This window comes from Kribbella sp. NPDC058245 (genome assembly GCF_042882005.1).
GTDB lineage: Bacteria > Actinomycetota > Actinomycetes > Propionibacteriales > Kribbellaceae > Kribbella.
Genome location: NZ_JBHVWY010000001.1, coordinates 530553 through 588223, shown reverse-complemented (window position 1 = coordinate 588223; position 57671 = coordinate 530553). Strand labels below are relative to the sequence as shown.

The 57671-nt window shown below is 66.7% G+C and carries 55 protein-coding genes (2 of these 55 cut by a window edge); 14 read left to right on the top strand and 41 right to left on the bottom strand.

What is annotated here, in order from left to right:
- From rplW to ACFVWG_RS02825, 11 genes are all read right to left on the bottom strand, one after another.
- Positions 1–238 carry the 5' portion of a 50S ribosomal protein L23 gene (gene rplW / locus ACFVWG_RS02875; protein WP_329003464.1) on the bottom strand. 68 nt of this gene lie to the left of the window's left edge, so the window shows 238 of its 306 coding nt (coding positions 1–238); its start codon is at positions 236–238; its stop codon lies off the left edge, out of view.
- Complete coding sequence (gene rplD / locus ACFVWG_RS02870; protein ID WP_391541411.1) at positions 235–930, bottom strand: 50S ribosomal protein L4; 696 nt, start codon at positions 928–930, stop codon at positions 235–237. Before rplD ends, rplW begins: the two co-directional genes overlap by 4 nt.
- Positions 927–1586 carry a 50S ribosomal protein L3 gene (gene rplC, locus ACFVWG_RS02865; protein WP_391541410.1) on the bottom strand — a complete coding sequence of 220 codons (660 nt, stop codon included), beginning with the start codon at positions 1584–1586 and terminating at the stop codon, positions 927–929. The genes rplD and rplC overlap by 4 nt, the downstream gene beginning before the upstream one ends.
- A 16-nt stretch (positions 1587–1602) precedes the next feature.
- Entirely contained in the window at positions 1603–1911 is a 309-nt protein-coding gene (gene rpsJ / locus ACFVWG_RS02860) for a 30S ribosomal protein S10 (protein WP_012923688.1), read from the bottom strand.
- A gap of 245 nt (positions 1912–2156) precedes the next feature.
- The gene (locus ACFVWG_RS02855; RefSeq protein WP_391541409.1) at positions 2157–2948 is read right to left on the bottom strand and encodes an alpha-1,2-fucosyltransferase; all 792 of its coding nucleotides are present in this window, start codon (positions 2946–2948) and stop codon (positions 2157–2159) included.
- Complete coding sequence (locus ACFVWG_RS02850; protein WP_391541408.1) at positions 2945–3526, bottom strand: class I SAM-dependent methyltransferase; 582 nt, start codon at positions 3524–3526, stop codon at positions 2945–2947. Before ACFVWG_RS02850 ends, ACFVWG_RS02855 begins: the two co-directional genes overlap by 4 nt.
- Complete coding sequence (locus tag ACFVWG_RS02845; RefSeq protein ID WP_391541407.1) at positions 3526–4200, bottom strand: hypothetical protein; 675 nt, start codon at positions 4198–4200, stop codon at positions 3526–3528. Before ACFVWG_RS02845 ends, ACFVWG_RS02850 begins: the two co-directional genes overlap by 1 nt.
- On the bottom strand, positions 4197–4889 hold the full coding sequence (locus ACFVWG_RS02840) for a methyltransferase (protein ID WP_391541406.1): 693 nt from the start codon (positions 4887–4889) through the stop codon (positions 4197–4199). Before ACFVWG_RS02840 ends, ACFVWG_RS02845 begins: the two co-directional genes overlap by 4 nt.
- A gap of 24 nt (positions 4890–4913) precedes the next feature.
- On the bottom strand, positions 4914–5888 hold the full coding sequence (locus ACFVWG_RS02835) for a hypothetical protein (protein ID WP_391541405.1): 975 nt from the start codon (positions 5886–5888) through the stop codon (positions 4914–4916).
- Between the two features lie 6 nt (positions 5889–5894).
- On the bottom strand, positions 5895–7712 hold the full coding sequence (locus ACFVWG_RS02830) for a carbamoyltransferase (protein WP_391541404.1): 1818 nt from the start codon (positions 7710–7712) through the stop codon (positions 5895–5897).
- 16 nt (positions 7713–7728) lie between these two features.
- Positions 7729–7947 carry a hypothetical protein gene (locus ACFVWG_RS02825; RefSeq protein WP_391541403.1) on the bottom strand — a complete coding sequence of 73 codons (219 nt, stop codon included), beginning with the start codon at positions 7945–7947 and terminating at the stop codon, positions 7729–7731.
- 275 nt (positions 7948–8222) lie between these two features.
- Between ACFVWG_RS02825 and ACFVWG_RS02820 the strand changes: the two genes are divergently transcribed.
- On the top strand, positions 8223–9272 hold the full coding sequence (locus ACFVWG_RS02820; protein ID WP_391541402.1) for a glycosyltransferase family 2 protein: 1050 nt from the start codon (positions 8223–8225) through the stop codon (positions 9270–9272).
- 6 nt (positions 9273–9278) lie between these two features.
- On the opposite strand, the gene ACFVWG_RS02815 is transcribed toward ACFVWG_RS02820, so the two are convergent.
- Positions 9279–10340: a phosphotransferase family protein gene (locus ACFVWG_RS02815; protein ID WP_391541401.1), complete on the bottom strand. Its 1062-nt coding sequence runs from the start codon at positions 10338–10340 to the stop codon at positions 9279–9281.
- 367 nt (positions 10341–10707) lie between these two features.
- Here ACFVWG_RS02815 and ACFVWG_RS02810 point away from each other — a divergent pair, with 367 nt between their 5' ends.
- Genes ACFVWG_RS02810 through ACFVWG_RS02750 form a run of 13 tightly spaced genes read left to right on the top strand, consistent with a single transcriptional unit; the run spans position 10708 to position 24675 of the window.
- On the top strand, positions 10708–11862 hold the full coding sequence (locus ACFVWG_RS02810) for a hypothetical protein (protein WP_391541400.1): 1155 nt from the start codon (positions 10708–10710) through the stop codon (positions 11860–11862).
- On the top strand, positions 11859–12296 hold the full coding sequence (locus ACFVWG_RS02805; RefSeq protein ID WP_391541399.1) for a hypothetical protein: 438 nt from the start codon (positions 11859–11861) through the stop codon (positions 12294–12296). The genes ACFVWG_RS02810 and ACFVWG_RS02805 overlap by 4 nt, the downstream gene beginning before the upstream one ends.
- Positions 12293–13369 carry a hypothetical protein gene (locus tag ACFVWG_RS02800; RefSeq protein WP_391541398.1) on the top strand — a complete coding sequence of 359 codons (1077 nt, stop codon included), beginning with the start codon at positions 12293–12295 and terminating at the stop codon, positions 13367–13369. Before ACFVWG_RS02805 ends, ACFVWG_RS02800 begins: the two co-directional genes overlap by 4 nt.
- Positions 13366–14160, top strand: coding sequence for a phytanoyl-CoA dioxygenase family protein (locus ACFVWG_RS02795; protein WP_391541397.1), 795 nt, complete (start codon positions 13366–13368; stop codon positions 14158–14160). The genes ACFVWG_RS02800 and ACFVWG_RS02795 overlap by 4 nt, the downstream gene beginning before the upstream one ends.
- On the top strand, positions 14160–15680 hold the full coding sequence (locus ACFVWG_RS02790; RefSeq protein ID WP_391541396.1) for a nucleotidyltransferase family protein: 1521 nt from the start codon (positions 14160–14162) through the stop codon (positions 15678–15680). The genes ACFVWG_RS02795 and ACFVWG_RS02790 overlap by 1 nt, the downstream gene beginning before the upstream one ends.
- A 16-nt stretch (positions 15681–15696) precedes the next feature.
- Entirely contained in the window at positions 15697–16563 is an 867-nt protein-coding gene (locus ACFVWG_RS02785; protein WP_391541395.1) for a phytanoyl-CoA dioxygenase family protein, read from the top strand.
- Positions 16564–16569: 6 nt separating this feature from the next.
- Positions 16570–16911 carry a hypothetical protein gene (locus ACFVWG_RS02780; protein WP_391541394.1) on the top strand — a complete coding sequence of 114 codons (342 nt, stop codon included), beginning with the start codon at positions 16570–16572 and terminating at the stop codon, positions 16909–16911.
- Positions 16908–18719, top strand: a complete 1812-nt coding sequence (locus tag ACFVWG_RS02775) for an NHL repeat-containing protein (protein WP_391541393.1) — start codon at positions 16908–16910, stop codon at positions 18717–18719. Before ACFVWG_RS02780 ends, ACFVWG_RS02775 begins: the two co-directional genes overlap by 4 nt.
- A complete protein-coding gene (locus tag ACFVWG_RS02770) occupies positions 18716–19360 on the top strand; it encodes a dTMP kinase (RefSeq protein ID WP_391541392.1) in 645 nt (214 codons plus the stop codon). The genes ACFVWG_RS02775 and ACFVWG_RS02770 overlap by 4 nt, the downstream gene beginning before the upstream one ends.
- Positions 19357–21210 (top strand): ABC transporter ATP-binding protein, encoded by a 1854-nt coding sequence (locus ACFVWG_RS02765; protein ID WP_391541391.1) that lies wholly within the window; start codon positions 19357–19359, stop codon positions 21208–21210. The genes ACFVWG_RS02770 and ACFVWG_RS02765 overlap by 4 nt, the downstream gene beginning before the upstream one ends.
- Positions 21207–23045 carry an ATP-binding cassette domain-containing protein gene (locus ACFVWG_RS02760; protein WP_391541390.1) on the top strand — a complete coding sequence of 613 codons (1839 nt, stop codon included), beginning with the start codon at positions 21207–21209 and terminating at the stop codon, positions 23043–23045. The genes ACFVWG_RS02765 and ACFVWG_RS02760 overlap by 4 nt, the downstream gene beginning before the upstream one ends.
- Positions 23042–24079: a phosphotransferase family protein gene (locus ACFVWG_RS02755; RefSeq protein ID WP_391541389.1), complete on the top strand. Its 1038-nt coding sequence runs from the start codon at positions 23042–23044 to the stop codon at positions 24077–24079. The genes ACFVWG_RS02760 and ACFVWG_RS02755 overlap by 4 nt, the downstream gene beginning before the upstream one ends.
- A complete protein-coding gene (locus tag ACFVWG_RS02750; protein WP_391541388.1) occupies positions 24079–24675 on the top strand; it encodes a hypothetical protein in 597 nt (198 codons plus the stop codon). The genes ACFVWG_RS02755 and ACFVWG_RS02750 overlap by 1 nt, the downstream gene beginning before the upstream one ends.
- Positions 24676–24745: 70 nt before the next feature.
- On the opposite strand, the gene tuf is transcribed toward ACFVWG_RS02750, so the two are convergent.
- The 29 genes from tuf to ACFVWG_RS02605 form a co-directional block, all read right to left on the bottom strand.
- A complete protein-coding gene (tuf, locus tag ACFVWG_RS02745) occupies positions 24746–25939 on the bottom strand; it encodes an elongation factor Tu (RefSeq protein ID WP_391541387.1) in 1194 nt (397 codons plus the stop codon).
- Between the two features lie 72 nt (positions 25940–26011).
- Positions 26012–28072 carry an elongation factor G gene (gene fusA, locus ACFVWG_RS02740; RefSeq protein ID WP_391541539.1) on the bottom strand — a complete coding sequence of 687 codons (2061 nt, stop codon included), beginning with the start codon at positions 28070–28072 and terminating at the stop codon, positions 26012–26014.
- Between the two features lie 122 nt (positions 28073–28194).
- Positions 28195–28665, bottom strand: coding sequence for a 30S ribosomal protein S7 (rpsG, locus tag ACFVWG_RS02735; RefSeq protein WP_132402672.1), 471 nt, complete (start codon positions 28663–28665; stop codon positions 28195–28197).
- Positions 28665–29039 (bottom strand): 30S ribosomal protein S12, encoded by a 375-nt coding sequence (gene rpsL / locus ACFVWG_RS02730; RefSeq protein WP_012923692.1) that lies wholly within the window; start codon positions 29037–29039, stop codon positions 28665–28667. The genes rpsG and rpsL overlap by 1 nt, the downstream gene beginning before the upstream one ends.
- 404 nt (positions 29040–29443) lie before the next feature.
- Positions 29444–30787 (bottom strand): nuclear transport factor 2 family protein, encoded by a 1344-nt coding sequence (locus ACFVWG_RS02725; RefSeq protein WP_391541386.1) that lies wholly within the window; start codon positions 30785–30787, stop codon positions 29444–29446.
- 689 nt (positions 30788–31476) lie between these two features.
- The gene (locus ACFVWG_RS02720) at positions 31477–35337 is read right to left on the bottom strand and encodes a DNA-directed RNA polymerase subunit beta' (RefSeq protein WP_391541385.1); all 3861 of its coding nucleotides are present in this window, start codon (positions 35335–35337) and stop codon (positions 31477–31479) included.
- 104 nt (positions 35338–35441) lie between these two features.
- Positions 35442–38927 (bottom strand): DNA-directed RNA polymerase subunit beta, encoded by a 3486-nt coding sequence (gene rpoB / locus ACFVWG_RS02715; protein ID WP_391541538.1) that lies wholly within the window; start codon positions 38925–38927, stop codon positions 35442–35444.
- A gap of 287 nt (positions 38928–39214) precedes the next feature.
- Positions 39215–39940, bottom strand: coding sequence for a hypothetical protein (locus ACFVWG_RS02710; protein ID WP_391541384.1), 726 nt, complete (start codon positions 39938–39940; stop codon positions 39215–39217).
- Entirely contained in the window at positions 39940–40404 is a 465-nt protein-coding gene (locus tag ACFVWG_RS02705) for a hypothetical protein (protein WP_391541383.1), read from the bottom strand. Before ACFVWG_RS02705 ends, ACFVWG_RS02710 begins: the two co-directional genes overlap by 1 nt.
- Before the next feature lie 32 nt (positions 40405–40436).
- The gene (locus ACFVWG_RS02700) at positions 40437–41723 is read right to left on the bottom strand and encodes an MCE family protein (protein ID WP_391541382.1); all 1287 of its coding nucleotides are present in this window, start codon (positions 41721–41723) and stop codon (positions 40437–40439) included.
- A complete protein-coding gene (locus ACFVWG_RS02695) occupies positions 41720–42931 on the bottom strand; it encodes an MCE family protein (protein WP_391541381.1) in 1212 nt (403 codons plus the stop codon). Before ACFVWG_RS02695 ends, ACFVWG_RS02700 begins: the two co-directional genes overlap by 4 nt.
- Positions 42928–44124 carry an MCE family protein gene (locus ACFVWG_RS02690; RefSeq protein WP_391541380.1) on the bottom strand — a complete coding sequence of 399 codons (1197 nt, stop codon included), beginning with the start codon at positions 44122–44124 and terminating at the stop codon, positions 42928–42930. Before ACFVWG_RS02690 ends, ACFVWG_RS02695 begins: the two co-directional genes overlap by 4 nt.
- Entirely contained in the window at positions 44121–45131 is a 1011-nt protein-coding gene (locus ACFVWG_RS02685) for an MCE family protein (RefSeq protein ID WP_391541379.1), read from the bottom strand. The genes ACFVWG_RS02690 and ACFVWG_RS02685 overlap by 4 nt, the downstream gene beginning before the upstream one ends.
- Positions 45128–46165: an MCE family protein gene (locus tag ACFVWG_RS02680; RefSeq protein WP_391541378.1), complete on the bottom strand. Its 1038-nt coding sequence runs from the start codon at positions 46163–46165 to the stop codon at positions 45128–45130. Before ACFVWG_RS02680 ends, ACFVWG_RS02685 begins: the two co-directional genes overlap by 4 nt.
- Entirely contained in the window at positions 46162–47490 is a 1329-nt protein-coding gene (locus ACFVWG_RS02675; RefSeq protein WP_391541377.1) for an MCE family protein, read from the bottom strand. The genes ACFVWG_RS02680 and ACFVWG_RS02675 overlap by 4 nt, the downstream gene beginning before the upstream one ends.
- 4 nt (positions 47491–47494) lie before the next feature.
- On the bottom strand, positions 47495–48325 hold the full coding sequence (locus ACFVWG_RS02670) for an MlaE family ABC transporter permease (protein WP_391541376.1): 831 nt from the start codon (positions 48323–48325) through the stop codon (positions 47495–47497).
- 1 nt (position 48326) lies between these two features.
- Positions 48327–49100, bottom strand: a complete 774-nt coding sequence (locus ACFVWG_RS02665) for an MlaE family ABC transporter permease (RefSeq protein WP_391541375.1) — start codon at positions 49098–49100, stop codon at positions 48327–48329.
- The gene (locus ACFVWG_RS02660) at positions 49097–50044 is read right to left on the bottom strand and encodes an ABC transporter ATP-binding protein (protein ID WP_391541374.1); all 948 of its coding nucleotides are present in this window, start codon (positions 50042–50044) and stop codon (positions 49097–49099) included. Before ACFVWG_RS02660 ends, ACFVWG_RS02665 begins: the two co-directional genes overlap by 4 nt.
- Before the next feature lie 387 nt (positions 50045–50431).
- The gene (rplL, locus tag ACFVWG_RS02655) at positions 50432–50815 is read right to left on the bottom strand and encodes a 50S ribosomal protein L7/L12 (RefSeq protein WP_391541373.1); all 384 of its coding nucleotides are present in this window, start codon (positions 50813–50815) and stop codon (positions 50432–50434) included.
- Positions 50816–50875: 60 nt separating this feature from the next.
- A complete protein-coding gene (rplJ, locus tag ACFVWG_RS02650) occupies positions 50876–51493 on the bottom strand; it encodes a 50S ribosomal protein L10 (protein WP_391541372.1) in 618 nt (205 codons plus the stop codon).
- Between the two features lie 214 nt (positions 51494–51707).
- Entirely contained in the window at positions 51708–52124 is a 417-nt protein-coding gene (locus ACFVWG_RS02645; protein WP_391541371.1) for a sulfatase/phosphatase domain-containing protein, read from the bottom strand.
- A 9-nt stretch (positions 52125–52133) separates the two neighbouring features.
- Positions 52134–53018, bottom strand: a complete 885-nt coding sequence (locus ACFVWG_RS02640; protein ID WP_391541370.1) for a formylglycine-generating enzyme family protein — start codon at positions 53016–53018, stop codon at positions 52134–52136.
- Positions 53019–53045: 27 nt separating this feature from the next.
- Positions 53046–54224: an MFS transporter gene (locus ACFVWG_RS02635; RefSeq protein ID WP_391541369.1), complete on the bottom strand. Its 1179-nt coding sequence runs from the start codon at positions 54222–54224 to the stop codon at positions 53046–53048.
- Positions 54224–55039, bottom strand: a complete 816-nt coding sequence (locus ACFVWG_RS02630; RefSeq protein WP_391541368.1) for an IclR family transcriptional regulator — start codon at positions 55037–55039, stop codon at positions 54224–54226. Before ACFVWG_RS02630 ends, ACFVWG_RS02635 begins: the two co-directional genes overlap by 1 nt.
- An 87-nt stretch (positions 55040–55126) precedes the next feature.
- On the bottom strand, positions 55127–55324 hold the full coding sequence (locus ACFVWG_RS02625; RefSeq protein ID WP_391541367.1) for a hypothetical protein: 198 nt from the start codon (positions 55322–55324) through the stop codon (positions 55127–55129).
- Between the two features lie 27 nt (positions 55325–55351).
- Positions 55352–55621, bottom strand: a complete 270-nt coding sequence (locus ACFVWG_RS02620) for a type II toxin-antitoxin system Phd/YefM family antitoxin (protein ID WP_391541366.1) — start codon at positions 55619–55621, stop codon at positions 55352–55354.
- 64 nt (positions 55622–55685) lie between these two features.
- A complete protein-coding gene (locus ACFVWG_RS02615) occupies positions 55686–56090 on the bottom strand; it encodes a RidA family protein (RefSeq protein WP_391541365.1) in 405 nt (134 codons plus the stop codon).
- A gap of 13 nt (positions 56091–56103) precedes the next feature.
- The gene (locus tag ACFVWG_RS02610; protein ID WP_391541364.1) at positions 56104–56838 is read right to left on the bottom strand and encodes an IclR family transcriptional regulator; all 735 of its coding nucleotides are present in this window, start codon (positions 56836–56838) and stop codon (positions 56104–56106) included.
- Between the two features lie 7 nt (positions 56839–56845).
- A protein-coding gene (locus ACFVWG_RS02605) for a sugar kinase (RefSeq protein ID WP_391541363.1) crosses the window boundary here: on the bottom strand, positions 56846–57671 show its 3' portion. Its footprint extends 146 nt past the window's final position; the window shows 826 of its 972 coding nt (coding positions 147–972); the start codon falls outside the window, past its right edge; it ends in the stop codon at positions 56846–56848.

Here is a 57671-nt window from a genome sequence, read left to right as displayed (position 1 = left end):
CGGGACGCTTGCCCCAACCCGCGCGGGTCCGGCGACGCTTGCCCTTGCGGTTCAGCGTGTTGACGTCGTTGACCTTGACCTTGAACACCTTCTCGACCGCGAGCTTGATCTCGGTCTTGTTGGCGTCCGGGGCGACCTCGAACGTGTACTTCTGCTCGTCCAGCAGGCCGTAGCTCTTCTCGCTCACGACCGGCCGCAGCAGCACGTCCCGCGGGTCCTTGTTCACTCCGTGGCTCATGCTTCAACCTCCTGCTCGGCCTCGGTCGACGTTGCGACGGCCTTCACGGACTTACCTTTGGGTGCGCCGGCGACGAAGCTGTCCAGCGCGGCCTTGGTGAAAACGACCGCGTCGCTGCAGAGCACGTCGTACGCGTTCAGCTGGTCGGCGGCGATCAGGTGCACGTGCTGCACGTTGCGCAGGCTCAGCCAGGTGCTCTCGTCCGCACGGTCCACGACGACCAGGGCCTTGCCCGGGTCGGTCACCTGGGCCAGCACGTTCAGCGCGCCCTTGGTGGACGGGGTGTCGCCGTCGAGGAAGCTCTCGACCACGAAGATGCGGCCGTCACGGGCCCGGTCCGACAGCGAACCGCGGAGCGCGGCGGCGATCATCTTCTTCGGGGTCCGCTGGCTGTAGTCACGCGGCGTGGGGCCGTGGACGACGCCACCACCGGTGAACTGCGGCGCACGGGTCGAGCCCTGACGGGCGCGGCCGGTGCCCTTCTGGCGGTACGGCTTGGCGCCACCGCCGGACACCTCGGCCCGGGTCTTGACCTTGTGCGTGCCCTGACGGGCCGCAGCCAGCTGTGCCACCACGACCTGGTGGATCAGCGGGATGTTGACCTGGACGTCGAACAGCTCGGCCGGAAGCTCGGCGGAACCCTTCTTGCTGACCTTGTCGCCCTTCACGGCGACGACGTCGACGGTGCTCACTTGGCAGCCCCCTTCGCGGCGTTGCGGATCAGCACCAGACCGCCCTTGGGACCGGGAACGGCACCCTTGAGCAGGATGAGGCCGCGGTCCGTGTCGATGGCGTGCACGGTGATGTTCTGCGTGGTGACCTTCTCGTGGCCCATCCGGCCGGCCATCTTCAGGCCCTTGAAAACCCGGCCCGGGGTGGCGCAGCCGCCGATGGAACCCGGCGAGCGGTGCTTCTTGTGCACACCGTGGGTCGAGCTCAGACCGTGGAAGCCGTGCCGCTTCATCACACCGGCGAAGCCCTTGCCCTTGCTGGTGGCGGAGACGTCGACCAGCTCGCCGGCCTCGAAGGCCTCGGCCTTGATCTCCTGGCCCAGCGTGTACTCGCTGGCGTCGGCGGTGCGCAGCTCCAGCAGGTGGCGCCGCGGCGTCACGCCGGCCTTGTCGAAGTGGCCGCGCATGGGCTTGGTCACCTTGCGCGGGTCGATGTCGCCGAACGCGATCTGGACGCCGTCGTACCCGGCGTCGGCAGCGGTGCGGACACCGGTGACGACACAAGGGCCGGCCTGGATCACGGTGACGGGGACGACTCGGTTGTTCTCGTCCCAGGTCTGGGTCATGCCGAGCTTGGTGCCCAGCAGCCCTCGCGTGTTCTTGGTTGAAGTGCTCATTGGCTGTTCGCGTCCCTCAGAGCTTGATCTCGATGTCGACGCCGGCCGGCAGGTCGAGCCGCATCAGCGAGTCGACGGTCTTCGGCGTGGGGTCGATGATGTCGATGAGCCGCTTGTGGGTGCGCATCTCGAAGTGCTCGCGGCTGTCCTTGTACTTGTGCGGCGAGCGGATGACGCAGAACACGTTCTTTTCCGTCGGCAACGGCACCGGGCCAGCAACCTTCGCACCAGTACGCGTCACCGTGTCGACAATCTTGCGCGCCGAGCTGTCGATGACCTCGTGGTCGTAGGCCTTCAGCCGGATGCGGATCTTCTGTCCCGCCATCGCTTCGCTTCGTCCTTCTCTATCGTCTTCGTTGCGTTGCTCCGACCCCCGCGGTCGGGTGTGTCGCGGGCTGAAAGCACACGACACCACCCCCATGATCCTGCCTTGTGGGTTGGGTCAGGATCGGTCTCGGACCGATCCGCGGCGCAGTCTCCGGTTCGGCGCGCATAGCAGCACGCCCCGGCAACCGCGCCCGAGCAACTCAGCTATTGTGCCAGAGATCCGCCGGGGAATGCCAATCGAGGTCAGAGACCCCGATCAGCGGGCCAGTTCGGAGCCAGCAGCCCCTCCGCCTGCAGGTGCGCGAAGTCTGCGGTGTACCAGGTCGCAGGGTAGGTCACGGCGGTGGATCCGGACAGGAAGGCTCCCCACCACGAGAACGACGAGTTGGCGATGACATGCCGCGCACACAGACTCATACAGGTCAGGTCGACGAAATCGGGCGGCCCGTCGGACACCGCGTCCGGCTCGAGGAAGGCCAATTCCGCGCGCACCCAGGCGGGATCGTCGGAGAACACGATGAGCGGTCCACGCCGGTCGCGCAGCGCTTCGGCGTAATAGTCCGGAGCCAGCTGCCGGTATACGCGGTTATGCAGCAGGTAGTCGGTACGGCGAACATGCACCGCGGTCACCTCACCGGCGCTCAGCACGTCGCCGTACAGGTGCTGGGCGAGCTCAACCGCCGGACCGGAGGGCGCCAGAAGCTTCCGGACCAGATCTCGGTGCTCCCACCACAGCGTGGTGTCCTGCAGAAACAGCCGCCCGGACGTGCTCGCCCAAGGAGTGACCTTTCCCGCCGCGCTACTGAGCTCCTCGGCGAGGTCGGGTGCGTCGATGTCTGCTTCCGACACGGTGCCGAACCAGTTGCCGGGAATGCTGAAAGCCTGCTCGTAGCGCCACGGCGGCAACCGCACCGGCATGTTCCGGGTCGCCGCGAGACCTGCGACCGCGGCGAGCTGCCACAACTGGTTCCCCAGGCGCCCGTAGGCGCCGAGGTTGCGGAAGGTCACCGCCGGACGGCTGTCTGCGGACGTCATTTGGTCGCCTCCAGGTTCAGGCTCATCAGCCGGCCCGATTCCTTGTCCAGGTGCGGAAGGTACGCCTGCGAGTAGTCGTCGACGTCGCTGTGCTCGACCGTTCGCCAATCCCACGGAACGACATCGCCGAAGCCGACCGCCAGCAGCGCCGCCGTCAGGAGCTCGGCGTCGAAGACCATTTTGTGGTAGTCGAGCAGGTCACGCTGACCACCGACGCAGAGACCGACCAGATCAGACAGGCCGTTGTGCAGCCGCCCCGACACGTATTCCTCGGCCATGGCGGTGAAGTCGGGCACCGCCAGCCTGAGCAGACCTCCCGGCCGTAGGACGCGGTACCACTCCCGCAGGACGTCTTGATACTCGTGGCGCCCGAAATGCTCCAGCACATGGCTCGCGTAGATGAGGTCGACCGAACCCGACGCGATCTGGGGCAACGACTCGACAGGTCCGACCTGATCGATATGACCGAGGTCGAGGGCATCGATGTGGACGAACCCTGGCAGGAACTTCGCCCCGCACCCCAGGTGCAGTTTGAGCAGATCGTTACGGGCCCGCGGGCCTGAGGTGGAGGCGGTCATCACAGAACGCCCTCCCGATCGATGCAGCGACTGAGTCGCTCGTAATGAACCGCGTGGGCGCCCGCGACCAGAAACGAGGTGTCCGCTCCCGGCGCATGCCCACCCCGGCCGCCGACCTGGCCGAGTGCCTCGGTCAGCAACAGCGCCATCGCCATCGCCATCGCGGGGTCCACCGGTCCCCCGACAAAGCCGGCCGCCCTGCCGTGCAGCACCTCGAACAGGCCGGTGACCGGGGTCGCACACGGACGAAGGTCGTAGCCGGAGCCGGACAACGCTGTCGCGCCGCCACCTGGCGCGTCGAACACGAGGTCGTAGCCGATCGAAACGCCGTAGTCGAAACGCAACCACTCGTCGTCGGCATAGGTCCCGTGCCCCAACGCGGCCGAGTAGATCGTCTCCGAGCCGACCCGCCGCACTGCTGTAATCGTGGCCACGCCGGCGGAAACACGAGTGATACAGACCTCGCATCCAGCGAGTCCGGCCACAGCCACCGCTCGGACGAACCAGAAGTCCACCTCGTCGGCAGGTGTGGTCAGCACAGGCACCGCGAGGTCCGCAACGGCGAGCAGGTCCGCAACGGCCTTCTCCAGCTCCTCCTTCGAAGGGCCGTCGAGTCTCGCCGCGGTTCGAGCGAGCTCGAGTTGACTCAGCAGCGCGGATGCCGGTCCCGTCATCGCCGCGCCACCCGAGCACCGACGGGAAGCTGCAACTTGAAGACCGTGTACGTCTCGTACGGCAGGACCCGGTCCGCGACCGAACGGACCTCGAGCCCGCAGTTCCGCGCCTCCGCACCGAGGTCGAACAGCCCCTGGTCCTTCGGCGCGCTACTCGCCAGGAAGTAGGCCCGGCCCCCGGGTGCCAGGTAGTCGCGCACTTCTTCGAGGAACCGATTGGAGTGCGCGAGCGCCGAGTCGTAGACCGCGGTCTCGAACATCGAGGACGGCGTGATCGGCAGCAGCGGCGGATTGGCGATGATCACGTCGAACTGCCCGGACACCGGCGCGAACAGATCTCCTTGCCGGACCACGACCCGGTCGGCCAGCCCGTTGCGCTCCGCGTTGGTCGTGGCGCAACTGACCGCTTCCGCCGACCAATCGACACACAGCACCGAAGCGCCGCGCCGCGCCGCCATCAAGCCCTGATAGCCCGAGCCGCAGAACATGTCCAGAACCCGTTCGCCGGGCTCGACCTGAGTGTGCTCGGCCAGGAAGGTGCTCGTCTTCGTATAGGTCGGACAGAACACCCCGGGCAGCATCAGGAGCTGCAGCGAGTCGATCTCGACCTGGTACGGCTCGGTGTGAGCCAGGTGCCGGTCGATCAAGCGTTGCGCGGGCCGCAGGTCGATCCCGTCGTTGCCATGCACGTTGGTCCTCCAGAGGTCGTGTTGTCACGCGGCGTGGATGTACCGCTGTTCGAGCTCGGCCAACGCCCCGGCGACCTGCTCGTGCCAGATCGCTCGCGGGTGGCCGTCGAAGCGGTAGAACAAGTCGTCGTCGGGTAGCCCCGACAGCTCTCGAAGATCGATGACGGGAACCTGGTCGGCCGCCAGCAACTCCTGCAGAGTCGCGATCTTCGCCCGGTTGCGATCTCCACCGGGGACCGGCGGCGTCACGACAGCAAAACGCCGACCCACCGACTCGGCGAGCTCCTGGAGTCCACGCAGCAGGGCCGTGGTGAGTCGCCACTCCATCCGATCGACCAGACCTGGCAGCAGCGGATCCTCCGCGACCGACTCGGCGGGACCGATCAGCCCGGCCGGACGAAGCCGGCCCTGCTCGAGGTCGACCACCGGATGACTCGCTCGGCCGGGATTGATCCAAGCATTCAGCTCGACCCATTCGCGTCGTCGCCACGCTCGCATCAGCTGATCGGGAACCCAGACATAGACGACGAGCCCGTCGGGCCGGCAGGGCAGGCCGCCCACCTCGACCGCCTGGCGAAGCTGAAGATAGGCCTGGGTCGGCCCATAACCCATGCAGGCCCAGTTCTCGGCCCCGACGCCTCGTCCGGCCAGCTGCTGCGCCAGCGTCTCGTCGTCGTTCACGCCGTGCCCGAAAGCCCAGGAGCAGCCGAGCACCAGCACATCGGGGACGTCACGTCCCGGCGGTGGCACCGTCCGGCGCCGCCCCGCTTCGTCGATGCTGTAGCGCGCCCGGAACTCGTACGACGGATGCACCACCTCAACCGCGCGACGATGCGACCAGCCGAGCAGGTCATCCGGCTGGAACAGCCCGATGCGGGGCTTGCGCAGCCGCGTGTACGGCAACTGGTGAAGTACCCGGTTGAGGGTCCTCGACCGCACCATCCGCGTCGGCGGGACGAGGATCGAGAGCGTGTTGTAGTAGCTGTCGAGGAGGTTCATCGGCAATCAGTCCAGATCCATCGGCAGGTGCGGCGACAGCTCGACGGCCGCGAGGTCGGACCGGTCGAGGAGATGACTGCCGATGCACAGATGGTCGAGCTCTGTGCGCTGGAAGGTTCGAAGCGCGTCCTCCGGCGAGCAGACGATCGGCTCCCCGCGCAGATTGAAGGAGGTGTTCACCAGGACCGGGACACCGGTCAGGTCACCGAAGTCGCGCAGCAGTCGCCAGAAGAGCGGATTTGTGCCCTGGGCAACAGTCTGTACCCGGGCCGACAGGTCGACATGGGTCACCGCCGGAATCGTGCTCCGGACGTGCCGCGCCCGCTCCACCGGCGTCGCCGACTCGTCCTGCGCCGGAACCTGCACCACCTGATCCGGCCGTACCTGGGCCGTGAACAACATGTACGGCGACTCCCTGCCGAGCACGAAGTACCGATCGGCGTCCTCAGCCGGCACGGCCGGTGCGAAGGGCCGGAAGGACTCCCGGTTCTTGACCGCCACGTTGAGGTGCTGCTGCATCGAGGCCGACCGCGGATCACCGAGGATCGACCGGTTGCCGAGAGCCCGCGGCCCGAACTCCTGCCGGCCTTGGAACCAGGCGACGGTCCGGCCGTTCGCCAGCAGCTCCGCCGTCGTCTTGACGAGCGCATCCTCCGGCAGGGTGCGATAGGTGGCCCCAACGCTGTCGAGGAAGCGGGCGACGACCTGGTCGTCGAAAGCCGGGCCCAGCTGGGCGCCCCGCATGCTGTCCGTCCCGGCCGCCACTCGCGGCTTCGACAGCTGGTGGTGCCACACGTAGAGGGCGGCACCCAACGCTCCACCCGCGTCGCTGGCGGCCGGCTGCACCCAAACATCGTCGAACCCGGCGTCGGCGAGCACCTTACTGTTGGCGACACAGTTCAGTGCGCTGCCGCCGGCCAGACAGAGGTTGCGCTCGCCAGTGACAGTCCGGGCATACCGCGCGATCTTGATCATGGCCTCTTCGAACACCGCCTGCACGGACGCCGCGACGTCGCAGTAGAACTCGTCGAGCTCGGACTCCGCCGCGCGCCGCGGGCGCCCCAGCAACTCGTCGAGAGCGGGTGATGCCAGGCTGTCCGACAGCGGATCCAGGTGGTCGAAGTACCGAAGGTTGAGCCGGAACGCCCCGTCGTCGCCCAGTTTGATGACGTGTTCCTTGAGGAGCTCCGCCATCCGTGGCCGCCCATACGGCGCCAGCCCCATCAGCTTGTACTCGCCGCTGTTCACCCGGAAGCCGCAGTAGTAGGTCAGTGCCGAGTAGAAGAGTCCCAGCGAATGCGGATACGACTGCCGCCGGAGCGGCCGCAGGTCATTCCCCCCGCCGACGCTGATCGACGTGGTGGTGAACTCCCCCACCCCGTCGACCGTGACGACCGCCGCCCGATCGAACGGACTCGGGAAGTAGGCCGAGGCGGCGTGCGCCATGTGATGCTCGACAGCCAGCACCCGAGCGCCCGGCGCACCTTGCGGGAACAACGCCCCGACATCGCGCCGGCCACGAGCCGTCACCCGGCGCCAGCTCTCGGAGCCGGACAGCTCCGCGGTCGTCCCCGCCGCGGCAGCTGACGCGCGGACGCGGCGGAGCTTGAGCAGCGGCAACTCGTAGTACGCGAACCAGTCGACGTCGGCATGGTCGAGGTCGTTCGACCGCAGACACCATTCGGCGGCCGCCGCCGGGAACGAGGAGTCGTGTTTGCGTCGGGTGAAGACCTCTTCCTGGGCCGCCGCGATCACCCGGCCGTCCCGGATCAGCGCGGCCGCGCTGTCGTGGTAATGAGCGGAGACCCCCAGGATGTTCACCACTGGCTACGCGCTCCTTTCAGGTCAACGGATAGGTGGTTCCCGAAACCTCACGGGCCGGCGCCGTCGACGAGCGCCGACCGAAACGGCGGGTTACCAGTTGTTCGGCGTCCGTCCAGGCGTCCCAGGCCGGCGGCTGGTCCCAGTCGGTCGAGAGCCGGTCGGCGGGCGCCCGGGACACCCGGCGGAAATGCAACTGGGCAGAAAACAGCGCCGATGCTGCTGAAATCCGGCCCATGAAACTAATGCTGGGTGAAGTCACAGCATTTGACCTTACCTGAATATTCTTTGCCACGAAAGAGTGTTTCTTATCTTCGTAAATGAAGTCTACTGCATCTAACTGCAGGCCGCATCAGCGCGCCGTCTCCGGCGCGCCGACGGACGCTTGTTCGGTCCTGGACATTACTCCGTAGAACGTGGTTCCGCTGCCCGGGTCGCGGCGACCTGCGTGTCGTCAGGAAATTGCAGCTTCGTGCAATGTGAAAACCTGGACTTAGGCCGTGCGGAGCATCGATGATGGCCCACTGGGCCCTGATAACCGAGGCCGCCGGACCAGCCCGCGGCCGGACCGGAGGAACAGTGGCACCCGTCCTCAGCGTGATCGTCCCGTTCTTCGACGTCGAGATCTACTTCCGCGAGTGCCTGCAGTCCATCGCCGCCCAGAGCCTGCGCGATCTGGAGGTGGTGCTGATCGACGACGGCTCGACCGACGACAGCCTCACGCTCGCCCGCGAGCACTGCCGTGCGGATCCGCGGTTCCGCATCGTCCGGCAGGATAACCAGGGCCTAGGCCCAGCCCGGAACACCGGCCTTCGCCACGCCCAGGGCGAGTACGTCGCCTTCGCCGACAGCGACGACGTGCTCCCGGTCAAGGCGTACGAAACCCTGGTCGCGACCCTCGAGGCCACCGGCTCGGACCTGGCGTCGGGCAATGTCCGCCGGCTCAGCACCGCGGGCATCGCGCCCTACCACGGGTACGGCTCGACGTTCGACGTCGACCAGACGCGGACCCACATCACCCGCTACCGCGCTCTGCTCACCGACCGAATGGTCTGGAACAAGGTGTACCGCCGACGCTTCTGGCAGCAGCACGACCTGGCCTTTCCAGCCATGCGCTACGAGGATGCCCCGGTCACCGTCCTGGCCCATCTGCTCGCCGAGTCCGTCGACATCGTCAGCACCGACGTCTACTACTGGCGGCGCCGGGAGCAGGGCCCGCCGTCGATCACCCAGCGGATGTTCGAGCCCGGTAATCTCACCGACCGGGTCCGGATGGTGCAGATGACCGGCGAGATCATCACCACCCGGGCTCCGCAGCTCAAGGCCGACTATGACCGTGACATGTGCGCGGGGAACGATCTGCGAGCCGCCGTACTCGGGGCCCGGCTCCTCGAGCCGGACGACTTCGCGCCGACCCTCAGCACGGCTCAGCACTACCTCGCGGAGGTCGACGAGACAGTGCTCGCGGATCTCCCCGCACCGCATCGCCGCAATCTCCAGCACCTGCTTGCCGGCCGCCCCAGCCAGATCAGCGACCCGCTCCCCCTCGACGGGGAGTGGTAACGCCGGTCAGATCAGGCCCTTCGCCCGTCCCAGGATCCACGGCAACGTCCAGGTCCACCACGGGAGATACTCGTCGAGAGCATCATGACGGACCGCCCAACGCAGTCTCGACAAGTACCCGAGGACCAAGGTCGCCTCGTAGCCGAACCGGACGTCGGCGGCCGCGACGACACCAGAGAGCTCCTGCTCGTACGACGTCGCCAGCGCACGCTCGATCGGGTCGAACTCCTCGGCCGTGGCGGCCGTGAGCGAGAGACTGAGCACGAACTGCGCCAGGTCCTCACCCGGATGCGCGACGCCCAGATGACCCCAGTCCAGCGCGACAGTCACTGCCTCGCCGACAACCAGATTCCCGCGATGCAAGTCTCCGTGGCACAGCAGGGACGGCGCCGAATTCAACCGGCCCAGGAGCTCCAACCGCAGGTCCCACAGACGCTCCAGCTCCCCCCAGACGGGGCGCGCGGCAGGCACGGTCACGTCGTATTCCGGCCAGCCATCGACCGCATCGCGTCGCCCCAGCCTGGTCGCCAGCTGCGCCCGTGCGAACCAGATCCGGTCCGGCGGACGATCGCCGCCACGTCGCTGCCAGTGGGCCAGGTGGCGGACAGCGACGACACAGCGCGCCGGACTCCAGTCCGGAACGCGGTCACCCGCTACGTCTTCCATCCAGACCCGCACCTCGCTGTCCTGGAAGACGCCCAGGCAGACCGGCGCGACAAGCCCGATGGACCCCTGCGGAAGGACTCCGAAGGCGTACGCCAGTGCCTCGCGCTCCCAGAAGGCCCAATGCCGCAGCTCAGGGTCCGCTTCTTGGCTCCGCCGGAGCTTCTTCAGCACCACCCGGTACGTCGCCCGCGCGCCGGTCCGGTGCTCGCGGACATCGAGCCAGACATAGCGGGTCTCCACCGTCGCGGGACCGTCACCGGCGCCGATCAGCGCACTGCGCGCCCGCTCGACCCGATGCCGGCTCCCGGGCCGCAGCCGGGCCAGGATCTGCTCGAGCTCGGTCCGGGTCACGGCGGTCAGCGGGCCGGCCGGCACCGCGACGAGATTCGTGTCAGCAGGCACAACAAAACCCCCGCGCTCTTTAAATGCACAGGATCATGGGCAAAGATCAATAGAAGACTTTAGCCTGGATATCAATCGCGCGCGGCTCGAACGAAACAAATTGCAGCTTTTGACATCACCGAATCCCGGCCGGTATCACAGCAATTCGCCAACTTCAAGACTTCTCGGCACCGAAGACCGCGGGTAGAGTCGGCCGCTGTCACCGTGAATTCCCAGGGATTCGCTGGCTGCCAGGCGCCGCGGTGCTATCGATACCGCGTGATCGACAGGGCTGCTCGATGTGCCGGCCCGCCTCCGCTGATCGACTCTGAGGTGAAACCATGGATGTTCGGACACCCGCGTTCGACCGACTCCCGCCGGAGCGCTGATGGCGCGGTTGATCGCGACCGCCGAGGACTTCGCGTTCGGCCCGGCCGGGAAGCTAGTCACCGTCGCCGAGGAACTGGCCGCGCGTGGCCACGCCCTGACCTTCGCCGGCAGCGGTACCGCACTGCAGCTGGCCGAACGAGCCGACTGCTGGGACGAGGTGGTCGCCTGCCCGACGGACGCGCCCGAGTTCGAGGAACTCGTCGGCTCCCGGATGGCGGCCGCCGATCTGCTGGTCTCCTGCGTCGATCGCCCGAGCGTCGAGCTGGCCCGCAAGCACGGGCTCCCGGTCGCCTGGCTCGATCCGCTGACCTGGTGGTGGGGCGACGAGGCTCCGGTCTGGCTTCCCGACCTCGAGCTCTGCGTGGTGCAACGATCGATCGGCGCCGGCGACGCGGCCGGGCCGTACCAGGAGCTGCCCGCGAACCATGTCGTCGTCGGTCCGATCGTCCGGACTGGGCCGGAGCGTCGCGGCGACGCCGGCAGCGGGCCCCTGCTCGTCAACTTCGGCGGCGGCGAGGCCGCCGACTGGTACCAGCCGGGCAGGGACACGAACTACCCGTACGTGATCATCGACCTGCTCCTGACCCAGATCGACCTGACCGGGTTCTCGCAGGTCGTGGTGGCCAGCGGCGAACGGATCGCCGCCGAGGCCCGGCGCCGGTGGCCAGATGCGCCGGTGAGCTTCGAATGCCTCGGACACCGCGACTTCGTGGAGCGGCTGTCCTCGGCCCAGGCGTTCTTGACGGTTCCCGGTCTGGAGGCGCCGCTGGAGGGCTGGGCGGCCGGTGTCCCCACGCTGTTCCTCCCACCGTCGAACAGCAGCCAGTACGTGCAGCTCGACGAGTTCCGTCGTCGCGGGGTCGGCGACCTGAGCGTCCATCTCAGGGACTTCCTGCCCCCGCTCGATCTGCTGTCCGCCCCGCTGCGGGACCGCTCCGAGCGGTTCATCGAGCAACTGCGGGACTTCGAGCGCACGCCCACGATCCGCACCGAGGTCGCCGCGCGCCTCAGTGACCTACTGACCCACCCGGAGGGCTGGATGCCGGCGGTACGCCGCGGTCACGCCTATCTGGACGAGCTCGGGCGCGATGGTCTCGAGCGTTGTGTCGCCGCTATCTGTGCTCTGGTCGAACGAGAAGGCGAGTCCGCATGAGAGTGTTCCTGGCCGGAGTCATCCAAGGCGGCCGCACCGACGACGGCATCCACTCTCAGGACTACCGCCGGCAGCTCACTGCCCTGATCACCGCGGCTGTCCCTGGAGCCACGATCATCGACCCGCACACGGAGAACCTGGGCCGGCTGGACTGGCAGCGTGAGCAGCAGAGCGAGATGTTCCTGCGCTACGCGCGCGCTGCCGCCCATTGCGATGTGCTGATCGCCTGGTTGCCGGAGCCCAGCATGGGAACGGCCATCGAGATGTACGAGGCGTACCAGGCCGGTGTCCCGGTCATCGCCATCACTGCGTTGACCGGGACGTGGGCGATCTTCTCCCTGGCCACGGTCTGCGTGCCGGACCTCGCCGGGTTCGCCGACCTCGTCGCCAGTGGTGAGTTCACCCGGCTGGCGGGCACCCGGGTGGACTCGTGACCGCTGCTCCGCGGGTCGACGTCCTGGTCCCCTTCGGCGAGGCACCCGCGCATCCCGAGCGCACCCAGAACCTGATCCGGGTGTTGACCGACCTGTGCGCGACACTCGACTACCCGAATTACCGGGTCTCGCTCGTCGAGATCAGCGCTCGCCCCTCCCAGCAGCGGCTCGCGGACGAGCTCGGAGCGGGCTACGTCTTCGCCCGCCGGGACGGCGAGTTCTCACCGGGGCGCGCGATGAACCTCGGCGTCGTCGAACGAAGCCGGCCGGCGGAGCTGATCTACTTCCACCAGACCGACTTCCTGGTCGGCCCGGACGTCTTGTCGCGTGCGGTCGATCAGCTGCAGCGACTCGACTGTCCGTTCGTCTTCCCCTACTGGGGCGAGATCCATCTGTCGGCACCGGTGAGCACCGCGATCCGGCGGGCGGAGCTCGACCCGGTGGACCTGCTCGCCCGGTTCCGGCGGCTAGTCGGGAGCTGGCGAACCGAGACGCCTCCGGCCCAGGGCCCACAGGCGACCGGCCACGACGAGGTCGTCCTGACTTCCGGCGAGTACGAGTACGTGACCCGTTCCTTCCCCAGCACGCTGAAGAAGACCTTGCACGAGGCTGCCCAGGTTGACCTGTGGGGTGTCGACGACCGGCCTTACGCGCCGTACCGCTGGACGCCGTCGACCGACCGTGGCGCCGAGGTCTGCAGGATCAGCCGCGGACCACGCGCCAGTGCGGCCTACCTGTGCACGGATCAGGCGTTCCGGCGCGCCGGCGGCGTACCCGAACTCCCGGGCTGGGGGTTCGAGGACCTGATGTTCTGGCAGCTGATCCAGGCCTTCCATCCCTACGCCGCGGATCGCGCGGCGATCAGCTACGACGGAACCGCTGTGACGCTGGGCGATCCGCTGCTCCATCTCTGGCACCCGGTCAGCGGCAGCTCGGGCTACTACGCCGCGACCGCGGAGAACCAGAAGGCCTTCAACCATTTGGCTGCGCTCGACGCGACCCAGATCCGGCAGCAGGCGACTCCGCTGCCCGACGCGCCCCCGCAACCCCGACACGAAGGAAGTGCTCCATGACGAACTCCTCCATCCCTGCGTCGGCCACTCGCTTCGTCACGACCGAACAGCGCGCGCAGTACGCGACCGACGGATACTGCGTGCTCCCCGCAGTGCTTCCCGACGAAGATCTGCAGCTGCTGCTGACCGAGAGCGACCGGGCGATCGAAGCGATCCACGCGGAGATGGAACGGCGCGGCACGAACGTCCTCGGCGGGAGCCGCCGCGGCCTCCAGTACATCCCCGGCAACGTCCGTCACCAGCAGCCCGAACTGCGCGAGTTCCTCTTCGGCGCGCTGATGCGTGAAGTCTGCTCCGAGCTGGTCGGGCCGCAGGCACACCTGATCTGGGACCAGTTCTCGATCAAGCTCGGCGCCGCGACGGCAGGCGCCGACACCGGTTACGGCACGGACGGCAACCCCCAGTCCCTCGGCACGTTCTCCTGGCACCAGGACTCCGGCTACGTTCCGGTCGACCATGCGCCGTACCTGACCTGCTGGATCGCGATCGACCCGACCAACGAGGCGAACGGCGCCATCCGGGTCATCCCGTTCCCGGAGATCGGGGTGCGGACGCGGGTGACACACGTCGCGGATCCGGACAATGGCGACCTGACCGGGTACTTCGGTACCTCGACGGGCCGGTTGGTCGAGGTACCGGCCGGAAGCCTGGTGTGCTTTAGCAGTACGTTGTTCCACTCCAGCGGCCGCAATGTCACCGACCAGCCGCGCCGCGCCTACATCGCGCAGTACTCACCATCCGCGGCCGGCGCCGCCGGTGACACCATCTGGGCCGACGCCGAGCCGGTCTGATGAGCTCCTCGACGAGTAACGCGCTCAGCGCACTCCGCTGGGCTGCCGGCTTCGGCGCCGAACCGTCGACCGCTGAGCCGATCGACGCGGACGAGCTGCATCGCCAAGGTTTGCGGCACCGAATGGTCGGCCGTTTGCTGGAACGGCTGGAGGCATCCACACCGAGCTGGGCCAATGCCGAGGCGATCTCGTTGCTGACAGCAACCGAACGGCAGCATCACGACCTTTACCAGGATCATCACCAGGAGATGCGGCGCCTCATCGCGAGTCAGGAATCGGCCGACGCCCCGGTGATCTCGCTGAAGGGTCCAAACGTTTACGCCCTGACCGGAAACCCCCACCATATCCGAGAGTTCGGCGACCTCGACCTGCTGCCGCACGATCTCGTGGCCTTCGCCGCAGCCGCAGAGCGGATCGGATATCGGTATGGCAAGGCGCCTGCATCCTACGAATATGCGTGCCTTCTGCGTGACGGTGCCAAGCTGGAGATCCATCGATGGGTGAACTTCGAAGATCCTCTCGTCGTTCCGTCCGAGGAGCACTACCAGCCTGGCAAACATCCGGGAATCTGGCGGCAGCAGAACTCCGCAGCCTTGGGGACACTCACCTATGACCAGTGCATCGACTACTGCACCCCGGGCCTTCTAGAGCTACCTGGCATCGTGGTCCCGGCTCCGGCACTGGCAGCACTTTCCTACATCGGTCACGCATACCAGGACTACGTCAACTTCTATCAGTACGGCGGTCGTGGCCGGCCTTTGATCCGCATCGGCGAGATGCGCGAGATTCTCGATCTGCTGCAGGCACCTGACTTTGATCCGGATCAGTTCACCCGGCTAGCTTCAGTCGGTCGGGCCGAACGCACGGTCGCCTGGTATGTGTGGCTCCTCGCTGCACACCTTGATGCCGAAGTCCCGGGTGAGGTGCGCGAACTGGCAGCTCGGCATGGCTGGCCGACGACCGGAGTACCGACCAAGGTGACTGGCGGGGTGTTCTGCGATCTGGAGTTCACTGACGACGACATGTTCGACCGGCGGATCCCGATCAGCACGTTGGTCCAGAGACTGGGCAGCAACGAGATCAAGCTCTCGGATATGACCCACGTTGCCCTCCAGCTAACCACGTCAGATACAGCCTCCGCCCCGACCCGCGTAATCGCCGCCGATCTGGAATCCGCCGACGGGCGTGTAGCGACCGTGACCGTCGGGTGGTTCGAGGACTGCCTGTTCTTCAAGTTCCATTTCGTTGCCGACGAGAGTTGCGACAAGGTGCGAGTCTGTATCGATTTTGGCGATTTGTACACCGAGACGATCTTGATGCCGGCCGCCGAAAGTGGCAGCGGTTCAAGCACCGGAAGCGACCTGACCACAGAGATCTGTGTGCCTATGTACGCGCTGCCCGACCAGCTCGGCTTACCCCGACCGGCCGAAACATCTCTCCTGATCCAAGTGCATGGCGAGCACCCACTCAGTGTTCCGGCATTCTCGCTGCTGGTGCCCGTCGTCATCCGTCTGAGCTGACCCGGGAGGCCGGTCCATGAACGAGCAGGTCAGTCCACTTCCGGCGGCCGTTGATGTCGCCACCTACCAGCAGGAAGGGCACTGGCTGTCGCCCCGAGCCCTCGACGACGTGGAGATCGCGCATGCCGTCGAGGGCATGCGCCGGCAGCAGGAGGGCGACGTCGATCCGGAGCTGCCGTTCGCGTCGTACACGCAAGGCTGGGGATGGCGGCCGAGCAAGGGCAACACGTTGCGTCGCAACAACTTCGCCTCACTCCGGGTGCGCGAGCTTGCCGCGATCGTCCGGCATCGACTGCTCGGTGAGATGGCCGCGATGTTGTCTGGTGCGAGCAGCATCCGGCTGTGGCACGACGTCTCCATCTACAAGCCGTCGGTGGACAGGGACGAATCGGCCGACGGAACGATCGATGTCACCTGGCACACCGACAGGTGGTTCTGGCGCAGCTGCTCGAGCGATCGGATGCTGACCGCTTGGATCGCCCTCGACGACGTGACCGAGGATCATGGGCCGTTGCTGTTCGTGCCGGGCAGCCATCACTGGCCTCCGGAGAAGTGGGAGTCCTACCAGAACATGGACTTCCTGTCCGCTCGCCGACAGCTGGAGAAAGACGGACATCAGATCCACACCCAGACAATGAAGGCCGGTCAGATCAGCTTTCACCACTGCCGACTGCTGCACGGCAGCGGCCGCAACACCAGTGGCCGGCCGCGCCGCTCACTGGCTGTGCATCTCCAGCCCGGTGACAATCGCTGGGTCGAGGACCACGACGCCGAGGGCAAGGTGTTCTCGCACGTCGCCGACGAGTACGCCGCACGCCGTGACGGAGTCCCGTGCTACGACGATGCCCGGGTCTTTCCACAGCTGTGGCCAGACGAGAGGTGAGTGTCGATGCAGTGTTCCGACGACGAAGGTAAGGACTGGGCGCTCGACGTCTACGGTGAGCTGGCACCGGATCTCGTGATCGCGGGTGATGTCGTCGAGCACCTTAAGCGGGACGAGGGCCTCGACCTCGTGCATCGGCTGGTCCGTGGGAGCAAGAGCGTCCTGGTCTCGGTCCCGATCGTCCACATGCCGCAAGGCCCGGACGGCCTGAACCACTACGGGTGCCACCTCTACCACTGGTCTCTTGAGGAGATGCGCGACTGCCTCGACATCCGTCCGGCGCGAGCCTGGCGTGGAGACCTGCTCGTCTCTTACTTCTCGACCTCCGACACCGAGACATCCAGGTGACAGCCACCACCCGAGCGAGCTGGACGATACTGCGCGAGATCGGTATCCGCCGCCTCGGACCGCAGCTCGACGATCTCGGGGAGCCGCGTCAGCTGGTGACCGGACCAAACGACGAGCTGGTCCTGGTTTGCCGCCGTCCCGCCGCGGACGTGCTGCTGTCGGTCGAACCGAACGACAGCCCCCGCCTGCTGGCGCCTGGTATCGCCGGATCGCGGATTGCGTCACTCAAGAGCGACGAGCAGGGGTACGTCGCCGTACTCGGCGACCGCCGTATCGTCATGTTGTCCCCGGCCGCCGAGCTCGTCGAGGAGCTGCCCGTCCCCGCCACCCGGATCGCCACGCCGATGGCAGCGGCCCGGGTCGGCCAACTGGTCGTGGTCGCCGACTGGCCGGCTGGCGACGTCCGCTCAGCCGGCGCAACGGCGATCGACCACGCCGGACAGGTCGTCTGGCAGTGGCGTCCAGGGGTGGAGACGCTCGCTGAGGCAGTCGACATCAGCATCGTCGGCGACCTCGCGATCGTCACCGACTCCGTGCACTGCCGCCTGACCGCGCTGGATCTTACCTTCGGAGAGGTCGTTTGGCAGTACGGCAAACGTGGGACAGGTTCTGGCCAGACCGATCTCCTCGCGCCTCGCGCCACCAATGCGACCCCCTGGCAAACCCTGCTGGTAGCAGACACCCGGAACGACCGCGTCATCGAGATCGACCGAAGCGGCCTCCTGGTCCGCCACTGGGCCTCCACGACCACGTCCGACGGCACTCGCCGCGGTCCACTGTCGCAGCCGCTTGGCGTCACGGCGACCGGGCCCGGCTCGGTGGCGGTCGCCGATACCGGGAATCGGCGGGTCGTCGTGCTGGGATCCGCCGGAGAGGAGTACTGGTCCGTCCCCCAAAGATCTCCTGCCCGCCGATCGCTGTCGTTTCCCCGGTCGGCGTCCCGGTTGGGCGCCGACCGCTTCCTGGTCGCGGACACCAACAACAACCGAGTCGTCGAGATCGACAGCGAGAACCGAATCAGCTGGTCCTTCAGCACGTCCGCCGAGACCGGCGTCCTCCTCGACTGGCCCCGGTGCGCAATACGCACGACCCGGCACACCACGTGGATCGCCAACGGTGTGGGCGGCCAGATCCTGCAACTGGATCGGGCCGGACGACCGGTGACGATTCTGGACAAGGTCCGGCGCTCCGGTGGGCCACCGGTCGCGTTCAGCGATCCCCACGACCTCGTGTGTCTGGACGATGGCAGCATCCTGGTCGTGGACACAGGGCTCGAGTCAATCATCAGATGCAGCCCCGACGGAGAACTGCTCGCGCAGTTTCGAGCTGGCGAAGTCGGTTGGGGCGACCCGCATCAGGTTCTACGGACGACGCACGGCTGGCTCGTCGCGCATGAGAACGGGCTCGGTCTGTTGTCTCCGCGCCTGGAGGCGCGAGACACCATTGGTGCGCTCGGCACCGCGACCGGACCGATCGCATTGCGTCACCTCAAAGCGCTCGCGAGAAGTCCCGGCGGCGGCTTCTTCGCATCCGGTACCTTCGACGGGACGGACGGCCTGCTGGCGATCCCCTGGGCGGGCCGACCAGGTCGAGCGCACCTAGTTACCCATGTTCGCCGGCCAGGTGACGGCGCGCTCGATGCGCTCAGCGTCCCGCGCTTCATCGACGCATCGGATCCGCGCCGAATACTGCTGTCGGACTACGGAGGTCACCGCCTGCTGGAAATCGCAGTACCGGATCTGTGGCCATCCGCAGGCGGACCGGACCAAGGACCTGACGAAACAGTAAGACCAGATTGGTTGTGGTGAAGGTGAACAAAGGTGTCGTCGTGGAGATCTCCGGCGTCGACGGAGCTGGAAAGACGTCGCTCATCGACGGCTTGACCGACCGTCTGGCCGCGCAGGGACAGCCGGTTACCCGTCTGAAGCTGAGCCTGTTCGGCAATCCCGCCTATAACCACTATCTTGGCCTGGTCGGCAAGCCGTACAAGGAGGCGCCGGAGTTGATCAACAACTTCCGGGGCGGACTGATCTGCCTGGAGACTCTCCGCTTCGGGCAGGCCGAGGTGGCGCCCGCGTTGGCCGAGGGTCACATCGTGCTGTGCGACCGATACATCGAATCGGTGCAGTGCTTGATGGAGAGCTATGGCTTGTCCACACAACGCTTCTTCGAGGTGGCACAGCTCGTTCCGGCTGCCGACGTCTGGTTCCACCTCAGCTTGGACGACCAGCAGGCGTTGGAGCGTCGACGGGCACTGGGCGAACGACCGGGCGCCAGCGAGAGCCGCCGCCTCGAACTGATGTCAGATCGGCTCGTAGAGCGCACCACAGAGCGTCCCTGCACAGTGCTGGACGCGACCAGGCGCCAGGACGAGGTGGCTAATCAGGCGATGGAGTCACTCCTCAAGCACCTCGGAACACTGCAGCCAGGGGGGAGTAACGAGCTGTGAAGGCTGGGCGGACGGCCACCGCGTCGCTCCGGGAGACGCTGGACGAACGAATGCGGATCCTCGGCCTGGTCAGCAGCTGCCGATCGGGCTGGATCGTCGCGCTGCTCGTCGTCGAGACGGCCGTCGCGCTCACTCCGACCATCGACGCGCTGGTCACCGGGTTCCTCGTCGGGTCCGTGGCGGGAACAGCCGACCAGCCGGAGTCCTCCAGGCTAATCTGGCCGCTCACACTCTTCGCTGTGGTCCTCGTACTCGGTCAGGTCGGGCAGTCATTACGGCAACTGATCGCCACCGACGTCTCGCGTCAAGTCGACGGCCATATCCGGAAGCGAGCGCGCGACCTGCTCCTAGATTCGCGGCGGTTCGACCTCCTCGAGGACCGGGAGATTCAGGACGACATCGCCCGGGCCTCCGATCTCGGCCGACGGGACAGCCTGACGCGGTCGCCCGGCGCAGCGGTGATCGGTCAGGTCCACCTGTTGTTCCGGGTCCTCGGAGGGTTTGCTGCCGCCGCCGTGCTGGCGCGGTTCTCGATCACACTCGCTGTCGGCCTGTTTGTGGCCGCTCTGGCGATGCGAGCAATGGTGCGCCGACACTACCTTCGGTTGTCGAACTCAGTCGACGCGCTGGCGCCGCAGCAGCGCCGGGCGCAAAGCTGGCTGGAGCTCGGCACCAGCGCCCATGCAGCGAAGGAGATCAGGATCTTCGGTCTCGCGGACTGGCTGGCCGAGGTCCAGGGGACATACCTGCGATTCTGGTGGTTGCAACGCTGGCAGGAGGCCCGACGGCTACGCATCTGGCAGTGGCCGGTGACGATCATCGGCCTGCTCGTCGTCTTCGCCGTACTGGCCGTAGTCGGCTCGCGGGCCTCGGACGGCAGCCTCAGCCTCGCCGAGCTCGCCACCAGCTTGATCGCCGTCTGGGGAGTGCTCGATCTGTCCGGTATCGGCGCCGAGCCCTTCCAGATCGAGTACGGCGCGACCGCGGTGCGCGCGCTGGAGCGACTCCGCACTCGGGTCGCGGCGGTTGGGGCAGCTCCATCGCGGGTGCGGTCCGCACGGCAGCCGGACCGGACGATTCCCCAGATCACCTTCGAGAACGTGAGCTTCCGATATCCCGGTACCGGTCACGATGTCTTGAGCGGGTTCAATCTGAGCATCGAACGAGGTGAGGTCCTCGGCATCGTCGGCGACAACGGCGCAGGCAAGACCACGTTGATCAAGCTGCTGGCAGGGCTCTACCGACCGACCGAAGGACAGGTGACCGCCGACGGCATCGACCTGGCCGAACTCGATCCGGACGTGTGGCGCCGTCGACTGACGGTCCTGTTTCAGGATTTCGTGCGCTACCCGGAGAGCCTCGGCGACAACATCCGGCTATCCGCCCCGGAGGTGGCTTTCGACGCGGACGAGCTCCACGAGGTCCTCGCCACGACAAACGCTGCAGAGCTGCTGCGCAACGGAGAGATGGACCTATCAACCTCTTTGTGGCGGGGCGGCGACGGGCGCGATCTATCCGGCGGGCAGTGGCAGCGCCTCGCTATCGCCCGCACCGTGTTCGCGTCCCGTCACGCCAGGTCGGTGGTAGTGATGGACGAACCCACAGCACACCTCGATGTGCTCGCCGAGGCTGACTTCTACCAGCAGGTGATCACAGCCGTCCCCGATGCCACCATCGTGCTGATCTCGCATCGCTTCTCTACCCTCCGGCGTGCCGATCGCATCGTCCTGCTGCAGGACGGACGCGTCGCCGAGGACGGAAGCCATGAGGAACTACTGGCCGCAGGCGCCCAATACGCGCGGCTGTTCCGCCTGCAGGCGGATCGCTTCACGGTCGGTGATCCTCGATGACCCGGCGCTCGGGGCCGGTGGCGGGCCAGCGGCTGGGCGTGGTCGTCGAGATGCTCCGGGAATCGGCGCGGGCCGACCTGCGCGGCACTGTGCTGATCGCGCTGCTGGTCTTCGCGAGCGCGGTCGGAACGGCGGTGGTCGCGATCGCCCAACGACGGATCACCGACTCGGCGGCGGGCCACGACCTGACCGGCGTGCTGCTGGCCGCGACGTTGGCGGCAGTGGGCTTCACGGCGATGAACTCCGGCCAGCGGGTCGGCAACAACCTGCGGGAGGACCTGACCGGACGGCTCGATATCCGGCTCACCGAGACGGTGCTGCGGATGACCTGCAGCATTCCGACCATCTCGCATCTCGAACAGCCCAGATACCTGGACAGGATAGTGATCCTCCGGCAAGGCATCCGCTCGCTGGCCGGCTCGTGCTGGACCGTCAGCAACACCGCCGCATCGGTGGTCAGCCTGCTGCTGAGCCTGTGGCTACTGGCTGATGTCGATCCCCGATTGATTGCCTTGGGCATCCTTGCGGTCCCGCCGATCCTCTTCGCCCGACGCGGCAACCGCGCCGTCCAGGCAGCGGTTGACGACGGCGCCCAGCTGCAGCGGCTTGAACGCGAACTGCACGATCTCTGCCTCGCTCCGGAACCGGCCAAGGAGGTCTGGATCGCCGGCGGCGGTGCGGAGTTGTCGAGCCGCGCGGACCACCGCTGGCAGCAGGGCCGAACCCGGGAAACCCGCGCCAACGCGATCGCGGTCCTGTGGCAGCTGAGCGGCTGGATCTGCTACGCCGGCGGCGTCATCGCCGCACTGATCCTGGTGACCTCGCTGGTTCTCCGCGGGCGGGCCACCGTCGGCGACGTCATCCTCGTGATCACCCTGGCCTCCGGCCTGCGATGGCAGCTGGCCGCCACGATTCAAGGCACCGTGGAGACCGGCCGGGCCAGTCATGTCATCGGCCACTACCTCTGGCTGAAGGCCCGCGCGGCAGGCTTCGAATCCCCGGCTCCGGCCGCCTCGGCCCAACCGCGGTTGAGCGACGGCTTGCAGATCCGCGGTCTCGGCTTTCACTATCCCGACAGCGACCGGCCGGTATTGCGTGATCTCGACTTCGACCTGCCCGCGGGCGGCGTGCTCGGCCTGGTCGGCATCAACGGAACCGGAAAGACGACCTTGGTCAAGCTCCTGACCGGTCTGCACGAGCCGACGAGCGGCACGATCACGGTCGACGGCGTCCCCTTGAGTCAGCGCGATCGCGCCACCTGGATCCGGAGCCACTCGGGAACCTTTCAGGACTTCGTGAAGTTCCCGACCATCCTGCGCCACACTGTCGGCCTCGGCGACCTGCCGCGGCTCGACGACGAGACGGCCGTGGCGGACGCCGTCGCACGCGCGGGCGCGGCCGCGGTGGTCGCACGGCAACCCGACGGGTACGGGACCCAGCTCTCCAAGCTCTTCGGTGGCGTCGAGCTCTCTCACGGCCAGTGGCAGAAGCTCGCAGTTGCTCGGGGCCTGATGGCTCCGGCGCCGAGGCTACTGGTGCTCGACGAGCCCTCGGCCGCGCTCGATCCGCAGGCTGAGCACGACCTGTTCGTGAGTTTCGCCGCCGAGGCCGCCGAACTCGGCCGCCGGCACGGCACGATCACGCTGCTAGTCTCCCACCGGTTCTCGACCGTGGCCATCGCCGATCACATTCTGGTGCTCGACCAGGGATCGATCATCGAGCGCGGTACACATCAGGAGCTGATGGCGATCAACGGCCTGTACTCACGGCTGTACAGCACCCAAGCGAGCGGCTATCGCTCGGCTTCCGACCACGAGCCGGAGGCTCCCGCATGACACCGACACCCGACGTGCCGAGGTTCCACAGCGCCGAACTCCGAAGAATCGGTCGCTACAGCTATCTGACCACGCAATGGCACGGCGCCGAGACCTGCAAGCTGATCCTCGGAAACGGCGCGCAGGAGCCGACGCACCGTAGTCAGCAGCGCGCGGACGCACTGCGCGGCGCCGTCCCGAACTCCTTCCTGCCTGAGCTCCCCGAGGTTCTGTACTTCGGAGACTGCCTCGTCGACGGCGCCCGGAGGCACTGCTTGATCAGGCCCTTCGTGCCTGGCCTGAGTCTCACCGACTACGTGTCGAAGCTGGAGTGCGGCCAGGTATCTGGCGACCTGGCCGCCCTCGGGCGGCAGATCGGTACCGCGTTGCAGGTCTTCCACAGCCTGTCCGCGGCGGACGCCTCATGGTGCGGGCAAGCACGGCCACCGATCGCCGACTGGATCAGGCAGACAGCCGACAATGTCCGGCACACGCTAGGGCTCATCGAGCAGGCGCCTTCAGGTCGCAGTCACACCCGGCTGTCGCGCGGCGAACTGGAGCGGATCCGTGCCCTGCTGCCTGACGCCGCTGTCGCCACCGAGTGCACGTCCGGCTCACGGCTGGTGCACGGCGACCTGCATGGCGGCAACCTCATCGTCGATCAGCAGGGAGCCGAGTGGTCGCTGGCGGCGATCATCGACGAGGGGCTATCCGCCGGAGACCCCCAATACGACCTGGTGACCTTGATCAGCTGGTCCACCGAGGTGCTGACGCCCCGGGACCGGGATCTGTTCTGCTCCGCGCTGGTCGAGGCCTATCCGAGCCACCATGACTTCACCGCGAACCACCCGGGCGTCGCACAGCTCTACCATCTCGACCGCTCGCTGGGACGGCTGGCGTATTTTCTGCCGACGGCCGGCCTCGACGGCTGGATGGACGGATTCGGCTCGCACCGGCTGGATCGGCACCTCGACCTGATCAGGTCGCTGCTCGAGCCCGGACGTCCCACGGCTGGCTCCCATTTCTCGCCCATTCGCACCACCACGGAGGACTAATGTGTACCGACTCGCAGCTTCATCTGGACTGGCAGTGGAACGTCAACCCGTGGAGCAAGCAGGACAACCCCTCCAGCGCGCTGGGGCTGTTTCTCTGTGGCGCCTTGTCCGGCGACTACCCCCACAGCTCCGACCATGCGTTCCGCTGGTTGCTCTACGGCCAGCGGCAGAACGCCGCCGCGACGGCGTCGTACGAACGGTGTCTCGCACAGGGTGAGCTGCACTTGTACTCCGCGGTCGCCGGTGCGGCCGGGGATCGGGTGCCGGACTTCGAGGACGTTCTGATTCACCTGGAGTGGCAGGCCTACGCCGACCCGCTCTCCCTCGACAGAGCGCTGTCAGCCCGCACCGCCGGCGGGTCCGAAGCCTCCGCCGTCGTCCGCGACATCGCCGCGCTCTACAACCTCTTGCAGGGCGCCAGCATCAGCCCCAACGTGTGCCAGCTCTACCGCGCTTGCTGGCAGGTTGATCCGGATCGGCTGTTCGCGGCTGCGCAGCGGATGCTCGACGGCATCAAATCGGGTCGCATGCTGCACCCCTACCTCCTCGGCGCCGAGCCGGCGCCGACCTCGCTGGCCAACGTCGTCCCGCGCTGAAACGAACAAAGGTCCGGTTCAGCCTCCTGAAGAGGCAGAACCGGACCTTTGCTGCGGCGAAAGCCTCAGATCACTTGATGACCTTGGTCACCCGGCCGGCGCCGACAGTGCGGCCACCTTCGCGGATAGCGAACTTGAGGTTCTCCTCCATGGCGATCGGCTGGATCAGCTCGACGTTCATGTCGGTGTTGTCGCCCGGCATGACCATCTCGGTGCCCTCGGGGAGGGTCACGACGCCGGTCACGTCCGTGGTGCGGAAGTAGAACTGCGGGCGATAGTTCTGGAAGAACGGCGTGTGCCGGCCGCCCTCTTCCTTCGAGAGGATGTAGACCGAAGCCTCGAAGTTGGTGTGCGGGGTCGTGGTGCCCGGCTTGATGACCACCATGCCGCGCTCGACGTCCTCGCGCTTCGTGCCACGAAGCAGCAGGCCGACGTTCTCACCGGCGCGCCCCTCGTCGAGCAGCTTGCGGAACATCTCGATACCGGTGACCGTGGTGGTCTGCTTGGTCTCACGGATGCCGACGATGTCGACGGTCTCGTTGACCTTGACGATGCCCCGCTCGATCCGGCCGGTGATAACGGTTCCACGACCGGTGATCGTGAAGACGTCCTCGACCGGCATCAGGAACGGCTTGTCAACCTCGCGCTCCGGCTGCGGGATGTAGGAGTCGACGGCGTTCATCAGCTCGATGATCGACTCGCCCCACTTGGCGTCGCCCTGCAGCGCCGGGTGAGCGGCGACGCGGACGATCGGCGCGTTGTCGCCGTCGAACTCCTGCTCGGAGAGCAGCTCGCGAACCTCGAGCTCGACGAGCTCCAGGATCTCCTCGTCGTCGACCATGTCGCACTTGTTCAGCGCGACGACCATCGCCGGCACGCCGACCTGACGGGCGAGCAGCACGTGCTCACGCGTCTGCGGCATCGGGCCGTCGGTGGCGGCGACGACCAGGATCGCACCGTCCATCTGGGCCGCACCGGTGATCATGTTCTTGATGTAGTCGGCGTGACCAGGGCAGTCGACGTGGGCGTAGTGCCGGGCCTCGGTCTGGTACTCGACGTGCGCGATCGAGATCGTGATACCGCGCTGACGCTCTTCCGGCGCCTTGTCGATCTGGTCGAAGGCATAGTCATCGTTCAGATCTGGGTACTTGTCGTGCAGCACCTTGGTGATCGCCGCGGTAAGAGTGGTCTTACCGTGGTCGATGTGACCGATGGTGCCGATGTTGACGTGCGGCTTAGTCCGCTCGAACTTCGCCTTAGCCACTGGGGCCCTCCTGAAAAGTGTTGACTTACGCCGTACGCCGACGCGCTGTGGGTTGGTTGGACCGGAGCGAGACTACTCGCCGCGGGCCTTCTTGATGATCTCTTCCGCCACGTTCTTCGGAACCTCGGCGTAGGAATCGAACTGCATCGAGTACGACGCACGGCCCTGGGTCTTCGACCGCAGGTCACCGACATACCCGAACATCTCGGACAGCGGCACAGAGGCCTTGATCGCCCGGCTGCCACCGGGGCCCTCGTCCATCGACTGGATCTGGCCACGACGGGAGTTGAGGTCGCCGATCACTTCACCCATGTAGTCCTCGGGGGTGATCACCTCGACCGCGAACATCGGCTCGAGGATGACCGGATTCGCCCGGCGGGCGGCATCCTTGAAGGCCATCGAACCGGCGATCTTGAACGCGAGCTCGGAGGAGTCGACGTCGTGGTAGGCGCCGTCGGTCAGCGTGACCTTGACGTCGACCATCGGGTAGCCGGCGAGGACGCCGAACTCCATCGCTTCCTGCGCGCCCTCGTCCACCGACGGGATGTACTCCCGGGGGATGCGGCCACCGGTGACGGCGTTGACGAACTCGTAGCCGCCCTCGCCACCGGCCTCGACCGAAGTCGGCTCGATGTTGATGATCACACGCGCGAACTGACCCGAACCACCGGTCTGCTTCTTGTGCGTGTAGTCGACCTTCTCGACCTTCTTCTTGATGGTCTCGCGGTAGGCCACCTGCGGCTTGCCGACGTTGGCCTCGACGCGGAACTCGCGCTTCATCCGGTCGACCAGCACCTCGAGGTGCAGCTCGCCCATGCCGGCGATGATCGTCTGGCCGGTGTCGTCGTCGGTCCGGACCTGGAAGGTCGGGTCCTCCTCCGCCAGCCGCTGGATCGCGACGCCCAGCTTCTCCTGGTCGCCCTTCGACTTGGGCTCGATGGCGACCGAGATGACCGGTGCCGGGAACTGCATCGACTCCAGCACGACGGGCTTGGCCGGGTCGGCCAGCGTCTCACCGGTGGTGGTGTCCTTCAGACCCATCACGGCGACGATGTGACCGGCGCCGATCGACGCGATCTCTTCACGCTTGTTCGCGTGCATCCGGTAGATCTTGCCGATCCGCTCCTTGCGCCCCTTGGTGGGGTTCAGGACCTGCGTGCCGGTCTCGAGCTTGCCGGAGTACACCCGGATGAAGGTCAGCTTGCCCAGGTGCGGGTCGGCCGCGATCTTGAACGCCAGCGCCGAGAACGGCTCGCTGTCGTCCGGCTTGCGCAGCACGACGAGCTCGCTGTCCTTGACGTCGTGGCCCTCGATGGCCGGCACGTCGAGCGGGCTGGGCAGGTACGCGTTGATCGCGTCGAGCAGGGGCTGGACGCCCTTGTTCTTGAACGCCGTACCGGTCAGCACCGGGGTCAGCTTGGAGGCGATCGTCGCGCGGCGGATGCCGGCCACGATCTGCTCCTGGGTGGGCTCGGTGCCCTCCAGGTACAGCTCCATGATCTCGTCGTCGGCCTCGGCCAGCGTCTCGATCAGCTTGTCGCGCCACTCGGCCGCGATCTCGGTGTGACTGGCCGGGATCTCCTCGACCGCGTAGTCCTCACCCATCGTCGTCTCGCCACGCCAGGTGAGCGCGCGCATGCCGACCAGGTCGACGACGCCGATGAATTCGGACTCCGCACCGATCGGCAGCTGCAGCACCAGCGGTGTCGCGGCCAGCCGGTCGATGATCATGTCGACGCAGCGCATGAACTCCGCGCCGGTGCGGTCCAGCTTGTTGACGAAGCAGATCCGCGGTACGCCGTACCGGTCCGCCTGGCGCCACACGGTCTCGGACTGCGGCTCGACACCGGCGACACCGTCGAACACGGCGACGGCGCCGTCGAGGACGCGCAGCGAGCGCTCCACCTCGACGGTGAAGTCGACGTGACCCGGGGTGTCGATGATGTTGATGGTGTGGTCTTTCCAGGTGCAGGTCGTCGCGGCGGACGTGATCGTGATGCCGCGCTCCTGCTCCTGCTCCATCCAGTCCATCGTGGCAGCGCCGTCGTGGACCTCACCGATCTTGTACGTGATACCGGTGTAGAAGAGGATCCGCTCCGTCGTCGTCGTCTTACCGGCGTCGATGTGAGCCATGATTCCGATGTTGCGGACCTTGGCCAGGTCGGTGGTGATTTGTACGGCCACCTCGGTGGTCTACCTCTCGATTCTGTGCTGCGTAAAAAGTGTGAGTGCGGAGGTCCGGAGCGGACCCCGGATCACCAGCGGTAGTGGGCGAAGGCCTTGTTGGCTTCGGCCATCTTGTGCGTGTCCTCGCGGCGCTTGACCGAAGCACCCAGACCGTTCGACGCGTCCAGGATCTCGTTCATCAGGCGCTCGGCCATCGTCTTCTCGCGACGAGCGCGGGAGTACGAGGTCAGCCAGCGCAGGGCCAGCGTGTTCGAACGGCCCGGCTTGACCTCGATCGGCACCTGGTAGGTGGCGCCACCGACGCGGCGGCTCTTCACCTCGATGCTCGGCTTGACGTTGTCGAGCGCGCGCTTGAGCGTGATGACCGGGTCGGTGCCCGTCTTCGTCTTCGTGCCCTCGAGGGCCGTGTAGACGATGCTCTGCGCGATCTGCTTCTTGCCGTCGACCAGGATCTTCGAGATCAACTGGGTGACGAGCGGTGAACTGTAGACCGGGTCGATGATGACCGGCCGCTTCGGGGCGGGACCCTTGCGCGGCATTAGCTCTTCTCCTTCTTCGCGCCGTAACGGCTACGAGCCTGCTTACGGTTCTTCACACCCTGGGTGTCGAGCGAACCGCGGATGATCTTGTACCGGACACCGGGCAGGTCCTTCACACGACCGCCACGCACGAGCACGATCGAGTGCTCCTGCAGGTTGTGGCCGACGCCGGGGATGTACGCGGTGACCTCGATGCCGCTGGTCAGGCGGACACGCGCGACCTTGCGAAGGGCCGAGTTCGGCTTCTTCGGCGTGGTGGTGTAGACGCGCGTGCACACACCGCGACGCTGAGGGGAACCCTTCAGGGCGGGCGTCTTGTTCTTGGACACCTTGTCCTGGCGGCCCTTGCGGACCAGCTGCTGAATGGTGGGCACCGCGTAGGTCTCTTTCTGTCGTCCGGCTTTCTGCTCATGCTCTTGCACCTGACCCCCGCGGTCGGGTGTGTCGCGTGCACACGGGCGTACCGGAGCCGTAATCTCTCTATCGGCAGGAGTCCCGTGTCACGCGCGCAGACCCGAAATACTGCGAGGGGCACGCATGACGGCCCAGGATGACCCGGGCACGATCGTTAAGACTAGCGGCTGCCTCCAGCACGGTCAAAATGACTAACCACACCACAGCGAGGCTGATCCGCTGTTCCAGTCTACAGGCTCCGCGGAGTACCTCTCACCGCCCCCACAGCAGGTATCGCCGGAAGACCAGTGGGCGCCTGGATCGGCGCCGCTCGCGCGGCGCCGCAGAACGTCCAGCAGGCGGATCGGTGTCTCAGCGGAACCCGTCAGGAGCGGAACTCGACGTCGGTGATCAGTCCTTCGGAGACGCGGTACAACGCGATCCGCGGCACCGGCTCACCGGTGTCGTGGGCCACCTGGTGCTCAACCACCCACTCGCCGAGCATCAGTTTCTGCGCCACCTCGGTCTTGCAGCGGCCGGCGTCGAACAGCGGCCGGTAGAGCTCGCGGAGGAACCGGCGGCCCTTCATCTCGGAGCCGTCGGCGAACGAGATCCGGGCGGTCGGCGAATACATCGCCAGGAACGCCTCCAGATCGTGCGCTGCGTACGCCGAGTGCTCACGCCCGACGACCCGGGCGGCCGCGGTGTCCACGGGCCCGAACGAGCTCGTGATCGAGCTCAGCAGGTCGGTGGTCTCCGGGAGCTGCGCACTGGCGGGCGCGGCAGCTACCGGCGCTGCCGGAGCGGTCTCAGCCGGTACGACGGGTGCCTCGGCGAGGGGCAGTTCTTCCTTCACCGGCTCGGGTTTCGGCTTGGTGGCGGCCGGCGTCCGGCGGGTGGCGGTTGTGGTGGTGGATGTCGTGGTGGTCTTGGCCTTCGGCGGCGGGACAAGCAGGCCGTCCTGGGTCCCCGGCTCTTCGCCCAGGTGGGCGATCGCCCAGTCCAGAGCCTTGGTGACGGCGGCGCGTGATTCTTCGGTGTGGTCGAGCATGTCGAACCCGTGGTGCCCTTTCGGTACGTCGATGATGTCCAGCGCGGTGCCACCCGCGGAGACGAACTCCGCAACGGGGCCGGCGAGCTCTGCGCGCTCCAGCCCGGCCCTGGTGAGCAGCACCGGCAGGTTGGTGTTTTTGCCGATCACTTCGGCGGCGTTGACCAGATCGTCGACACCGGGCGGGGTGGCGAGCAGTGGATAGGTGAGGGCGACGCCGCGCAGCCAGTCGGGGCGGCTGTCCAGCCACTCCCCCGCCAGCAGACCGGCACCGGAGAAGAACCACAACACGACCCGGTCCGGGTCGACGCGCGGATCAGAACGCAGTACGCCGATCGCTGCCTCCACCTCGTCCGCGGCGGTGGACAGCTTGTCCAGGCCACTGATGAGGCTGTGATCGACGACGGCGGCCACCGCTCCACGGCGAGCGGCGGCGGTCGCATACCCCTGGTAGACCGGCCAATCTCTGGGCGTCGCCTGGAGAGACCGGGGCGGTGGGGTGGGGAAGGTCTTCAGTTCGGGCGGTGCGGGACCACCGTGCACAAAGAGAATCGCGCCGGTCCGGGCACTGCCGGCCGGCCGGTAGATGTCGAGCTCCCCGAGCCTGTCGACCCTGACATCAGGCCCGTCCAGAACACCCAGGACGAAGGGCCGCAGGTAGGCCGGAAGATCCGTCATGCACCAATCTTGGACCATGCCCCGGACACTTTGAGCCACCACCCCGAGTGTCACCCTGATCACGATCCGAAACGGTCGATTTCCCTTATTCATCAAGGCGTTTGAACCACTCCCCAAACCCCACCCCCGGGTACCGCTGCGGCCCCCGCCAACGTCCGAAGGATCGCAGCACGTGGTCGGCGCGTCTTCGGACGTAAATCTCCACACCACATCAACGTCCGAAGCATCTGAGCACGTGGTCGGCGTGTCTTCGGACGTTAGTGACGGGCCGAACTCACCCTGTCGTCGAGGTGATGGGCGCGCACCTTGAGCACCCATCCACGTGGCACCCGCCGAAACGGTCGAACCGTGCACAAGGTCGTCCGGGCGGCTCACCTTGTGCACCCATCAACCACTTCCTGGGCGGTCAGATGGCTGAGCGGTGCTCAACGTCGTACCGAATCACCACCTCGCCGTACGCCGCGCTGCTTGGACGCAACTGGTCGCCGCGGCGACGTCCGAAGCATGTGAGCACGTGGTCGGCGATTTTTCGGACGTCGGCTGCGCTGGTGACCCGGCCGAGGGCACACTCGCCGGGCAGCGGAACGGTCGCGCTGAGAACGCCGCAACGGCGGCACCCCCGAGGGGGTACCGCCGTTGCTGTATTGAATTCTTTCCCCGCCCCACCACCCCGGACAGGTTGACTCTGATCAGTTCTGGTACGAACCGAGGTCGAAGTCGTCGAGCGGGACCGACTGCCCGGCGGACGGGCCGAAGTCGTAGTCGTACGACTCGTAGCCGACCATCGAGTACATCGCGGCCTTCGCCTCCTCGGTGGGCTCCACCCGGATGTTGCGGTAACGGTCCATGCCGGTACCCGCCGGGATCAGCTTTCCGATGATGACGTTCTCCTTCAGACCGACCAGGGAGTCGGACTTGCCGTGGATCGCGGCCTCGGTGAGGACGCGGGTCGTCTCCTGGAAGGAGGCGGCCGACAGCCACGACTCGGTGGCCAGCGAGGCCTTGGTGATACCCATCAGCACCGGACGTCCGGAGGCCGGCGTACCGCCCTCGGAGACCACCCGGCGGTTCTCACCCTCGAAGAGGATGCGATCCGCCAGCTCACCCGGCAGCAGGTTCGCGTCGCCGGACTCGATCACCGTGACCCGGCGCAGCATCTGCCGGACGATGATCTCGATGTGCTTGTCGTGGATGGCCACACCCTGCGACCGGTACACCTCCTGGACCTCGTCCACCAGGTGCTCCTGCGCCTTGCGGACACCCAGGATCCGCAGAACCTCCTGCGGGTCCGGCGTACCCTGCATCAGCTGCTGACCGACCTCGACGTGCTGACCCTCTTCGATCAGCAGGCGGCCACGCTTCGACACCGGGTAGGCGACCTCCTCGGAACCGTCGTCCGGGGTGAGCACCAGCTTCCGGGTCTTGTCGGTGTCCTCGATCGAGATCCGGCCGGCCGCCTCGGAGATCGGCGCCTTGCCCTTCGGCTGACGCGCCTCGAACAGCTCGACGACACGCGGCAGACCGTGGGTGATGTCATCACCCGCGACACCACCGGTGTGGAAGGTACGCATCGTCAGCTGCGTACCCGGCTCACCGATGGACTGGGCCGCGATGATGCCGACGGCCTCACCGATGTCGACCGGCTTGCCGGTCGCCAGCGAACGGCCGTAGCACTTGGCGCAGGTACCGGTCTTGGCGTCACAGGTCAGCACGGAGCGGACCTTGACCTCCTTGACCCCGGCCTCGATCAGCTTCGCGATCGAGACGTCGCCCAGGTCGCTACCGGCGGTCAGCACGATGCTGCCGTCGGCACCGGCGGTGTCGGTGGCCAGCGTCCGTGCGTAGGCGCTGGTCTCGACGTTCTCCGCGTGGACGACGACGCCGTTCGGGCCGTCCTCACCGATCTGCTTGGGCAGACCGCGCTCGGTGCCGCAGTCCTCCTCGCGGATGATGACGTCCTGCGAGACGTCCACCAGACGACGGGTCAGGTACCCCGAGTCGGCGGTCCGCAGCGCGGTGTCGGCCAGACCCTTACGAGCACCGTGCGTCGCGATGAAGTACTCGACGACGGACAGACCCTCGCGGAAGTTGGCCTTGATCGGCCGCGCGATGATCTCGCCCTTCGGGTTGGCCACCAGGCCACGCATACCGGCGATCTGCCGGATCTGCATCATGTTGCCTCGGGCACCCGAGTGGACCATCATCCAGATCGGGTTGTGCTTCTCGAAGTTCTCCTCCATCGCCTTGCCGACCTCGGCGTTGGCTCCGGTCCAGATCTCGATCAGCTCCTGACGCCGCTCGGACGAGGTGATCAGACCCCGCTCGAACTGCTTCTGGACCTTCTCGGCCTGCGCCTCGTACCGCGCCATGATCTCCGGCTTGGACGGCGGCGTGGAGAAGTCGTCGATGGACACGGTGACACCGGACCGGGTGGCCCAGCGGAAACCGAGGTCCTTCAACGCGTCGAGGGCGTTGGCGACCTCGACCTTCGTGTAGCGCTCGGCCAGATCGTTGACGATCCCGCCCAGCTGCTTCTTGCCGACCTCGAGGTTCACGAACGGGTAGTCGCTCGGCAGCGTCTCGTTGAAGAGCGCACGGCCCAGCGTCGTCTCCAGCGCGAACCCGCCGTTGTCGAGCGGCTCCGAGCCTTCCGGAGCACCCGAGCCGGACAGCCGCAGCATGACCTTGGCCTGCAGCGACAGCTCGTTGCGGTCGAAGGCCATGATGGCCTCGGCCACGGAGCTGAACGCCCGGCCCTGACCCAGCGCGTCGTCCTTCAGCATCGTCAGGAAGTAGATGCCGATGATCATGTCCTGCGTCGGCATCGTGACCGGACGGCCGTCGGCCGGCTTCAGGATGTTGTTCGTCGACAGCATCAGGATCCGCGCCTCGGCCTGGGCCTCGGCCGACAGCGGCAGGTGCACCGCCATCTGGTCACCGTCGAAGTCGGCGTTGAACGCCGAGCAGACGAGCGGGTGGATCTGGATCGCCTTGCCCTCGATGAGCTGCGGCTCGAACGCCTGGATACCCAGCCGGTGCAGGGTAGGCGCGCGGTTCAGCAGCACGGGGTGCTCGGTGATGACCTCTTCCAGCACGTCCCAGACCTGGGCGCGCTGACGCTCGACCATCCGCTTGGCGGACTTGATGTTCTGCGCGTGGTTGAGGTCGACCAGCCGCTTCATCACGAACGGCTTGAACAGCTCCAGCGCCATCGCCTTCGGCAGACCGCACTGGTGCAGCTTCAGCTGCGGGCCGACCACGATGACCGAGCGGCCCGAGTAGTCGACGCGCTTGCCCAGCAGGTTCTGACGGAAACGACCCTGCTTGCCCTTGAGCATGTCGGACAGCGACTTCAGCGGCCGGTTGCCCGGGCCGGTGACCGGACGGCCACGGCGGCCGTTGTCGAACAGTGCGTCGACGGCCTCCTGCAGCATCCGCTTCTCGTTGTTGACGATGATCTCGGGCGCGCCGAGGTCGAGCAGCCGCTTGAGGCGGTTGTTCCGGTTGATCACCCGGCGGTACAGGTCGTTCAGGTCGGAGGTGGCGAACCGGCCACCGTCGAGCTGAACCATCGGCCGCAGGTCCGGCGGGATGACCGGGACGCAGTCCAGGACCATACCCATCGGGCTGTTGTTGGTGGCCAGGAACGCGGTGACGACCTTGAGCCGCTTCAGGGCGCGGGTCTTGCGCTGGCCCTTACCGGTCTTGATCGTCTCGCGCAGGTTGTCGGCCTCGGCCTTCAGGTCGAAGGTCTCCAGCCGGCGCTGGATCGCGGCCGCGCCCATCGCCCCGGCGAAGTACTTGCCGAAGCGCTCCTTCATGGCGCGGTAGAGGATCTCGTCACCCTCGAGGTCCTGGACCTTCAGGTTCTTGAACCGGGTCCAGACCTCGTCGAGGCGGTCGATCTCGCGCTGCGCACGGTCGCGCAGCTGCTTGACCTCACGCTCGGCGCCTTCCTTCACCTTGCGGCGAACGTCGGCCTTCGCGCCCTCGGCCTCGAGCTGGGCGAGGTCCTCCTCGAGCTTCTTCATCCGCGTCTCGATGTCGTTGTCGCGCCGGTTCTCGAGCTGCTTGCGCTCGACGTCGGTCCGGCCCTCCAACGACGCGAGGTCACGGTGCCGTGCCTCGTCGTCGACGTCGGTGATCATGTACGCCGCGAAGTAGATGACCTTCTCGAGGTCCTTCGGGGCGAGGTCGAGCAGGTAGCCCAGTCGCGACGGGACACCCTTGAAGTACCAGATGTGGGTGACCGGCGCGGCCAGCTCGATGTGGCCCATCCGCTCACGGCGCACCTTGGAGCGGGTGACCTCGACGCCACACCGCTCGCAGATGATGCCCTTGAAGCGAACGCGCTTGTACTTACCGCAGTAGCACTCCCAGTCCCGGGTGGGACCGAAGATCTTCTCGCAGAACAGACCGTCACGCTCAGGCTTGAGCGTCCGGTAGTTGATCGTCTCGGGCTTCTTGACCTCGCCGTGCGACCACTGGCGGATTTCATCCGCGGTCGCCAGGCCGATCCGAAGCTCGTCGAAGAAGTTCACGTCGAGCACGATGTGTTATCTCCCGATTGCTGTAGTGATCTGGGGAGCGACCCCCAGGCCCCCGAAGGGGATGGTCTGAGTGAGTTGGCTGTTGATCTCAAGCGGCAACCCGCTCAGACCTCCTCGACGCTGTTCGGCTCCCGCCGGGACAGGTCGATTCCCAGTTCTTCCGCTGCGCGGAAGACGTCCTCTTCGCTGTCGCGCATCTCGACCCGGCTTCCGTCGGACGAGAGGACCTCGACATTCAGACACAGGGACTGCATTTCCTTGACCAGAACCTTGAAGGACTCCGGGATACCCGGCTCCGGGATGTTCTCGCCCTTGACGATCGCTTCGTAGACCTTGACCCGGCCGACCACGTCGTCCGACTTGATCGTCAGCAGCTCCTGCAGCGCGAAGGCGGCACCGTAGGCCTCGAGGGCCCACACCTCCATCTCGCCGAACCGCTGACCACCGAACTGCGCCTTACCACCCAGCGGCTGCTGCGTGATCATCGAGTACGGACCGGTCGAACGGGCGTGGATCTTGTCGTCCACCAGGTGGTGCAGCTTCAGCATGTACATGTAGCCGACGCCGACCGGCTCCGGGAACGGCTCGCCGGAGCGACCGTCGAAGAGCCGGGCCTTACCGGTGCCGTTGACCATCCGGTCGCCGTCGCGGTTCGGGAGGGTCGAGCCGAGCAGGCCGGTGACCTCCTCCTCGAGCGCGCCGTCGAAGACCGGGGTGGCGACGTTCGTCATCGGCGGGGCTTCGCCGGCGCCGATCTTGATCAGTCGCTGCGCCCACTCCTCGGGGCTGTCCGGGTCGACCTTCCAGCCGCGGCTGGCGACCCATCCGAGGTGCGTCTCGAGGACCTGACCGACGTTCATCCGGCCGGGCACGCCCAGCGGGTTCAGGATGATGTCGACCTGGGTGCCGTCCTCCATGAACGGCATGTCCTCGACCGGCAGGATCTTCGAGATGACGCCCTTGTTGCCGTGACGTCCGGCGAGCTTGTCACCGACGGAGATCTTGCGCTTCTGGGCCACGTAGACGCGGACCAGCTGGTTCACACCCGGCGGCAGTTCGTCGCCGTTGTCGCGGTCGAAGACGCGGACGCCGATGACGGTGCCGTTCTCGCCGTGCGGAACCTTCAGCGAGGTGTCGCGGACCTCCCGCGCCTTCTCACCGAAGATGGCCCGGAGCAGCCGCTCCTCCGGGGTCAGCTCGGTCTCACCCTTGGGCGTGACCTTGCCGACCAGGATGTCACCGGTGGTGACCTCCGCGCCGATCCGGATGATGCCGCGCTCGTCGAGGTCGGCCAGCATCTCGTCGGAGACGTTCGGGATGTCCCGGGTGATCTCCTCCGGACCCAGCTTGGTGTCGCGGGCGTCGACCTCGTGCTCCTCGATGTGGATCGAGGTCAGCAGGTCCTGCTGCACGACCCGCTGGGAGAGGATGATCGCGTCCTCGTAGTTGTTGCCTTCCCACGACATGAACGCCACGAGCAGGTTCCGGCCGAGGGCCATCTCGCCCTCGTCGGTGCACGGACCGTCGGCCAGCGGCGAACCGATCTCGACCCGCTGCCCGGCGTCGACCAGCGGACGCTGGTTGATGCAGGTGCCCTGGTTCGAGCGCCGGAACTTCTGCAGCCGGTAGGTCTGGTAGGTGCCGTCGTCGGCGGCGATCTCGATCAGGTCGGCCGAGACCTCCTTGACCACACCCGCCTTCTCCGACACGACCACGTCACCGGCGTCGACCGCACCGCGGAACTCCATCCCGGTGCCGACCAGCGGCGCGTCCGAGGTGATCAGCGGCACCGCCTGGCGCTGCATGTTCGAACCCATCAGCGCGCGGTTGGCGTCGTCGTGCTCGAGGAACGGGATCAGGGCCGTCGCGACCGACACCATCTGGCGCGGGGAGACGTCCATGTAGTCCACGTCCGCGACGAGCGCGAGCTCGACCTCACCGTGGCGACGACGGACCAGCACGCGGTCCTCGGCGAGCCGGCTGTCCTCGGTCAGGGCCGCGTTGGCCTGCGCGATGACGAACCGGTCCTCCTCGTCGGCGGTCAGGTAGTCCACCTGATCGGTGACGAGGCCCTCGACGACCTTGCGGTACGGCGTCTCGACGAACCCGAACGGGTTCACCCGGCCGTACGACGCGAGCGAGCCGATCAGACCGATGTTCGGGCCTTCCGGGGTCTCGATCGGGCACATCCGGCCGTAGTGGGACGGGTGCACGTCGCGGACCTCGAAGCCGGCCCGCTCACGGCTCAGACCACCCGGGCCGAGCGCGTTCAGGCGACGCTTGTGGGTCAGACCGGCGACCGGGTTGGTCTGGTCCATGAACTGCGACAGCTGCGACGTACCGAAGAACTCCTTCAGCGCCGCCACCACCGGACGGATGTTGATCAGGGTCTGCGGCGTGATCGCCTCGACGTCCTGGGTCGTCATCCGCTCCCGGACCACGCGCTCCATCCGGGCCAGGCCGGTGCGCAGCTGGTTCTGGATCAGCTCGCCGACAGTACGCAGCCGCCGGTTGCCGAAGTGGTCGATGTCGTCTTCCTCGACGACGATCTCACCGGTCGGCGCGGGCAGCTCGGTCTTGCCCTCGTGCAGGGCGACCAGGTACTTGATCGTGGCGACGATGTCGTTGATCGTCAGCACGGCCGTGTCGTGGGTCTCGTCGCGACCCAGCTTCTTGTTGATCTTGTAGCGGCCGACCTTGGCCAGGTCGTAGCGCTTGCCGTTGAAGTAGTAGTTCTCCAGCAGCGCCTGCGCGGCCTCGCGCGTCGGCGGCTCGCCCGGACGCAGCTTGCGGTAGATGTCCAGCAGCGCGTCGTCCTGCCCGGAGGTGTGGTCCTTCTCCAGGGTGAGGCGGATCGACTCGTACTCGCCGAACTCCTCGAGGATCTGCGCGTCGGTCCAGCCCAGGGCCTTCAGCAGCACGGTGACGTTCTGCTTGCGCTTGCGGTCCAGCCGGACACCGACCATGTCCCGCTTGTCGACCTCGAACTCCAGCCACGCACCGCGCGACGGGATCACCTTGGCCGTGAAGATGTCCTTGTCGGACGTCTTGTCCGGCGTGCGCTCGAAGTACACACCGGGCGAACGGACCAGCTGCGAGACGACGACACGCTCGGTGCCGTTGATCACGAAGGTGCCCTTGCGCGTCATCAGCGGGAAGTCGCCCATGAAGACGGTCTGGCTCTTGATCTCGCCGGTCTCGTTGTTCATGAACTCGGCGGTGACGAACAGCGGCGCCGAGTAGGTGACGTCGCGCTCCTTGCACTCGTCGACCGTGTTCTTCGGCGGCTCGAATCGGTGGTCGCGGAACGACAGCGACATGGTGCCGCTGAAGTCCTCGATCGGGGAGATCTCCTCGAAGATCTCTTCCAGGCCGGAGGGACCGGACAGTTCGGTCCGCCCCTCGGCCTCGGCGGCGGCCACGCGGGCCTGCCAGAGTTCGTTACCGACCAGCCAGTCGAAACTGTCCACCTGCAGCGCGAGCAGATCGGGAACCTCGAGAGGCTGCGCGATCTTCGCGAAGGAGATACGGCGGGGAGAGCCGGAAACGTCGGAAATGCTGTCGGACTGGGGGTTGCGCGAGGCGACCAAGGGGCGTCCTTCCACGGGCTCGCAAAGTAACTTCTGTGTGGCACTTGCGGTGCTGATGCTGAGCTTTCGAGCGCAGGCCAAACCACCCCAGTCAAGTCGAGACCCGAGCCGAGGTGGGAGAAAGGCAGCGCAAAGCAATAGGCTACCCGATAGAGGCAAGCCTGTCCAATGGGGTCCGATAGTTTGCCTTCGGACCCCCCTTTCCGTCAAGGACCGACCCGGTGTCTCCAGTGGGTAGACCACCCACGAGCCTGCCGGCGTCCTCTTGGTGCGGAGTCACAAAGAGACTACAGTCCGGCGATCTCCTGGACCAGCCATCGGCCGTCTTTTCGGACCATCGTGAACCGGGTCCGGTTCAGATCGACCCGGGGCTTACCCTGCGTGATCGTGCTGGTGGTGGTCTGGTTCACGAAGATGATCAGCGTGACCCGGTCGGCGTCGCCGTCGCGGACCCCGACCTCACGGACTTCGGCCTTCACGGTCGCCTTGGACTTGGTCGCCAGCTCACCGGCCACCTTGGCGGTCTCGTCGAACTTCCCCGCGAACTCCGGGGTCATCGTCGCCCGCGCCGCCGCGAAGCTCTTGTCGAGGTCGCGGTAGTCGTAGCTGAGCGCCGTCTCGGCCGCCTTCCGCCCGGCCGCGGCCGCCTGGTTGCGGGCATCCTCGGCCTGCTTGCCCTGCCAGGCCTTCACCCCGAGTACGGCGGCCACGGTCAGCACCAGGACGATCAGTACGCCGAGCATCGCGAACAGCACGCCGCCGATAGGACCTCTTTCACTACGCTCAGTAGCCGGAGGGGGTGCCTCGGACTCCTCAGCAGGGGTCGCTTCAACCTCTGCTGTGTCCTGAGTCACAGCCTCAAGCGGTTCATCGACCCCGTCATCGACGCTCTCGTCGACCACAGTGTCGAGCGGCTCGTCGAGCAGGTCCTCGGTGGTTTCCTCGGTCGCGGGCACCACGCCGGTACGGCGTTGGCCGGCGATCCGGGGGCGGTTGCGGGGACGGTCCGGCATCAGCCCACCACCTGCAGGTCGGCGGTCAGCCAGCGACCCTTCTCACGGACCATGTCCAGCTTGATCCGGTACCGGCGCTCGACCCCGTCGGCCGACGCCGTGTTCGTGACGACCGCGTTGACGATCACCAGGACCTCGGCCGAGTCCTTGTCCCCGGACACCACCGCAGCCTCCTTCACATCGCCCTTGGAGGTCGCCTTGTTGGTCCCCACGTCCGCCTTCACCGCTGCGATCCCGGCCTCGAACTCCTGCCGGAACTGTCCGGTGGAGTCGTCCAGCACGCGCTTCGAGTCCGCGTCCCAGGTCTGGTAGTCGTAGGTGGTGAAGTCCAGCGCGAGCTGCCGCGCGGACTTCATCGCGCCCTCGCGCAGGCTCTTGTCCTGGCGCTGCTTCTGCAGCGCGATCACCGAGAGAGTTGCGGCGGCCAGCGCGATCACCAGCAGGACGCTCAGCGCCCATGCCACGATCAGCCTGCCCCGCCGGGAGTTGCCCGAAGTCACTTGCCGGTCACCGGTCCGAGAATCAGAGCCTTCCAGGAATCGCTGCCGAGCAGCTCCTGCTGTCCACCGGTCGAGCCGAGAATCATCTCGGGCATCCCGCCGGAGCCACCGGCCGCGCCGGTCGCCGGGTCGTAGCCGATGCCGTAGCCGACACGGTTGCGGTCCGCACGCGACGACGGCGCCGGCGCGTTCTGCGCGCCTCGAACGTTGACGCCGGACGACGGCGACGCCGTACAGCTGGCGGTCTTGGCCTTGGTGTTCGAGGTCTCCTGCGGCACTCGCCAGTCCTTGGGGTAACCCGCGCGGCAGGCCGGCGGCGAGAAGCCGAGCACGAGCCCGAAGTGCGCGTCGTAGTGCCCGGTCCCGGGATCCTTGGCCGGTACGACGTACCCACCCATCGACACCGCCGGATACACGACGAGCAGCTGCTCGACGGCATCCAGCCGGACCGCGGTCAACTGGCTCACCGTCAGCAGGTTACCCAGCAGCACCGCGATGTCCGCGCGGTTGTCCTGGATCAGGCCGGTGATCTGGGTCGAGGCGGCCGAGCCCTGGTCGATCACCTGGCGCAGGTTCGCGTCCGAGCTGACCAGGGTGTCGGACAGCAGTGCGAGGTTCTTCGCCCAGGTCTTGATCGCGTCGCCACTGGCCACCTGGGTGGCCAGCACGGTGTCGCCGTCGTTGATCAGCTTGATGGTCTGCAGGATGTTCGCGTCCGCGTCGTCGATCAGCTGGCCGGAGCTGTCGATGATCTTCTGCAGGTCGGTGCCTTTGCCCTTGAGCGCGGTCCCGAGCTCCTTGACCGTGGTCCGCAGGCTGTCCTGGTCGACCGAGTTGACCAGCTGGTCGAGGTTCAGCAGCAGCTCGGTGGTGTCGATCGGGATCGCGGTGTTCTCCCGGTCGATCCGCGAGTTGTCCTTCAGGTACGGCGCTCCCTCGCGGCGCGGCTGCAGATCGACGTACTGCTCGCCGATCGCGGACCGGTTCGCGACCACGGCCAGCAGGTCGTTCGGGATCTTGTGCTTCTTCTCGATGTCCAGGTTGACCAGCACGCCGTCGGGCAGCAGCTTCAGCTCACCGACCCGGCCGACCGGCTGGCCGCGGTACGTCACCTCGGCACCTTCGAAGATGCCGCCGGACTCGGCGAAGCTGGCGCTGACCGTATAGTCCTGGTCGTAGAGCAGCTTGTCGACCTGCGCGTACCGCGCGCCGACGAAGGCGATCCCGACGACGGTGATCAGCAGGAACACCATCAGCTGGACGCGGACTGTCTTGGTGATCACTTGACCATCCCCGGCATCAGGGCTCGCGCCAGGTCGGGATCGAACCCGGCCCGGTTGAGCTTCGGGCCGCAGACCGGCAGCAGGAGCACGGTCACACAGGTCGTGGCCACTCCGGTCGGCTTGGTGCCCGGCTTCGTCGTGGTCGGGTTGTGCAAGGGAAGACTCACCCCGAGGGTCGGCAGTGCGGTCGGGCCGACCGTGGGCAGGTCGAGCCCGAGCAGACCCTTGAGCAGCTTCTGGGTGTTGATGTCCAGCGTGATGCCCAGGTTGGTGAAGTCACCCTGGACCCCGCGCGCCGCGTCGTCCGGGAACGGGTAGGTGAACAGCAACTGCAGCGACTTCGGCAGGTTGTCCCCCGCCTCGGCCAGCTTGGTCAGGATCGGGTACAGCGACTGCAGGTTGGCGACCAGATCCTTCTGCGCGGAGGTGATCACGCGGGTCGCGGTGCTGCCGAGCGTCGAGAGCGCCTGCAGCGTCTTGACCAGCGCGGCCCGCTGCTTGTCCAGGGTCGCGATCGACTTCGGCAGCGAATCGATCGCCGTCGCCAGCGTCTCCTTCTGCGCGTTCAGCTTCTTCGCCAAAGCATCGACCGCGGTGATCGCAGTGACGATCTTCTGCTTGTTCTGGTCCAGCGTGCCGACGAACGTGTTCAGCTGGGTGAGCACGTCCTTGATGGCCGGCTCGTTCCCCGTCAGCGCCTTGTTCAGCTCCTGGGTGATGATCTGCAGCTGCGCGACACCGCCGCCGTTCAGCAGCAGGGACAGCGCGGACAGCACTTCCTCGACCTCGACGTTGCTGGTCGTCCGCGACAGCGGGATGACCTCGCCGTTCTCGAGCCGGCCGCGCGGCGCCTCGGCGCCGGTCGGCTGTGCCAGCGAGACGAACTTCTCGCCGAGCAGGCTGGTCTGGCGGATCGTGGCGCGCTCGTTGTCCGGGAGCTCCAGGCTCTTCGGCAGCTTGATCCGGACCTTGGCGACGTACCCCTCGAGCCAGACCTTCTCGACCGTCCCGACCGTCACGTCGTCGACCTTGACCGTCGACTTCGGCACCAGGTCCAGCACGTCGGCGAACTCAACAGTGACCGTGTACGACGGTCCCTTGATCTTCGCGCCACCGGGCAACGGCAACGAGTACACGCTGAAGTCACACCCGGTCAGCGTCATGGCCAGGGCCAAGGCTCCGGCAGCGAATGCGGTACGGCGTCTCATTTCACCAGCCCCCCGAGGGTCGGGTCGACCGGGTCCGGGCTGACTCGCTTGAGCGGCGCACTCGGTACCCCGGCCCACGGCGTACCGGCTGGTCCTCCGCTGGCAGGTGCGCCACCGGTCAGCTGGCTGAGCAGCGGGAGCTTGGGCAGCGCGTCCAGCACCGGCTTGAGCAGCGAGCAGGTCGACAGCGGCTGGTTGGCCTGCAGCAGCAGGGAGCAGATGAACGACGACGGGTTGTCGAGCTGGGCCAGGTTGAGCCGCTGGTCCAGCGTGCCGAACTGCGGGTTGTAGATCCGGGCCAGGTTGCCCAGGCCGAGCGGCGCGGTGTCGAGGATCTGCGCCAAGGCTGCCTTCTCCTTGACCAGGATCTGGGAGAGCTCGGTGGCCCCGGAGACTGTGCTCTTCACCAGCGTCCGGTTGTCCTTGACGAAGGTCGCGACCTCGCCGAGCGCGGTCGCGAGCAGCGACAGCGCTGAGGTCAGGTCCTTGCGCTCACCGGCCAGCGTCGTCGACGTCGCGGCGAAGTTGGTGTTGAACTGCTTCACCAGCGCGTCGTTCGCAGCGAGCGCGGAGACGAAGGTCTGCAGCTGCCGGATCGTCGAGAACAGGCTCTGCGAGTTGCCCGCGAGTGTCCCGGTCAGCTTGGAGACGTCGGTGATGGTCTGGTTGAGCTTCGCGCCCTGGCCGTTCAGGTTCCTCGCCGAGACGTCCAGCAGCCGCGACAACGCGCCCTGGTCGTTCGCACCCTTGGGACCCAGCGCGACGGACAGGTCGTTCAGGCTCTGGTAGATCTGATCGAGCTCCAGCGGTACGGCGGTCCGCTCGAGCGGGATCTGCGCCCCGTCGGCCATCACATCGCCCTTGGAGTACACCGGGGTGAGCTGCACATACCGGTCGGCGACGATCGACGGCGCCGCGATGACAGCCTTGGCGGTGGCCGGCACCTTGTGCTTGGCCTCCCACCAGAACTTCACCCGGACCGTGCGACCGGCCGGGGTGACGCTCTCCACCTCGCCGACCTTGATGCCGAGGATCCGGACATCGGAGCCGGGGTAGACCGAGACCGCGCGCGGGAAGTACGCCGTCGCCGTCACCCGCTGGGGGTTCGGCCACAGCGAGACCACGCTGATCGCGACGATCACCAGGACCACCCCGATCGCGATCCACCGGGACAGCGACGACACCTTCGTCATCGGCCACCTCCCAGCAGCGGGGGCAGACCGAGATCGATCTTCGGCAGCGGCACCTCAGGAACCGGTGCCAGGTTCTGCAGGTAGACGTCGAACCAAGGTCCGGTGCCGAGCGTGTTGGTAAAGAGCTTCACGAACGGCGCGAGCCCCTTGATGCTCGCGTCCAGGTCGTTCTGGTTCTTCAGCAGTACGCCGAGGACCGCGTTCACCTTCTGCAGCGTCGGACCGAGATCCTTGCGGTTCTCGCGGACCAGCGCGGTGATCTGCGCGGACAGCTTCTGCGTCGAGACCAGCAACTGGTGGATCAGCGCGCGCCGCGCCTGCACGGCCTGGAAGACGGTGTTGCCGTCCTTCATCAGCTTGATCAGCTGCTGGTTGCGGTCGGCGAGCACCTTGGTGACCGTGTTCGAGTGCTGCAGCAGGAGCTTCAGCTGCTCATCGCGCTTGGCCACGTTGCGGGAGAGGCGGGACAGGCCGGTCAGCGAGGCCTGCACCTCGTCCGGCGTGTTCTTGAAGGTCGCCGACAAGGTGTCCAGGGCTTTCGCCAGCTGGGCGGTGTCGATGCGCTCGGTCGTGTTCGCGAGATCCGAGAACGCGTCCACGACGTCGTACGCCGAAACTGTCCGCGCGAGCGGGATCTCGGAGCCGGCCTTCAGCTCGCCGCCGCCGGCCGGGTTCAGCTTCAGGTACTTCTGGCCGAGCAGCGTCTTGATCTTCATCTCGGCACCGGTCTGGTCGCCCAGCTTCACGCCCTTGTCGACGACGAAGTCGACCCGGACGTGGGAGCCGTCGAGCTCGACCTTGCGCACCTGCCCGACCCGGACACCGGCGACCCGGATCTCGTCGTTCGGCTTCAGGCCGCCGGCCTCGGAGAACTGCGCGGAGTACTTGGTCCCGCCACCGATCAACGGCAGGTCCTGCGCCTTGAACGCGGCCAGCATGATCAGCCCGATCACGGTCAGGCCGATGACGCCGATCGTCACCTGGTTCTGTTCGCGGAAGGGCTTCACGACTTCTTGCACCTCGCCGAGTTCAGGTCGTAGCTCACCGGGATGCGGGTGCCGGTCGGGAGCGTGACGTTGCCGTCGAAGTTGCACAGGTAGAAGTTGAACCAGGACCCGTACGACGCCGTCCGGGTCATCGTGTTCAGCTTCTCCGGCATGAACTGCAGCGTCTTCACCCAGATGCCCTGGGTGTCGTCGAGCGTGGTCGCGACCGTGCGCAACCGGTCCAGGTCCGCCTTGATCGGGACCCGGGTCTGCTGCAGCAGGCCGGCCGTCTTGGTGTTGAGCGAGTTGATCGAGCCGAGCGAGTTCAGGATCGGGTTGATGTCCTGGCTCAGGCCGGTGATGAACTGCTGCAGGTTGACCAGCAACTGGGAGAAGTTCTGCTGCCGCTGCGACACGATCTGCAGGGTCGAGGTCAGGTTGGTGATCAGGCTGCCGATCACCTCGTCCGCGTCGGCCAGCGTGGTGGTCAGCGACGCGGTCTTGGCCAGCAGCGACTCGATCGTGCCGCCCTCGCCCTGCAGCACCTTGATCACCTCGAACGCGAACTGGTTCACGTCCGCCGGGGTGAGCGCGGTGAACAGCGGCTTGAACCCGTTGAACAGCACCGACAGGTCGAGCGCCGGCGCCGTCCGCTCCTTCGGGATCAGCCCGTTCGCCTTCAGCCGCTCGCCACCGCCGACACCGTCGGTCAGCGCGATGTACCGGTTGCCGACCAGGTTTCGGTAGCGCAGTGTCGCCTTGGTGGAGGTGTCGACGACCTGGTCGGAGTCGACGCTGAAGGTCACCAGCGCCAACGTGTTCTGGTAGAGCGCGATCTTGTCGACCTGCCCGACCTTCACCCCGGCGATCCGGATGTCGTCGCCCTGGTTCAGCCCGACCGCGTCGGTGAACACGGCCCGGTACTTCGTCGTCGCGTTGAAGGTGATGTTCCCGATCGTCACCGCCAGCAAGGCGGTCGCGACCGTGGTCACCACGACGAAGATCGACAGCCGGACGATGTCCAGTGAGGTCTTCTTGTCCAGCAGTTTCGTCATCGAAGATTCACCTGCCCGCCCCTCAGTAGCGGTCCGACCAGCAGCGTCGTCAGATCCGGTACGTCGCTCGCGGGGATGCCCATCGTCGGGGCGACGACCGCGTCGACGACCTTCTGCTCGGCCGACGTACCGACCCCTTGGGTGTCCATCGCGAACCCGGGCATCGCGCGGTTCAGCGTCAGGTTCAGCGGGAACTGGCTCAGCTTGCCGTGGTCGCCGATCACGCCGTCCTCACCGGTGATGTACGGCGCCGGGTTCTGCTGCGTGTATGGTCCCGGCTTCGAGCCCGGGTGGCTGTAGTTCTTGCCCACGCAGGTCGGCCCGCGGTGGTCCTTGTAGGCCGGCAGCTCGTTCGGCTCGTACGGCGTCGGCTGGTTGGTGATGATCTCGAGATTGATGTTCAGCCGCCCGTCGCGGAACGTGTCGTTCAGGATCGGGGTGGTGTCCGTCATCACCTTGAGGAAGCACGGGACCTCGGGCGAATAGCGTTCCAGCAGGTCCAGCACCGGCTTGCTCACCTCGCCGAGGCGGATCACCCGGTCCTCGTTCTGCTTCAGGAACGTGTCCGTCGTCGAGGACAGCGTCTGTACGTCGACGAAGAACTTCTGCAGCTGCTGTTCCTTCTCCACCACCGTGTTCCCGGTGATGGTCAGATTGCGCAGCGCACGGACCAGATCGGGCGTCGCATCGCCGTACAGCTGGGAGACCTGGGTGAGCTTGGTCAGCGCGTCCATCAGCTTCGGGACGTTCGGGTTCAGCTTCTTCAGGTAGGCGTCGAGCTGGGTCAGCGTCCCGGCGATCTCGGTGCCGCGCCCCTCGAGCGCGGTGGCCAGCGTGTTCAGCGTCGCGTTCAGGTCGGCCGGGTCGACCGCCTGCAGCAACGGCAGGGCGTCGTTCAGCACCTTCTCGATCTCGATGCCGACCGCGGTCTTGTCGCGGGCGATCACGTCACCGGCCCGGATGTGCCGGCCCTCGGCACCACTCGGCGGGACCAGAGCGACGTACTTCTCGCCGAACAAGGTCTTGGGCAGGATCCGCGCGCTGACCGCGCTGGAGATCTCGTCCACCTGGTCGGGCTTCAGCGACAGCTTGATCGTCGCATCGGATCCGTCGGTGGAGACACCGCTGACCTCGCCGACGATGATGCCGCGCAGCTTCACATCGGCGTGCTCGTTGAGCTGCAGGCCGATGTGGCTGGTCTTGAGCTCCACGTCGACGGTCTTGGTGAAGACCTTCGCGTAGAACGCATACGTCAGCCAGAGCAGGAAGCACAGCACCCCGATGAACACGATGCCGTAGACCTTGTGCGGGAGCTTGTCGATCATTTGCTCACCCCGCCAATCTGACTGTGGTCGTCGTACCCCAGATGGCCATCGACAGCAGCAGGTCGACGACGTTGATGACGACGATCGACGTCCGCACCGCGCGGCCGACCGAGACGCCCACGCCTGCCGGACCGCCGCTGGCATGGTAGCCGTGGTAGCAGTGCACCAGGATCACCAGCACCGCGAAGACGAGCACCTTGCCGAACGACCACAACACGTCACCTGGTGGTAAGAACAGATGGAAGTAGTGGTCGTACGTGCCGGTGCTCTGGCCGTAGAACGTGGTCACGGTCAGGCGGGTGGCGAAGTACGAGGACAGCAGACCGACGACGTACAGCGGGACCACGGCGATCAGACCGGCGATGATCCGGGTGGTGACCAGGTACGGCAGCGACGGGATCGCCATCGTCTCGAGGGCGTCGATCTCCTCGCTGATCCGCATCGCGCCGAGCTGCGCGGTGAAGCCGCAGCCGACGGTCGCGGCCAGCGCGATCCCGGCGATCAGCGGACCGATCTCACGAGTGTTGATGTAGGCGCTGACGAATCCTGCGAAGGCCGACGTACCGATCTGGTTCAGCGCCGAGTAGCCCTGCAGGCCGACCTCGGTGCCGGTGAAGAAGGCCAGGAACGTGATGACGCCGACGGTGCCACCGATCACCGCGAGGGCGCCGGTGCCCAGCGTCACCTCGGCCAGCAGCCGGAGGATCTCTTTGCGGTAGCGGGTGACCGACTTGCCGGACCAGGCCAGCGCCTTGACGTAGAAGGCGAGCTGCTCACCGAGCTTGTCGAGCGAGTTCAGCGGCTTCTTCACCAGGGTGTCCACCAGAGCCGACATGTCAGGCCCCCTTCGGCGGAACGAGCTGGAAGTAGATCGCGGTCATCGAGAAGTTCGCGACGAACAGCAGCATGAACGTGATGACGACCGACTGGTTCACCGCGTCGCCGACACCCTTCGGACCGCCGCCGGCGTTCACGCCTTTGTACGACGCCACGATGGCAGCGATGAACCCGAAGACAAGCGCCTTGGCCTGCCCCTGCCACAGGTCGGGCAGGTGTGCGAGCGCGGTGAACGACGCGATGTACGCACCCGGGGTGCCGTCCTGCAGGACGACGTTGAAGACGTAACCGCCCATCACGCCGACGACGCTGACGAAGCCGTTGAGGAAGAAAGCGACTAGCATCGTCGCCAGCACCCGCGGCACCACCAGCCGCTGGATCGGGTCGATACCGAGCACCATCATCGCGTCGAGCTCTTCACGAATCTTGCGTGCACCGAGGTCCGCACAGATCGCCGAACCACCAGCTCCGGCGATCAGCAGCGCGGTCGCGATCGGCGATGCCTCCCGGACGACAGCCAGTACGGCGGCCGACCCGGTGAAGGACTGCGCGCCGAACTGCTCGATCAGTCCGCCGACCTGCAACGCGATCACGGCACCGAACGGGATCGCGACCAGCGCGGTCGGGATGATCGTCACGCTCGCCACGAACCAGGCCTGCTGGAGGAACTCCTTCAGCTGGAACGGACTGCGGACCGACGCCCGCAGCGTGTCGAGGGCGAACGCGAACAGGGAGCCGGCTTGCTTCAGCGGGGCGGTGGCGCTCAGAGTCACGTAGCCCCCACCGTCGAGGACTCGAACGAGCCGGGGGGCGGGGTGACACCGTGCTCACGGCACCACTCGCCCGGCGGGCGCTGGGTCGGCCGGAGCATGCCGCTGCTGGGCAACTGCTGGATCGGGATCGGCGGCAGCGCCGGCAGCTCCTGACCGGCCTCGGCGGCCAGCTCGTCGGCGTCCTTCTCCTCGGACATGCCGATCGGGCCGACCATCTGGGCGTTCAGGAACTGCCGGATCACCGGCTCCTCGCTGGACAGCAGCATCTCGCGCGGACCGAACATCGCCAGGTGCCGGTGGTAGAGCATGCCGATGTTGTCCGGCACCTTGCGCGCGGTGTTCACGTCGTGGGTGACGATCAGGAACGTCGGGCTGAACGCCTCGTTGAGGTCGATCATCACCTGGTTCAGGAACGAGGTCCGGACCGGGTCGAGCCCGGAGTCGGGCTCGTCGACCAGCAGGATCTCGGGGTCCAGCACCAGCGCGCGGGCCAGGCCGGCCCGCTTCCGCATCCCGCCGGAGATCTCGGCCGGGAGCTTGCGCTCGGCACCGACCAGACCGACCATCTCCATCTTCTCCATCACGATGGAGCGGATGTCGGACTCGGACTTCTTGGTGTGCTCGCGGAGCGGGAAGGCGACGTTGTCGTAGAGATCCATCGAGCCGAACATCGCGCCGTCCTGGAACAGCACGCCGAACATCCGGCGCACCTCGTACAGCTCGCGCTCGCTGCAGGTGGCGATGTCGGTGCCCTCGATGAAGACATGCCCGCGGTCCGGCTTGAGCAGACCGATCAGGGTCTTCAGGAATACGGACTTCCCGGTGCCGGAAGGGCCCAGCATCACGCAGATCTCACCGGCCGGCAGGGTCAGGGACACATCGCCCCAGATCAGCTGGCTACCAAAGGATTTGGTGAGACCTTCGACGCGGACTTCTACGCCCACCGGTCCTCCTCACGGGATCTGTCACGTCATGCCCCGAACCGACGGTTACGTGGTCCAACGAGGGAGCAGTGGCCTAGGTTACGCACGAGTACGGTTTTGCGTAACCCCTCAAAGTCAAGCGATTGCGATCCTAGCCAGACCGAAATGCGAGCAGGGCGGCCTCCTCACGGAGACCGCCCTTCTCTACGCATTCGTTACGTTCGCCAACGGAACGTAACTGAGGGTGTCTGGGGATTTCGCGCCGTAGCGAGCATGTGCTCGGTGCGGTGACTCGGTGTGCTGGGGCGGAGGGTTAGATGCGGAGCATCTTGCCCTTTGCCCCAGTGCGGCGAGGTGCCGTGCCGAGTGCAGCGCAGTAGGCGGGAAATCCCCAGAGACCCTCCTGGGTCACTTGAGCGTGACGGTGGCCCCGGCGCCCTCGAGGGCCTCCTTGGCCTTCTCCGCGGCAGCCTTGTCGACCTTCTCCAGGATCGCCTTCGGGGCGGACTCAACCAGGTCCTTGGCCTCCTTCAGACCAAGGCTGGTGAGACCGCGCACCTCCTTGATGACCTGGATCTTCTTGTCGCCGGCGCTCTCGAGGACGACGTCGAACTCGTCCTGAACCTCGGCCTCTTCGGCCGGGGCGCCCGGGCCTGCGGCGGCGGCAACGGCAACCGGAGCGGCGGCGGTGACGCCGAACTCCTCTTCGAATGCCTTAACGAACTCCGACAGCTCCAGCAGGGTCAGTTCCTTGAACTGGCCGAGGAGCTCTTCGGTGCTGAGCTTCGCCATGATGGCGGTCCTTCCTTGTAACTGTCGATCACTGAATGGGGTGGTGCAGTGAGAACGGCCTCAGCTGTCAGCTGCGGCGGTCTCCTCGGTGCTCGCCTCGGCAGGTGCGTCGACCGTGTCCTGCACGGTCTCCTCGGCCGCCGCCTCGGGAGCCGAAGCCCCGTCCGCCGGCAGCTTGTCCTGCAGCGCCGCGAACAGGCGCGCGGCCTGCGACAGCGGAGCAGCGAACAGCGACACCGCTTGCTGCGGAGCCGCCTTCATCGCACCTGCGAGCTTCGCGAGGAGAACCTCACGCGACTCCAGGTCAGCGAGCTTGGTGATCTCGTCAGTGCCGAGTGCCTTACCGTCAAGCACTCCGCCCTTGATGACGAGAAGGGGGTTCGCCTTGGCGAAGTCACGCAGGCCCTTGGCCGCAACCACCGGGTCGCCCTTGATGAAGGCGATGGCCGACGGACCCTCGAGCAGCGAGTCGAACGACTCCACACCCGCATCCTTGGCCGCGATCTTGGTCAGCGTGTTCTTCACCACGGCGTAGTTCACGTCGTCACCGAGCGCAGTCCGCAAGTTCTTCAGCTGCGCCACGGTAAGTCCGCGGTACTCGGTCAGCACGGCGCCGTTCGAGCTACGGAACTCGTCCGTGAGCTCTGCGACAGCGGCTGCCTTGTCCGGCCTCGCCATGGGGTCTCCTTCGTTTGGCTATCTCGCCGCCGACCCCTGGATACACACAGTGCCCATACACAAGAAAACGCCCCTGCACAGGCGGCAAGGGCGTGAACATACGAACTACACTCACACTTCTCATCACCTGCGCGGGCCGCCCACCTGAGTGGGACTTTCAGCTACCTAGGTAGCCACCAGCGGTCTTCGGCAGTGTTCAGAGTAATTGATGGAGTCAGCTGGACCAAATCGGTGCCTGGCTGAGCTCCGTGACCACCGGTTGGCCGGCCACGAGTTCGCCGTCCGCGACGAACCCTTCCTCGCGATCGCTCAGGTCTTGGACGAGCTTCTGGCGCCACTGCCGCACCTCGTCGGCTCGGGTGGGGTCGTGCACCAGGTTGCGGGTCTCCTGCGGATCCACCTCGAGGTCGAAGAACTGCTCGTCGCCCCAGCCAGACATCCAGACGTACTTGCGCTTGCCATCGGTGACCCACTGCAGCGACTGGCCGAGCAGCACGTGCTCGCCGTGCAGATGCTCGCGCCACTGCGTGACCTGCTCACCGCGCAGGTGAGCTGCCAGGCTGCGCCCGTCGACGGTCTCGGGAATCGCCACGCCGGCCAGGTCGAGCATCACCACGTTGCGTGCGGTCACTTGTTCTCCTTACCAGGCACAGCGGAAGCCGTGATTGCCCGAGCTGCTCGATGCCTCGTTGGAGCTCCGGGCACCGACGCGGTAGCGGTTGCAGTACGACGCGTGGCACAGGTACGAACCACCGCGCATGACCTTGTTCTCGCCCCAGGCGTCGCCGGTCCACTCCCAGACGTTGCCGACCATCTCGTAGAGGCCGAAACCGTTCGGCGGGTAGCTGCGGACTGGCGCCGTACCACGGTAGCCATCGGCCTGGGTGTTCTTCGTGGGGAAGCTGCCCTGCCAGATGTTGCAGCGATGCTCGCCATCCGGCGTGAGCTCGTCGCCCCACGGATAGCGACGCTGGTCGAGGCCACCGCGGGCCGCGCGCTCCCACTCGGCCTCACTCGGCAGCCGGCCACCAGCCCACTCGCAGAACGCCACCGCATCCGCCCAGGACACGTGGACCACCGGATGGTCGGCACGGTCGATCAGCCCCGACCCCGGTCCCTCCGGACGTTCCCACGTCGCACCATGCACGCCGCACCACCACGGTGTGGCCTGCGGGCGCTCACTGATCTTGCGCAGCGCCGCTGGCAGGAACCCCGCGAACACATAGCTCCACCCAAACCGCTCAGCCTCGGTCACGTAGCCGGTGCTCGCTATGAATGCCGCGAACTGTTCGTTAGTCACCGCAGTCGCGCCGATCTCGTACTGCGCCAGCGACACCTCCCGGACCGGACCCTCCAGATCGCCCGGGAATCCATCGGCGTCCTCAGCGCCCATCCGGAACACACCAGCCTCGATCAGCACCCGCTCCATCGCTCCGGCCGGCTCACCGCTCGCTGCCCGGGACTCCGGTACGGCGCTCTGCGCGGCCCCGGCCCTCGCGGGTGCACAGCAACCGTCTTCGCTCACGTTGTGATCTTTTCAGGAAGCGACTCTTTAGGGAGCCTTGACCGGGTGCGGTGGGATCCACCGTTGCATCGCAGCGGCCGCTGCCAACCCGGTGCCGGCCATCACCACGACCGCGGGCCCCAGTCCGAGTACGGCGGTCGCCCCGGCCAGCAGCAATGGACCACTGCCGTTACCGGTGTCGGCGAACAGGCGGAACGCACCGAGGAACTGGGCTCTGCCGACGGGTGGAGACGCATCAGCTCCAAGCGTCATGATGACGCCGGCACCCAGTCCATTGCCCACTCCCATCAGCAAGGCGACAGCTGTGAGAGATGTTGTGGTGTGAGTGAGTGGCAGGAGGAGGTGGGCCAGGCCGAGGACCAGCATGCTCGGTACGGCGACCCACTTGCGGCCCATGCGGTCCATCACCGAGCCGGCGGGATAGAAGAGCAGCATGTCGACCGCACCGGAGAGTCCGAAGATGATGCTGGTCGTTTGAGCATCAAGACCGATGTGCAGAGCCCAGAGCGGTACGACGACCTGTCGTGACGCACGGACTGCGCCGACCAGCAGTGCACCCGTGCCGAGAGTTCGCAGTACAGGCAGGTGCTCACGAATCACACCCAGCGTCGACTGTGCGGCGAGTGGGCGACTGCCGCGGCCACGCTCGATGTCGGGCAGGCTCACGAGCACAACGCACGCCAGCATCGCGCCGACTAAGTGGACCCAGTACGCGCCATCGGTGCCCAGAAAACGCATGGCTAGTGCACCGAGGAACGGGCCGATGAAAGAACCGATGCGCTGCACACCGCCGAGAGTGGAGAGGGCTCTGGCCCGCAGCTCGATCGGCACCGCCTCACTCAGGTAGGCCTGCCGGGCGAGACCCCAGACCGAGCCGGCCAGCCCGGTGACCCCGATAGCGATGGCCAGCCCCCACACCGTCGGAGCGAGCAGGCAACCCACCAGTGCCAGTGAGACCAGCACCGTCGCGCCGAGCATTGCGCGACGCTCACCGATCCTCATGACGAGCGCGCCCGCCGGGATGTCGCCGATGACCTGCCCTAGCCCCGCCGCGGCCACCACCACCCCGGCAACCGCCGGTGAGGCGCCCAGATGAGTCGCCGATACTGCGATCACTGGGGCGATGGCGCCTTGGCCGATGCCGTACAGCAGCGCGGGGAGGTAGACCGATGGTGCGATCTTGAGCAGGGCGGCCGGACTGGCCATCAGTTCGTCCCTGCTTGTGCCTTGGTCTGCTCTCTGCCGGCGGCGGTCGCACCCAATAGCTCGGAAACTTCCCAAGCTGCTGGGACCAGGAGGTCCCCGAAGTCCAGGAGAACCTCTAGAGGCAACCGCAGCTCCGGACCGGAGATCGACAGGCATCCGACAGCCTGACCGGAGTAGTCGAAGACAGGTGCCGCCACCGAGCAGATGCCTGGCGTGCGCTCGGTCAGGGAGGTGGCAAAGCCGCGTTCGCGGATCTCCGCGAGCTGTGCGGCCACGACGTCCGGGTCCGTGATGGTGTCCGGAAGCACCTGCTCGAGCGGCTTGGAGAGCACGTCCACCTGGCGTTGCCAGGGTGCGAACGCGAGCAGCACCTTGCCCGGCGCCCCCTGCGGTAACGGAAGCGGTACGCCGAACTCGGTGTAGGTACGGCGGAGTTGGTGCCGGCTCTCCACCTGATCGAGCACCACGCGGTGCCCGCTCGGCAGCAACTCGTGGACGGCCGCCGTCTCTCCGGTCGCGTCGCGCAGCGCCCGCAGTACTGGCTGTGCTGCGTCACGCAGGGTCGCCGGGATCCCACTGGTGTGGGCGAGCTGAACGACCAGCGGACCGATCGCGTAGCGCCGCTGAGCGGTCTGGCGGATCAGTCCGTTCTCCAGCATCGCCAGCAGCAACCGGTGCACGGTGCTGGTCGACAGACCGGTCGCGCGGGACAGGTCGCTGATGCCGAGGTCCGGCGTACGGGCGTCGAAGCAGCGCAGGATCGCCACCGCGCGGTCTATCGACTGGACAGACCCTCGGGGTATCGTTTCCTGCATTGCAGGATCATATCCCGCAATGCGGGATACCTGCTGCACAGGGGTGTGCCCGGCGCCCAGCCATCTGTGGGCGCCGGACGCAGCAGTTCAGACCGCCTGAACAGCGCGGTCAGTGTCCGGGATGTCCATCCGCGACGCGCGCTCGACATGTTCGTCGTATGCGCTCTGCACGTCGTTACGTCGCACGTGGTGCGGTCCGGCAGACAGTTCAGCCAGTGTGACGGCGGTGATCGCCATCTCGTCCGGCAGCGCCGCAGGATCGATGCCCTGGCGCAGGATCACCACGTTCGTAGGGAGAATCCCTGCCGATAGTCACCGGCCATACGGATCGTCCACCCCGTGATCACCGAAGGCATCCTGATCCGCCCGGAAGGCATCCAGCGAGATCTGTGGAGCCGTACGGGACATCGCCGCGAACTCGTCACGTGGAACGAACCGGCGCCGGCGGCGCAACGGAATCAGTTCCCCGATGCGATGACCATCGCGGGTGACAGTGAAGGACTGACCCCCTTGGACGGCATCCATAATCTCTTTCGACCGCGTGCGGAGGTCGCGTTGGGTGATCTCGAGTTGCCCACTCATGCAGTCAGGATGCTGCCGAAACGGTCTGCGGTGCCACCATGTAGCACCGCATGCCACAGCAGGGTCAGCCCAGGACGGCGAGGGCGTCGATCTCGACGAGCATGTCCGGGAGCGGCAGGCCGGTGAAGACGGTGGTGCGGGACGGCAGGACGCCGCTCGGGGTGCGGGTCGAGACGAAGTCGGCGTACGCCTCGTTCATCGCGCCGAAGTCGTCGCGGGTGGTCAGGTAGACGCGCAGCATCACCACGTCGTCCAGGCTGCCGCCACCGGCCTTGAGGATCGCCTCGATGTTCTGCAGCACCCGGGTCGTCTGGGCCTTCACGTCGCCGACGAAGACGAACTCGCCGGTCGCCGGGTCGACCGATCCCTGGCCGGAGACCTGCAGGATGTTGCCCTTGCGGACACCCTGCGAGAACACCGGCATCGGGGCGGGCGCGTCAGTGGTGGAGACGGCGGTCTTGTCGGACATCAGATCGGACCTCTCAGTTGTAGTCGGCACTGATCGCCTGAGTCGTGGCGAGCAGGTCAGGCAGGAGTTCGAGCACCTGCTCATAGTTCAGCAGTACATCCGGTACGGACACCGACACGGCCCCGACCACTCGGCCGGCGTGGTCCGTGACCGGCGCACCGACGCAGTTCATGAAGGTCTCGTGTTCAGCCTTGTCCTGCGCCCAGCCGCGAGCCCGGACCGTGTCCAGCTCGTCTCGCAGCGCTTCCGCATCGGTGATGGTGTGCGGCGTGTAGGCGTGATAGTCCAGCGACGCCAGCACCGCTTCACGCTGCCGCTTGGGCTGCGCCGCCAGCAGGATCTTCCCGACCGCTGTGCAGTGCAGAGCCGCCGGTACGCCGACCTGCGAGTACATGCGGATATTGCGCACGCTGTCGAGCTTGTCGATGTAGATGACCTCACCGTTCTCCCAGGCCGCGAGGTGAACGGTCTGGCCGGTCTTCTGGTTCAGCTCCCGCAGATGCGGTGCAGCAACTTCCCGTACGACGTGTTGCTCGCGGGCCGCATCCGCCAACGCGAACAGGCGTGAGCCCAACCGATAACGATGCGCCTCGTCCCGCCGTACAAATCGGTCTGCCTCCATCGTGCGCAGCAGCCGGAGCACTGTGGTTTTGTGGACGCCCAGTTCGGTCGCGAGCTGGTCCAGCGACCGCTGCCCCTCGCCCAGGCTGGCCAGGATCTGCAGGGCTCTCGCGAGGCTCTGACTCATAGCCTTCTCATAGCTTTGTCGCCGCCCACTCGTCGTCAGCGGCTGTGAGCAGTCTGTCTCGTAGCGCTGCGCTCGGCGGTGCGGCGTGATCCTCCGGCACGGCCAGCACGGCTGCCGCATTCAGATGCCCGAGGCGCAGCCGCTGCTTCATCGGCAGGTCCTGCAACGTCCCAGCCAGGAAGCCGGCCGCGAACGCGTCCCCAGCTCCCACTGGCTCGACAACTTGGACGGTGAGCGCCGGAACCTCGGTACGGCGACCATCCGGCTCCAGCGCGACCGCCGTGTGCGCGTCGTTCTTCACGACCAACGTGCAGCGCCCACCGAGCCGTTCATGCAGCTCAGCTGGGTCATCGGCGCCTGCGAAGACCAGTGCCTCATCAGCACCGATCAGTACGACGTCGGCCGCGCGGAGCAACCGCCAGAGCGGCTCCGGGTCCTTGTCACGCCACAGCACCGGCCGCCAGTTCAGATCAACGCTCAGCACGAAGTCGCCACGCAACTCGTCCAGCATCTGCGCAGTGTCTGTGGACAGCGCCGCAGTGATCCCGGTGGTGTGCACGATGCGTGCGTTGCTGAGCCGCTGAGCCACCTCGGGTCGCTGCAGGAACGCGGGGCTCATCGCCGAGGCCGCCGAGCCGGTCCGGTAGTAGTGCATCCGGGAGCGACCGTCGATCGACTCCTTCACGTACAGAGCAGTCGGCCGGTTCGGGTCGAGCTCCACACCGCCGACCTCGACCCCACGCCCGCGCAGATCACGCAGTACCTGCCGACCGAAGCCGTCGTCGCCCAGCCGGGACACCCAGCTGGTCGGGACACCCAGACCTGCCAGGCCG

Excerpts from the sequence above, each read along its gene's own strand:
- rplC (WP_391541410.1), bottom strand. The coding sequence starts at position 1,586 with ATGAGCACTTCAACCAAGAACACGCGAGGGCTGCTGGGCACCAAGCTC.
- rpsJ (WP_012923688.1), bottom strand. The coding sequence starts at position 1,911 with ATGGCGGGACAGAAGATCCGCATCCGGCTGAAGGCCTACGACCACGAG.
- ACFVWG_RS02855 (WP_391541409.1), bottom strand. The coding sequence starts at position 2,948 with ATGACGTCCGCAGACAGCCGTCCGGCGGTGACCTTCCGCAACCTCGGC.
- ACFVWG_RS02850 (WP_391541408.1), bottom strand. The coding sequence starts at position 3,526 with ATGACCGCCTCCACCTCAGGCCCGCGGGCCCGTAACGATCTGCTCAAA.
- ACFVWG_RS02845 (WP_391541407.1), bottom strand. The coding sequence starts at position 4,200 with ATGACGGGACCGGCATCCGCGCTGCTGAGTCAACTCGAGCTCGCTCGA.
- ACFVWG_RS02835 (WP_391541405.1), bottom strand. The coding sequence starts at position 5,888 with ATGAACCTCCTCGACAGCTACTACAACACGCTCTCGATCCTCGTCCCG.
- ACFVWG_RS02825 (WP_391541403.1), bottom strand. The coding sequence starts at position 7,947 with ATGGGCCGGATTTCAGCAGCATCGGCGCTGTTTTCTGCCCAGTTGCAT.
- ACFVWG_RS02820 (WP_391541402.1), top strand. The coding sequence starts at position 8,223 with ATGATGGCCCACTGGGCCCTGATAACCGAGGCCGCCGGACCAGCCCGC.
- ACFVWG_RS02810 (WP_391541400.1), top strand. The coding sequence starts at position 10,708 with ATGGCGCGGTTGATCGCGACCGCCGAGGACTTCGCGTTCGGCCCGGCC.
- ACFVWG_RS02805 (WP_391541399.1), top strand. The coding sequence starts at position 11,859 with ATGAGAGTGTTCCTGGCCGGAGTCATCCAAGGCGGCCGCACCGACGAC.
- ACFVWG_RS02795 (WP_391541397.1), top strand. The coding sequence starts at position 13,366 with ATGACGAACTCCTCCATCCCTGCGTCGGCCACTCGCTTCGTCACGACC.
- ACFVWG_RS02790 (WP_391541396.1), top strand. The coding sequence starts at position 14,160 with ATGAGCTCCTCGACGAGTAACGCGCTCAGCGCACTCCGCTGGGCTGCC.
- ACFVWG_RS02785 (WP_391541395.1), top strand. The coding sequence starts at position 15,697 with ATGAACGAGCAGGTCAGTCCACTTCCGGCGGCCGTTGATGTCGCCACC.
- ACFVWG_RS02780 (WP_391541394.1), top strand. The coding sequence starts at position 16,570 with ATGCAGTGTTCCGACGACGAAGGTAAGGACTGGGCGCTCGACGTCTAC.
- ACFVWG_RS02760 (WP_391541390.1), top strand. The coding sequence starts at position 21,207 with ATGACCCGGCGCTCGGGGCCGGTGGCGGGCCAGCGGCTGGGCGTGGTC.
- ACFVWG_RS02755 (WP_391541389.1), top strand. The coding sequence starts at position 23,042 with ATGACACCGACACCCGACGTGCCGAGGTTCCACAGCGCCGAACTCCGA.
- ACFVWG_RS02750 (WP_391541388.1), top strand. The coding sequence starts at position 24,079 with ATGTGTACCGACTCGCAGCTTCATCTGGACTGGCAGTGGAACGTCAAC.
- fusA (WP_391541539.1), bottom strand. The coding sequence starts at position 28,072 with ATGGCTCACATCGACGCCGGTAAGACGACGACGACGGAGCGGATCCTC.
- rpsG (WP_132402672.1), bottom strand. The coding sequence starts at position 28,665 with ATGCCGCGCAAGGGTCCCGCCCCGAAGCGGCCGGTCATCATCGACCCG.
- ACFVWG_RS02725 (WP_391541386.1), bottom strand. The coding sequence starts at position 30,787 with ATGACGGATCTTCCGGCCTACCTGCGGCCCTTCGTCCTGGGTGTTCTG.
- ACFVWG_RS02710 (WP_391541384.1), bottom strand. The coding sequence starts at position 39,940 with ATGCCGGACCGTCCCCGCAACCGCCCCCGGATCGCCGGCCAACGCCGT.
- ACFVWG_RS02695 (WP_391541381.1), bottom strand. The coding sequence starts at position 42,931 with ATGAGACGCCGTACCGCATTCGCTGCCGGAGCCTTGGCCCTGGCCATG.
- ACFVWG_RS02690 (WP_391541380.1), bottom strand. The coding sequence starts at position 44,124 with ATGACGAAGGTGTCGTCGCTGTCCCGGTGGATCGCGATCGGGGTGGTC.
- ACFVWG_RS02680 (WP_391541378.1), bottom strand. The coding sequence starts at position 46,165 with ATGACGAAACTGCTGGACAAGAAGACCTCACTGGACATCGTCCGGCTG.
- ACFVWG_RS02675 (WP_391541377.1), bottom strand. The coding sequence starts at position 47,490 with ATGATCGACAAGCTCCCGCACAAGGTCTACGGCATCGTGTTCATCGGG.
- ACFVWG_RS02670 (WP_391541376.1), bottom strand. The coding sequence starts at position 48,325 with ATGTCGGCTCTGGTGGACACCCTGGTGAAGAAGCCGCTGAACTCGCTC.
- rplL (WP_391541373.1), bottom strand. The coding sequence starts at position 50,815 with ATGGCGAAGCTCAGCACCGAAGAGCTCCTCGGCCAGTTCAAGGAACTG.
- rplJ (WP_391541372.1), bottom strand. The coding sequence starts at position 51,493 with ATGGCGAGGCCGGACAAGGCAGCCGCTGTCGCAGAGCTCACGGACGAG.
- ACFVWG_RS02635 (WP_391541369.1), bottom strand. The coding sequence starts at position 54,224 with ATGGCCAGTCCGGCCGCCCTGCTCAAGATCGCACCATCGGTCTACCTC.
- ACFVWG_RS02630 (WP_391541368.1), bottom strand. The coding sequence starts at position 55,039 with ATGCAGGAAACGATACCCCGAGGGTCTGTCCAGTCGATAGACCGCGCG.
- ACFVWG_RS02620 (WP_391541366.1), bottom strand. The coding sequence starts at position 55,621 with ATGAGTGGGCAACTCGAGATCACCCAACGCGACCTCCGCACGCGGTCG.
- ACFVWG_RS02615 (WP_391541365.1), bottom strand. The coding sequence starts at position 56,090 with ATGTCCGACAAGACCGCCGTCTCCACCACTGACGCGCCCGCCCCGATG.
- ACFVWG_RS02610 (WP_391541364.1), bottom strand. The coding sequence starts at position 56,838 with ATGAGTCAGAGCCTCGCGAGAGCCCTGCAGATCCTGGCCAGCCTGGGC.